We start from the raw sequence: 57,671 nt of genomic DNA, 5'->3' as shown, positions 1-57,671 counted from the left end.
ACATCAATATCAGATTCGCTCTCTTCGTCGATGTTTACTCTAAGAAGAACTCTTCTGTCAGGATCCATTGTGGTCTCCCAAAGCTGCTCAGGATCCATCTCTCCAAGACCCTTGTAACGCTGGATCTTGTTGTTCTGATCTCTTCCTACATCCATGAGGATCTTGTTGAGCTCCTCATCGCTGTACGCGTACCATACCTTCTTGTTCTTCTCAAGCTTATAAAGTGGTGGCTGAGCAAGATAAACGTGACCTTCCTTGATAAGTTCTGGCATGAACCTGTACAGGAAAGTAAGCATAAGAGTTGCAATATGTGCACCATCTACGTCCGCATCAGTCATGATGATGATCTTGTCATAGCGAAGTTTATTGATATCAAAGTCGTCATGGATACCTGTTCCGAAGGCAGTTATCATGGACTTGATCTCGTTGTTGCCATAAATTCTGTCTACTCGTGCCTTCTCAACGTTGAGGATCTTACCTCTAAGAGGAAGAATGGCCTGAGTTGCTCTGCTACGAGCTGTCTTAGCTGATCCGCCCGCAGAGTCTCCCTCTACGATAAAGATCTCGCACTTTGATCTGTCAGTCTCTGAGCAGTCTGCAAGCTTACCAGGAAGACCAAAGCCGTCAAGTGCTGACTTACGTCTTGTTAAGTCTCTTGCCTTTCTTGCTGCATCTCTTGCTCTCTGAGCAAGGATTGCCTTCTCAAGGATCTGCTTAGCTACTGATGGATTCTGCTCAAGGAAGTATGTGAGCTGCTCGCCAACTATACCAGCAACAGCACCTCTTGCTTCAGAGTTACCAAGCTTTTGCTTGGTCTGTCCCTCAAACTGAGGATCCTCGATCTTGACACTGATGATAGCTGTGAGACCTTCTCTGATATCTTCACCAGAAAGATTCTCCTCGTTGTCCTTAAGCATCTTATTTGCTCTTGCATAGTCATTGAATGTCTTGGTAAGAGCAGCCTTAAAGCCCTCAAGGTGTGTACCACCTTCAGGAGTGTTGATGTTATTAACGAATGTATAGATACTCTCTGTGTATGAGTCATTGTGCTGAAGGGATACTTCAACCTGAACGTTGTTCTTGTTTCCCTCAAAGTACATGATCTCTGGATAAAGAGCTGTCTTACTCTTATTGAGGTACTGAACGAACTCACTGATACCGCCCTCGTAGTGGAAGGTCTGAACTATAGGATCCTCGCCCTCTTCAACTCTAAGGTCTGTAAGTGTTATTCTAAGGCCCTTTGTAAGGAAGGCCATTTCACGAAGTCTCTGCTTAAGTACGTTGTAATCGTAAACTGTTGTCTCTTTGAATATCAGAGCATCTGGCTTAAAGTAAACTCTTGTACCTGTTGCGTTTGATGGAGCTTCACCAACAACCTTAAGAGGATAGCAAACCTTTCCTCTCTCGTATCTTTGCTGATAAACCTTACCATCTCTTGTAACCTGAACTTCAAGCCACTCGGAAAGAGCGTTAACAACAGATGCGCCAACTCCGTGCAGACCACCAGATACCTTGTAACCTCCACCGCCAAACTTTCCACCGGCGTGAAGGATAGTAAATACTACTTCTACACCAGTAAGACCTGACTTGTGGTTAACATCAACAGGAATACCACGTCCGTTATCTTTAACAACAATGGTATTATCCTCATTGATAGTAACTTCTATGTGGTCACAAAAACCAGCAAGTGCCTCATCAACTGAGTTGTCTACTATCTCGTAAACAAGATGATGCAAGCCCCTGCTCGCTGTAGTACCAATGTACATACCAGGTCTTTTTCTTACAGCTTCAAGACCTTCAAGAATTTGAATTTGATCGGCGCCGTACTGTACTTCTTCGTTACTCATTTTTTACTCCTTAGTTTTCACTGCTTACTGTTCCGTCTGTTACTTTGAACAGTTTATCTATTTCAAATCTGTTATTTACAAATTCATCAAGACCAGTACAGGTAATGATTGTCTGGATATTACCTATCGTATTGAGAAGATAGTTCTGCCTGTTGCTGTCAAGCTCTGACAGAACGTCATCAAGCAATAGAACAGGGTTTTCTTTCTTGGACTTTTTAACTATTTCTATTTCTGACAGTTTAAGAGAAAGTGATGCTGTTCGCTGCTGTCCCTGAGAACCAAACTTCCTGATATCGATTCCATCATCGTTTTCTGCTTTCCTGACGATAAAAGAAAAATCATCTTTGTGAGGTCCCACTGTTGTCTGTTTGGCATAGATGTCTTTTTTCCTGGATGCAGAGAGCTTTTTTTCAAAGTCAGTAAGTTCCACATTGGGTTCGTAGTAAACAGACAGTAGCTCTTTTCCCCCGGTAAGCTTCTCATGAATTGGTCTTATTATTTCATTAAGCTCTGCGATGAATTTTTCTCTGGCTTTTATGATGATGGATCCATATTCACACAGCTGTTTGTCCTGAACATCAAGAAGTACGCTGTTTTCAGGGTGTTCGAACAGATCCTTTAGAACCTTATTTCTTTCTACTACAAGCTTGTTGTACTTAGAAAGGCTGTTTAAATATATCTGATCAAGCTGGCACAGCTCCATATCCATGAATCTGCGCCTCTCAGAAGGACCATTTTTAATAATGCTGAGATCTTCAGGAGAAAAGAATACAACATTCAGCATACCAATAAGATCAGAAGCTCTTTTTATCTTCTGCCCATCAATGGCGATTCCCTTGGACTTATTGCCGCGAAGGTGCATATCTACTCGATATTCTGCATTGTCCTTCTCAAGGATTGTCCTGATATGAGCTTCATCCTTACCAAAGCCTATGATTTCCTTGTCTTTACTGCCTTTGTGAGACTTAGTAGTTGCTGAAACATAGATTGCTTCCAGGATATTGGTCTTACCCTGGGCATTATCCCCATACAGAATATTGGTACCACTGCTAAAGTCTATTTTGAGATTGTCATAGTTTCTGAAATCGGCCAGTTCCAATGACTTTATGATCATTTTTCTACTTTTACCTGCGTTCCGTTAAACTCAAAAACATCTCCGTCGTAAAGCTTACGGCCTCTTCTTTCTTCTATTTCTCCGTTGACTTTAACAAGACCTGACTGAATGTCCATCTTGGCATCAACGCCAGATCCTTCAAGACCTGCCTTTTTAAGGGCCTGTCCAAGTTTAATAAAGTCATCTGTTTCTCTAAGTTTGATTGTTTCCATGAAAATCCTTTTTTATAAAAAATATTAGTCAACTGTAGTGAAGTTAACAGGAAGAACCAGGTAAATATAAGTTGAATCCTTGTCCCTGATAAAGCAAGGAGCCTTAGGGTTAACAAGATAAATATCTACAGTCTCATCCTCTATTACACGAAGTGCATCGATAAGAAACTTAGGATTGAAGCCAATCATAAGGTCCTTACCCTGCTTCTCAATATCAATTTCTTCATCCATGCTACCAATTGTGGAATTGATCTTAAGTTCCATCTTGCCATCAGTAACAGAAATGATAACAGGCTTCTTGTCTCCCTCTTTAACAAGGAGAGTTGCTCTGTCTATACAATCAAGGAATTCCTTGCGGTTGATGCTCATCTTGGTCTCGTAATCACTTGAGAGCATCTGGTCAATGCTGAAATACTCGCCTTCAATAAGTCTTGAAACAACAGTAGTCTTATCAAACTCAAATAAGACATGCTTGTCAGTAAAGAAGATACTTACCATCTTCTCAGTGCTGTCAGTTAAGATCTTGCTGATCTCTCCAAGAGTCTTACCTGGAACGATGACTTTCTTGGATGGATAACTTCCTCCAAGCTTAACCTTTCTGATGGAAATTCTGTGTCCATCAAGAGATACAAGCTTTAAGTTATCTCCATCAACTTCAAATAACTCACCACCCATCATCTTGTTGGCGTCATTCTCAGCGATAGAGAAAATTGTCTGCTGTATTACATTTCTAAGAGTAAACTGAGAAACTTCTACTCCATCGATCTTTTCAATAGTTGGAAGATAAGTAAAATCATCACCCTTTCTTCCAATGAGGTTGAACTTTGCCTTCTCGCAGCTGATGGTTACTTTACTGGAAGAATCAGATTCAATAGTAACTTCGTTATCAGGAAGCTTTCTTACGATGTCAACAAAGAGCTTGGCATCAATAGCTACAAAGCCTCTCTCTATAATATTTCCTTCTACAACTGTCTGAATACCAAGTTCCATATCATTAGCGATGAACTTGATGATTCCTTCTGTAGCATCAACAAGGATACATTCCAGAACAGACATTGTTGTCTTAGAAGGAACTGCTTTTGAAACGATCTGCAGTCCACTCACAAGATTAGACTTAGAGCATGCGAATTTCATTTGGATAATACTCCCTTCGAGTTTATAACTATAAAATAATTATTAATAAATAATAAAAACAGTATTAATAGATGTTGATATGTGTAAAACCTATTCTATTATACAATTTAAAAGGCTTTTTTACAAATTTTTAGCTGTTGAAAACAAAAAATTAGATGTTGAAAAGTTAAGAGTTATAAACAAGGCAAATTTTTGAAAAAAAGGGTGGAAAATACTTATCCACCCTTAATCAACATTTTATCCTCTGACAATTCACTTTTTTGTTCCAACTTATCCACAATATGTGGGTTAAAAATGTTTAAAACTTAAAGAGAAGGATTGAGTTTCTTAACAATTATGTCTAAGTTCTTGTTAAGATCTTCATCACCAGGAATCATAGATTTGATTTTGCTGATTCCACTCATAACAGTTGTGTGATCTTTTTTGCCAAGAAGCTTACCAATTTCTTCTAAAGAAGCATCAGTATGTTCTCTGCAAAGATACATTATTACCTGGCGAGGAAGAACAATCTCTGCGTTTCTCTTTTTGGAAACCACATCGTCCTTCTTGATACCATACTGCTCGCAGACAGTATCAACGATGAGCTGTGGTGTAATAACCTTGGTTGTATCTGGAGAGATGATATCCTTTAATGCATCCTTGGCATTATCTAAAGTAATCTCTACATTGTTAAGTCTTGAGTGAGCAATTATCTTGGTGAGAGCACCTTCAAGTTCTCTGATGTTTGACTTGATGTTGGTAGCAACATAGTCAATTACATCATCGCCAATGCTGCGACCATAGTTCTCAGCGTTCTTACGAAGGATAGCAACCCTTGTCTCATAGTCAGGAGACTGGATATCTGCGATAAGGCCCATCTCGAATCTTGATCTGAATCTCTCTTCAAGGGTTTCCATTTCCTTAGGTGGTCTGTCAGATGAAAGTATGATCTGCTTACCAGCCTGATGAAGAGCATTAAATGTGTGGAAGAACTCTTCCTGAGTTGATTCCTTACCAATGATGAACTGAACGTCATCAACCATGAGAACATCTACAGTTCTGTATTTCTCACGAAGTCTTGTCATGTTCTCAGCTCTTGAGCTTCTGATGGATTCGATAACTTCGTTGGTGAACTGCTCTGATGTTACATATAAAACCTTGGCACGTGGATTGTGCTCAATGATGAAATGTCCGATTGAATGCATAAGGTGGGTCTTACCAAGTCCAGGTCCTCCATAGAGGAAGAGAGGATTGTAAGAAATTCCAGGAGACTCAGCAACTGCCAGTGAAGCAGAGTGAGCAAACTTGTTGTTGCTGCCTACAACGAAGGTATCAAATCTATATCTTGGATTAAGATTTGCCTGTTCATAGACAACATTAGAAGAAGATTGGGTTTCTTCGTTGACTGATGATATATTTTCATGTGTTTCTTCATTATTAATAGTGTCCTTGTTTAATATGAAAGAAACATCAACCATTGATTCCAAAAATTCAGAGATAGTAACCTTAAAGAAATCAACGTAGTGATTAACGATATATGTAAGTGCAAAAGAATTGTCTGATGGAATTAAAATCTTGACTGTGTTTTCTTCAAAACCATAGACGGTAAGTGGATCAATCCATGTCTTATAAGAAATATCAGTGATACCAGCTTCATTTTTGATGGTATTCTTGATGGATTCCCAATTTACCTTTAATTTCTCAACGATTTCAGTAGATGATTGCATATAAAAATTCCCCAACAAAGCATAAATTTAGACTTTTTCTATTTTATATTAAATGCCCCTAAATATCAAACAGACTCAAATTGTGGATAACTTTTTTTAAAATCTGTTGAAAAATGATTTAAAAATCAGGCTGTGGAAAAACTACCTATTTTCCACTTTTAAATATCTACCGCCAGAAGTGGCTTAAATACTTGATTTTTGATTATATGTGTCCAATTTATGTACAGCTTTTTCCACAAAATCCAGAAAAAATGTGGATATCTTTCGATAAAAATTAATTATTCACAAGTTATCCACAAAATCAACATTTTGATGTGGATAATTTTTTATGCCACTATATGTTGTTCAATATTTTTTCAAAAAAATCCAAATTATTTTTTCATCTATAATCCTTGGATTAATGGCTTGACCAAGCCGATTTTATCTATTATAATGATAAAGATTTTTTCCACACAGGATGTAATCAATTGACAATTTTGAGATCATTATCTCATTTAATGGACCTTTAAATCATATAAGGTTAGTCTGTTTAAGAAGGAGGTGTTTTAATATGAAGATGACATTCCAGCCTCATAAGCTTCAGAGAGCCAGAGTTCATGGTTTCAGAGCTAGAATGGCTACTAAGGGCGGCAGAAAGGTTCTTGCTGCTAGAAGAGCTAAGGGAAGAAAGAGATTATCAGCATGATTTTAAAGGTCACATATATGTGACCTTTTTTCATCTCATGGATAATCTGTTTTCCTTATTAGAAGGATGAGACTATGCTTTTTTCAGATTCAATGAAAAAGACAGGTGATTTCCGAAACTGTTATGAGAATGGCAAAAGCTATGCCAACAAATTTATAGTAATGTATGTGTGGGAAAATGGAACTTCTTGTAACAAGCTAGGAATATCATGCAGTAAAAAAGTAGGGAACAGTGTTGTAAGGCACAGATTTGCAAGACTTGTTCGAGAATCTTACCGACTACATGAAGATATGTTCAATAGTGGTTTGGACATAGTAGTCGTTGCCAGAGCCTGTGCGCAGGACGCCACATATTTTGATATTGAGGAGTCGCTGATGAATCTGGCTGGGAAGGCCCGCATAAGAAAAAATGGCGGTATTTAGATGAAAGAGATATTAATCTTTTTGATCAAACTTTATAGGAAGTACATTTCTCCATTAAAGAGAACAAAATGTCCATACATTCCAACATGTTCTGAGTATGGACTGGAAGCAATAGAAAAATATGGAGCTATTAAAGGGGGACTGCTTGCAGCATGGAGGATACTCAGATGTAATCCATTCTCAAGTGGCGGGTACGATCCGGTTCCATAATTTTTGGGTAATTATTTGTGTATTAGAGGAGGCGAATTTTGACGGGAGTTTTACTTACCCAGTATCAGGGTAGAATCGTAGGACCAGTAGCCTGGCTTCTTGGTCATCTTATGAATGGCATTTTCAATGTGCTGAATGCGATCGGTATTCCTAACATTGGTCTTGCTATTATCATTTTTACTATCGTAATTTATTTATGTCTTTTACCATTGACATACAAACAGCAGAAGTTTTCTAAGCTTCAGAGCAAGATGAGCCCTGAACTTCAGGCTATTCAGGCCAAGTACAAGGGCAAAAAAGATAACGACTCAATGATGGCTATGCAGCAGGAGACCAAAGAGGTCTATGCTAAGTATGGTGTATCTCAGACAGGTAGCTGCCTGCAGCTCCTTATCCAGATGCCTATTCTGTTTGCCCTTTATCGTGTTATCTTTTCAATGCCAGCTTACGTTACAATCGTAAGAGATGCTTTTTCACCACTTGTTGAGGATCTTATCGGAACAAGCGGAGCAGCTGAGTTTATTCAGACACTCTCAAGTGCTAATCAGTACAAAAAGCAGTTCACTGATGCTGCATTTACATCAGGTGATACAACTTATATCAAGAATACTTTCATTGATGTTCTCAATAAAGCTTCATCAACTGACTGGACTAACTTAACAAATCAGTTCCCAGCACTTACATCTTCTATTGAGAATACTCATACAGCACTTCTTAGATTCAACAATTTCCTTGGTCTTAACATTGGTGATACACCTATGTTTACCATCAGGGATGCTTTTGCAAATAAGAACTTCCTTCTTTTAATAGGAGGAATCATTATTCCTTTACTTGCTGCACTTACACAGTGGATCAATGTTAAACTTATGCCTCAGCCAGCTGATAATGGCAAGGCTAATCCTGACGATCCTACAGCTCAGATGCAGCAGTCAATGAAGACTATGAATCTCATGATGCCTATCATGTCAGCAGTATTTTGCTTAAATCTTCCTGCTGGTATGGGTATCTACTGGATTGCTGGTGCGGTTGTAAGATCATTCCAGCAGATTATTATCAACAGACACATTGATAAGATCGATATCGATGCTGAGATTGCCAAGAATACAGCTAAGTACAAAGAGAAGCTTGAGAAGCAGAAGACAACTAAGCAGATGAATATGTACGCTAACCTTTCTACAAGAAACAGCGACCTTAACACTGTTAAGAATTCTTCTATAAGCGAAGCTGAGAAAGAGCAGCAGCTCAAGAAAGCTCAGGATGTTTACTCAAACAAGAACATCCGCAAGGATTCTCTTTTAGCTAAGGCAAATATGGTAAAAGAGTTTAACGAACAGAATTCAAAATAATACCTTTTATGAGGAGGAAATATGGAATATCAGGAGTTTTCCGCAAAAAATGTGGATGATGCTATAACAGAAGCTTGCGAAACACTTATGGTTACAAGCGACAGACTTGATTATGAAGTAGTTTCAAATGGTTCTTCAGGATTCCTTGGAATCGCTAGTAAGCCAGCAGTTATCAAGGCCAGAATCAAAGAGGAAAATGCAGAGGCTCCAGTTAAGGAACCAGTAAGTGCTCCTAAGGAAACCAAGAAAGAAGCTAAGAAAGAAACAAAAGAAGTAGTAAAAGAAGAGAAAAAGGCAGAAGCTCCTAAGTCAGAAGTTAATGGCGATGAGCTTATCGCAAAAGCAAACGCTTTCTTAAAAGAAGTCTTCGAAGCCATGAAGATGGAAGTTAAGGTAGATACCAAGTTCAATGCACAGGAGAACATTCTTGATGTTGAACTTAGTGGAGCAGAGATGGGAGTTCTCATCGGTAAGAGAGGACAGACTCTTGACTCACTTCAGTATCTGATCTCACTGGTAGTTAACAGAGATGTTCAGGATTACATTCATGTAAAAGTTGATACAGAGAATTATCGTGAAAGAAGAAAGGCTACTCTTGAGAACCTTGCTAAGAATATTTCAATTAAGGTTAAGAAGACAAGACAGTCAGTTGCTCTTGAGCCAATGAATCCTTATGAGAGAAGGATCATTCACTCAGCTCTTCAGAACGACAGATATGTTACAACTCACAGTGAAGGTGATGAGCCTTTCAGAAGAGTAGTTGTTACTTTAAAGAAATAATCTTAACTAGATACCCCTCGAGCCTTTGTCTTGAGGGGTTTTGTTTAGGTAAAAAATATGGGAAACATACTTAACAGTTTTAATGATGACACAATCTGTGCAATCGCAACAGCCATGTCTGATGCAGGAATTGGAATCATCAGAGTTAGTGGTAAGGATGCGCTTTCTATCTGCTCTAAGATCTATATATCCGGGAAAAGAGAAAAAGACCTCCTTTCACATACACCCAATTCCATAAAGTATGGTTTTATTTGTGATGGAGACAGAATAGTTGATGAGGTCATGATCTCTTATATGAAAGCTCCTCATTCCTATACCTGTGAAGATGTGATCGAGATCAATTCCCACGGCGGAATGCTTGTGATGAATGAGATCCTTTCTCTTCTTTTGCAGAGTGGATGCAGACTTGCTGAACCTGGTGAGTTTACCAAGAGAGCTTTTTTAAATGGCAGGATTGATCTCACAAAAGCTGAAGCTGTCATGGATATCATTGAAGCTCAGAACAGATTTGCCCTTGAAAGTTCAAGAGCACAGCTTTCTGGAAATATATATAATGAAGTTACAAGTCTTCGTAAAGACATCATCTACCAGATGGCTTACATTGAATCTGCTCTTGATGATCCGGAGAACTATGATCTTACTGGATATTCTGATCAGTTAAAAGATAAGTTACTTCCCATGATCAATAAAATTTCATCTCTCCTTAAATCTGCTGATGAAGGTATGATAAGGAAGGATGGAATTAAAACTGTTATTATTGGAAAACCAAATGCTGGTAAGTCCTCACTTTTAAATGCTCTTTCAGGTAGTGAGAGAGCAATCGTTACAGATATTGCTGGAACAACAAGAGATGTCATTGAAGAGACAGTACGTCTTGATGATATTGTTCTTAACCTCATTGATACAGCAGGAATTAGAGAAACAGAAGATCTCATTGAAAAGATTGGTGTGGACAGGGCAAAAGAGAAAATCGAAGAGGCAGATCTTTGCCTTTACGTTCTGGATTCCACATCAGATGTAGAAGATATTGATAAGGATATCTTTAAACTCTGCGAAGGTAAGAAGACCATTGTTATACTTAACAAGAACGACTTAACTCCTGAGATTAAAATATCAAAAGATATCCTTCCTATGCTGTTTTCAGGTAGTGACACCATAGATTTTCCTGTCATCACTACTTCTTTACTTAATAGAGAAGGTTTAGATGACCTAAAGGCCGCAATTACTGATCTTTTCTTTAATGGCGACCTTGCTCCAAAGCAGGAGATCTATATTACAAACCTTCGTCACAAGAAACTGCTTGAAGAAGCAGCGGGTAGTTTACAGCTTGTAGTTGAAAGCATAGATAAAGATCTTTCTGAAGATTTTTATACTATCGATCTTAGTAATGCATATTCATCTCTTGGAGAGATCATCGGAGAAGAAGTTGGTGATGATCTTGTTGAAGAGATTTTTTCAAAGTTCTGTATGGGTAAATAATTTATGTTGGAAGTTAGAGAAAAAATTGATGTGGCAATAGTTGGTGCAGGTCACGCTGGTTGTGAGGCAGCTCTTGCTTGTGCAAGACTTGGTCTTGAAACAGTGATCTTTACTATGAGCGCCGACAATATTGCATTCATGCCATGTAACCCTCATATTGGTGGTTCATCAAAGGGTCATCTTGTAAGAGAGATCGATGCTCTTGGCGGAGAGATGGGAAAGGTTATCGATAAAGCATTCCTTCAGTCCAAGATGCTGAACACTTCTAAGGGTCCTGCTGTTCATTCCCTCCGTTGCCAGGCTGACAAGATGGAATACTCCAAAGAGATGAGAAGGATTCTTGAAGCTCAGGATCATCTCACCATCAAGCAGGCTGAAGTGTCCGAACTTTTATATGAGGATATTGCTGATGAATCATTAAAGCATCAGGGATATGAGAGAAGGATAACTGGTGTTAAGATTTTTTCCGGAATAATTTATGAAGCCAAGGCTGTTATTCTTTGTACCGGAACATATCTTAAGAGCAGATGTCTTACTGGTGAAGCCATTACCTATAGTGGACCAAATGGACTTCAGCCATCTAATCTTTTATCAGCCTCATTAATAACGGCTGGTATTGAACTTAGAAGATTCAAGACCGGAACGCCTGCAAGAATGGATGGCAACAGTATCGATTACTCCAAAATGGAAGAGCAGTTTGGAGATGATCCTGTTATTCCATTTTCTTTTGATACAGATCCAGCAGATGTACAGAAACCTCAGGTTTCATGCTGGCTCACATATACCAACGAAAAAACACATGATATTATACGTAATAACATTGACAGATCACCTATCTATGCTGGTGTCATTGAAGGCGTTGGACCAAGGTACTGTCCTTCAATAGAGGATAAGGTAGTTAAGTTCCCGGACCATGAGAGACATCAGGTGTTTGTTGAGCCTGAAGGAACTTATACTAATGAGATGTACATTGATGGTATGTCATCTTCACTTCCAGAGGATGTTCAGCTTGCTATGTACAGAACTGTTCCTGGTCTTGAGAACTGTAAGATAGTTAAGTGTGCATATGCTATTGAGTACGACTGTCTCTGCCCGGGTCAGCTTCATCCAACTCTTGAGCTCAAGAAGATAAGAGGGCTTTTCTCCGCTGGCCAGTTCAATGGTTCAAGTGGATACGAAGAAGCTGCAGCTCAGGGTCTTTATGCTGGTATTAATGCAGCCATGGAGATCTTGGGAAAAGAGTTCCTTTCTATCGACAGATCTGAAGGTTATATTGGTGTACTTGTCGATGACCTTGTTACAAAAGAAAACCTTGAGCCTTATAGAATGATGACTTCACGTGCTGAGTACAGACTTCTCCTTAGACAGGACAATGCTGACTTAAGACTCAGATCAAAGGGTTATGAGGTTGGACTTATAAGTCAGGAAAAGTACGATGCTCTTTTAAAGAAACAGGAACTTATTAACTCTGAAGTAGAACGACTTAAGAAAACAAAGGTTGGAGCCAATGCTTCCATGCAGTCCTTCATGGAGAAGAACAACTCAACTCCTTTAAAGACTGCCACATCTCTTGCTGAACTTATCTGCAGACCCGAGTTTAATTATGACAACATAAGTGAGATCGATCCTGACAGACAGGATCTTCCAGCTGATGTTAAGGAGCAGGTTGAGATCACCATAAGGTATGAAGGATATATCAGCAGACAGCTTCGACAGGTTGAACAGTTCAAGAAGCTGGAAAAGAAATTAATACCAGCTGATATTGATTATAATGATGTAAGTAGTCTCCGCCTTGAAGCAAGACAGAAGCTTGAGAAGTTCAGACCAACCAATATCGGACAGGCATCCAGAATAGGTGGAGTCAATCCTGCTGATATTACAGTACTTGTCATTTACCTTGATTCCATAAAAAGAGGACAAGCTAATGAGGAATAAATACGAACAGATGCTAAGGGACTTTTCTTCTCTTGGCATTGAACTTTCAGATAAACAGCTTCAGCAATTTGATAAGTACTATGAACTTCTTATCAAGTGGAATGAGGTTATGAACCTTACAGCTATTACTGAGTTTAGTGATGTTTGTAAACTACACTTTGTGGATAGTATTTCCAGCTATAACTATTTTGATTTTTCTGCTTCTGATTATTCACTTATAGATATTGGTACGGGAGCAGGCTTTCCGGGAATTCCACTAAAGATTGTTTTCCCAAATCTTAATGTGACTCTTCTTGATTCATTGAACAAGAGACTTAACTTCCTCAATGAAGTTATAGATGATTTATCCTTAAATGAACAGGGTAGTATCAAAACTGTTCATGGAAGAGCAGAAGATCATTGTGCTCCTAAGGAAGGTTCACTAAGAGAGACTTTCGATATTGCTGTTTCCAGAGCAGTTGCTAATATGTCCACTCTTTCAGAATATTGCCTTCCATATGTTAAGGTCGGTGGAAGGTTTATTGCTTATAAGAGTGAGAAAGCTCAGGATGAACTCAAGGCTGCTAAGGGTGCTTTACATTTACTTGGCGGTAAGCTTGTGTCTGCTGAAGAATTTCTTTTACCAGATTCTGACGTAAGTAGAACTATCTGTATAGTTGATAAGGTTGAAACTACTTCTAAGAAGTATCCTCGCAAAGCAGGTACACCTTCTAAACAACCATTATCCTAAATATAGATTTATACTTTCTTTAGTTTCACGTGAAACATTCAAATCCGGAACAATTTGTAATACTAAAAATTGTTTCACGTGAAACATTAATACCCAAGATATTGTGGAAGTTTCACGTGAAACATTTTTGAAACACAAAATTGTATATTTTAGTGAAACATTTTTTGACACCTATATCTAGTACCAGGGTAAAAATATAAGTAATTTTATTCTATAGATTATAAATTGTGTTACAATCTATATAGCGTTTTGAGTAAAGTGGAGGAAATATGGGAAGAGTAATTGCGATAGCAAACCAGAAGGGTGGAGTAGGTAAGACTACAACTTCTATCAATCTTTCAGCAGCTCTTGGAGAAAAAGGAAAGAAGGTTCTTGTTATTGATACTGATCCACAGGGTAATACAACCAGTGGTCTTGGACTTGATAAGAATGAACTTGAGAATACCATCTATGAACTGCTCATCGGAGAGATAACCATTGACGAAGCAATCACAAAAGATGTTTGTGAGAATGTGGATATCATACCATCAAATGTAAACCTTGCAGCTGTGGAGATAGAACTTATCGATGCAGAGGACAAGGAGTTTATTCTTAAGAATGCAATCAGCGGTGTAAAAGATAATTATGACTTTATCATAATTGACTGCCCACCATCTCTTAGTATGTTGACTGTCAATGCTATGACAACGGCCAACACAGTTCTTGTTCCAATTCAGTGTGAGTATTATGCTCTTGAAGGACTCAGCCAGTTGGTTCACACAGTTAATCTTGTTAAGGACAGACTGAATCCTGATCTTGAAATGGAAGGTGTTGTCTTCACAATGTTTGATTCCAGAACAAATCTCTCTCTTCAGGTAGTAGAGAATGTTAAGGAACACATTGAGGAGAATGTATATAAGACTATCATCCCAAGAAACATTCGTCTTGCAGAAGCACCCAGTTATGGAATGCCAATCAACCAGTACGAACCCAAGTCAGCTGGTGCTGAGGCATATAGACTTCTTGCAGCAGAAGTAATAGAAAGAAAATTCAACTAATAACCCTGGAGGAAATGATGGCAGCAAAAGGTGCAAAGAGGGGATTGGGTAAGGGACTTGATTCTATAATCCCAACCAAGATTCCTACAACAAAAAGAGAAGATGAGGAAGTATCCAGCAGTAAGGCTAAGCCAGCTGAAGGACAGGTCCAGAATCTTAAGATAACAGAAGTTGAACCAAACAAGAATCAGCCAAGAAAGACTTTCAATGAAGATGGTCTCGAGGAGCTTGCTGATTCCATCAAGCAGCACGGTATCATCACACCTCTTCTTGTAACCAAGAGGGGCGGCGGATACATGATCGTTGCAGGTGAGAGAAGATGGCGAGCTGCAAGGAAGGCAGGACTTAAGGAAGTTCCTGCTGTTGTAAAGGATCTTACCGATGCTGAAATAGCTGAGATAGCAATCATTGAAAACCTTCAGAGAGAAGGTATCAATCCTATCGAGGAAGCCTTCGCTTTCAAACAGCTTATCGATGAGCACAGTTATACTCAGGATCAGGTTGCTGAGAAGATTTCCAAGAGTCGTGTATATGTAACAAACTCTATGAGACTTTTGAAGCTCACCAACAGAGTTCAGGAAATGGTAATCCAGGAGCTGATCACTGCCGGACATGCGAGAGCTCTTTTGTCCATAACAAGTGAGGCGGATCAGGAAGAGATAGCACAGCAGATTGTTGATCAGAGACTTAGCGTTCGTGAGACAGAGAAGCTTGCAAAGAATCATGGCAAGACATCTAAGAAAAAGTCTTCACCAAAAACAAATCCAAGTATCGACGCAGTATATGCAGAAGTATCTGAGAAATGTAAGCAGGCACTTGGTACCAAGGTTGAGGTTACATCAAAGGGTGATGGAGTAGGTCTTATCCAGATTGAGTTCTACAACAATGATGACCTTGAAAAAATAATAAACAGATTATGTAGAGAGTAATCGACTGGGGGAGAAATGGAAAGCAATATTTTAAATGCTATTGGATTGGGGACATTAGATCCGGGAATACTTTTCATCGTATTGTTTGCTCTTGTGATCATTCTTGTGGTACTTCTTATTATCACTAACGGTAAGTTCAGAAAACTTGAAAGAAAATACAACAAGTTCATGAAGGGAAAAGAGGCAGATTCCCTTGAGGATGAGATAGTCGGTCTTTTCCATGACAACCGAATGATCAGGGCTGAGAATGAAAAGAACAGAAAAGACATCATCGATATCAACAGACGTATGAACAACACCTTCCAGAAGATTGGTCTTCAGAAGTACGATGCGTTTAACCAGAGTGGCGGAAAGCTGAGCTTTGCTCTTTGCATGCTGGATGAGAATGATAATGGATTTCTGCTGAACTCTGTTCACAGTACAGATGGCCTTAACTATTCCTATGCAAAAGACATCCATGCAGGAATTGCAGATGTTGAGCTGTCCGGAGAAGAAAAGAAAGCACTGGACCTTGCGCTTGAAAGCACATCCAGAAGATAAAAAGTATAAAATTTAATTGTTTAAAATATTATAGTTGGAGGAGATCACCATGATCGACATTAAATTCTTAAGAGAGAATCCTGACGTAGTAAGGGAGAACATCAGGAAGAAGTTCCAGGACGACAAGCTTCCACTTGTTGACGAAGTAATCAAGCTTGATGAGGAGAGAAGAACAAATCAGCAGAAGGCTGATGAGATCCGTTCCCACAGAAATAAGATTTCCAAGGAAATTGGTGGTCTTATGGCTCAGGGTAAAAAAGAAGAGGCTATGGCCCTTAAGGATGAGGTGTCTAAAGAGGCTGCAGAGCTTGAGGCTCTTGAGGCTAAGCAGAAGGAACTTGATGAGCAGGTAACAAACAAGATGATGATCATTCCACAGATCATCGACGAGTCAGTTCCTATCGGAAAAGATGATTCAGAAAATGTTGAGATCCAGAAGTATGGCGATCCAGTAGTGCCAGATTTCGAGATTCCTTATCACACAGATATCATGGAGAGCTTTGCTGGTATCGATCTCGATGCAGCAAGAAGAGTAGCAGGTAACGGTTTCTACTACCTCATGGGCGATATCGCAAGACTTCACTCAGCAGTTATCAGCTATGCAAGAGACTTCATGATCGACAGAGGATTTACATACTGCGTACCACCTTTCATGATCCATGGAAATGTAGTTGCAGGTGTTATGAGCTTCCCAGAAATGGAAGCAATGATGTACAAGATCGAGGGTGAGGACCTTTACCTCATCGGAACCAGTGAGCACTCAATGATCGGTAAGTTCATCGACCAGATCATTCCTGAGGAGCAGATGCCACTTTCTCTTACAAGCTATTCACCATGCTTTAGAAAAGAGAAGGGTGCACATGGTATCGAGGAGAGAGGTGTTTACAGAATCCACCAGTTCGAGAAGCAGGAGATGGTAGTTATCTGTAAGCCAGAAGATTCAAAGGTTTGGTACGACAAGCTCTGGCAGAACACAGTTGACCTGTTCAGATCACTGGATATTCCAGTAAGAACTCTTGAGTGCTGCTCAGGAGACCTTGCAGACCTTAAGTGCAAGTCCTGCGACGTAGAGGCTTGGTCACCAAGACAGAAGAAGTACTTCGAAGTAGGTAGCTGCTCTAACCTTGGAGACGCTCAGGCTAGAAGACTTAAAATCAGAATCAAGGGCAAGGATGGCAACTACCTTGCACACACACTTAACAACACAGTAGTAGCACCACCAAGAATGCTCATCGCATTCCTTGAGAACAACCTCCAGGCTGACGGATCAGTTAAGATTCCTGAAGTTCTCCGTCCTTACATGGGTGGCAAGGAAGTTCTCATTCCTAACAACAAATAATAAGAGAGGTCTATGATCCTTGCATAAATTCTTGCGAGCCGTGGGGTTTTCACAAATTAAAAATAGAAAAGAGCTCACAAATCTCATCACAAGCTCAATTCAGAATTCTGATAAAAGAGCTTATGTTTCAAACAGTGAGGGAATCATACTTGCAGAATTTTGCAGGGATTATGCCGATGGCATAGGACTAGCAGTTTGCGGCGAATTTGACGAAGAAGACAAATTCATCTACGAGTATTACTATCCATACCTGATTCCATCAGCAGTCAGCACGGAAGAGGACTTGAATGTTGAAAGACACGCTGCCACATTTTCATATGCGGGAGTGTGCAATGAACCAAGGCTTGGTGTAACGCTTATTTTCTATCTCCAGAACATAATCCCTTACGTAAAATATGAAAATGAAGATAAGTTCCCCATCAAGGGAACCACACTTAGCCTGTCAGCTCTTTCTGTAAAGGGCCAGATTCTTATGCCCATTGCCAAGACAGAGGAAGAGAAGGAAGCGGCAAAAAAGAAGTCAAACTACCGAAACAAACTTATAAACAACGCCAGAAGAGGAGATGAGACAGCTATCGAATCCCTCACACTGGACGACATGGACCTTTATACAACCCTGTCCAAAAAGATAAGAAAGCAGGATATCTACAGTCTTGTAGATACTTACTTTATGCCTTACGGTGTTGAGTGCGACCAGTACTCGGTTCTCGGAGAAGTAATAGAGACCAGGAAAGTCACTAACAGCTTAACCGGCGAGAATGTACACATCATGAGGATCCTTTGCAACGAGATGGAGTTTGATGTATGCATCAATGAGGCTGATCTTTTGGGCGAGCCTGCAGTAGGCAGAAGATTTAAAGGTAACATATGGATGCAGGGATTTATCAATTTCCCTAACGCCAACTAAAATAAGAGAGGAGAATACGATATGGCAACACCACATAACAGTGCAGAAAAAGGTGAAATAGCAAAGACCGTCTTAATGCCAGGCGATCCACTCAGAGCTAAATTTATCGCAGAGAATTTCCTTGAGGATATCAAGTGTTTTAATGAAGTAAGAGGTATGCTGGGATTCACTGGTAAATACCAGGGAAAAGAGGTCTCAGTAATGGGCCATGGAATGGGCATCCCATCAATTGGTATCTATACCTACGAGCTTTTCAATTTCTACGATGTTGATAATATCATCAGAGTAGGAAGTGCAGGCGGACTGCAGGACAAGGTCAACGTAATGGATATCATTTTCGCTATGGGCGCACACACTGATTCCAACTACGGATTCCAGTTCGGTCTTCCAGGAACTTTCGCTCCTACAGCAAGCTACAACATTCTTGAGAAGGCAGTAGCTCTCGCCAAGGAGAAGGGCGTAACATACCACGTTGGTGATGTTCTTTCTTCAGATGCTTTCTACAAGAAGTGCAACGAGAGTGAGCTCTACAGAAACTTCGGCGCTCTTGCAGTTGAGATGGAGACACCAGCTCTTTACATGAATGCTGCAGAGGCAGGCAAGAACGCGCTTACAATCCTCACATGTTCTGATCACCTGTTCAAGGCTCAGGAGCTTTCTGCAAAAGAGAGAGAGACAAGCTTTACTGACATGATGGAGATCGCACTTAAGACAGCAATCCAGCTCTGATAACAGAATTCTAAAATCGATATACAAAAAGGATGTCACAAGTGACATCCTTTTTTCATGGTCTTTATTTGGTTCTTACGTTATGCCTTAACAGGAACCCAGATCTCAGAGTAGTACTCAGGATCCTTAGAACCTAAAGCATACTTGGTCTCGTCGGTATAGAATTCTATATTGAATCCTCCGTCGATCTCATAGTTGCTTGAAGGAAGCCACTGGTTAAAAACTTCTGTGTTAACGCTCTGAAGAGCCTGTGGCATTGCGCCGCGGCAGGGAAATATAGCCCATGTGCGCTCCGGGATCTCTTTTACCTCAAGCCCAGCTGTCTTAGCCAGGTCTTCACTGTAGTCGTCGGCGATCATATAGCGGAATTCATCACCTGGAACTTCATCATCAAGACACACTCCATACATGCCCATAAGCTTATTATCTGGCTTGGCAAATACCTCATCCCAGAACTTAGGGATCTCACTGTAGCCATTTCCGTAGCCAACGATCTTTGAAACTCCCATTACCTTAAATGCTGGTTTCTTTTCAATTCTGTACTCCATAGTTTTTCCTCCATCTAACGAAAGTTTGATATGCAGCGGCGCAAAAGCTTTTACGTTTGCACCATTTTGTCTCACATCAGTTGGAGTACTGCCGTGGAACCTTGTAAACGCCTTGGTGAAGCTGTCTGCTGAATCGTAGCCATACTTTATGGCAAGATCTATCACCTTGATGTCCGTGGAAACAAGTTCTTCTCCAGCAAGAGAGAGTCTTCTCATCCGGACATATTCTCCGACTGTGTATCCGCACAGCATGGAAAAGCCCTTTTGGAAATAGAACGCGGATGTATTTACTTCCTGAGCAATCCTGCCAACGGTCAGATCTTCAGTGATGTTCTCTTCGATAAACCTGATAGCGTCTTCAATGATCTTCGTCCAGTTCATGAGTAACCTCCAACTTGATTGTAACTTTAGTATAGAGGTCTTGTACATAGCCTTCCCGATATAAAATGCTCTCTTTTGTCGGGGTAGTATTTTGGGGTTGCGGGCATGGGAGAAAAAGGAAGCCATGCGAATGCAGGAAGCGCAGCTTCCTGCCCCGCGGGCTGGCGCCCTATAAAAAAAGATACATAAAAGCTCTCTTGTGAGTAAACTCCCATCGAGCTCTTATGTATCCTTTTTTGCATGGCTTGTAGCCTTCGCGAGTGTTCCCGACGGGATTCGAACCCACGACCTTTCGCTTAGGAGGCGAACGCTCTATCCTGCTGAGCTACGGAAACATGACCTTATGTATATTATCATAATATAAGTGGTAAATCAAGGTAACCAAGGTGCACAGCGAGGGAAGCTGTAGTACAATAAAAACTATCATGAGCAAACTTGGAGAGGGAAAGAGACTAATTAAATTAGTGGCAGTACTTGTGGCAGAGGCAATGGCGCTTCTGCTTTCTTCCTGTGGAAACAGTGAAAGGCAGCAGGAGATAGAATACATTTCTGGGAAGTACAACGTACCAGAGGAAAAGCAGCTCATCGTCTACACTTCCCACAAGGAGGAAGTGTACCTTCCAATAATCAGAGAGTTTGAGAACCGCACAGGGATATGGGTTGAGATACATGCTGGCGGAACAGCGGAGATGTTCTCCGAGGTTCGAAGTGCCGCCGAAGAAGGTAGATGTGACATCATGTTTGGCGGAGGTATCGAGAGCTATGAGGCGGGCAAGGACCTCTTTTTACCATATTCTGTAAGTGAGAAAAACATACTGGACCCGGGGTTTGTGGACAACGACAACTACTGGACCGCATTTACTGAGCTTCCAATCGTGTTTGTCTATAACAAAAAGCTAGTGTCATATTCTGAGGCGCCAAAGACCTGGAAGGAGCTCTTAAGCAGCAAGTGGAAGGGCCAGATCGCCTTTGCGGATATGAACAATTCAGGAACCAGCTACACCATAATCTCTACCATGGAGCAGGTTCTTGATAAGGATGCAAAAGAGATCCTGCCAAGATTTTATGATCAGCTGGGCGGAAGAGTTCTTGCATCTTCAGGCCAGGTAATACCGAAAGTAGCTGATGGCGATTTTCTTATTGGAATAACTCTTGAAGAGACAGCACGAAAGGCTATGGGTCAGGGAGAGGATATTGCCATGATCTATCCTGAAGATGGAACCAGCGCTGTTCCGGATGGCTGCGCCATGGTCAAGAACGCTCCCCACAGCTACAATGCAGGAAGATTCATCGACTTTATTGTGGGCTACGATACCCAGCAGTACGCGGTTGAGAATTTCTACAGAAGGTCAGTTAGAACAGATCTTGATTATCCATACACTGGCACCTTAGATCAGATCGACTTTGACGTTAAGAGATCTGCCAAGGAAGAGAAGGATGTCTTTGCCCTCTGGGATCAGTTAGAAAACAAGGGAGGGCAGTGACTATGGGATTTGTCAGACAGTCATTTAAAAGACAGATGTTCATAACCTTCCTTACAGTTACTCTTATCCTTGTCATCGGAGGAGGTATCCTCACCGTTCAGGGATTGCAGGCCAGGATCAGGGCGGACTATGAGCTTAGAGATTCCAGGCAGGTGGCCATGGTTGAGGAGAGGATAAGCGGTATTCTCCAAGACACGGAAGATACTATCGACCGGATTGCACACAACGAGGCTATCGCAGACTCTTTTTCCAAAGGAAGAAAGAACTCACTTAACATATACAATGCCCTCTATGAGGAGACCAGGCAGATCAGGGAATTTGCGGTGGTTGACCTGTATCTGGGCGGACTTTGCATGTACAGCACAAGAAGCGGATATAAATCTGCGGAGCTCCCACTGTACTACTCGGTTTTAAAAGAGGCACAGGACAACGAAGGAAAGGTTGTCTATACACTAGACCCAGGTGAAGCATCTGGAGATGGCGCATCACTTCTTGCTGCCAAGCAGGTGGTTAAGGGTCAGACTCCAGGATTTGTTGTTATAAGGATCCAGCAGGATGAGCTTGAATCTCAGTTAAAAGAGCTGCTTAACGCCAATGACGGATTCATGCTCACCAATCAGTACCTTAGGCCCTTCTGCCTTATAGGTTCTGCAAAAGACAAATCGGCCCTTAATATAATACGGTCAAACCTCTTTGGAGGTCAGCTCTACAACAATGGATTTGACAGCAATGTTTACATAAATGAGATCGGGGATACGGGACTTCTTGGAATCTATATCACGCCTCCGGCTCTTGATGAAACCGCAGTAAGAGCGGGGTATCAGATCATTATCTTCCTTGCTGTGGCAAGTGTTCTTATCTGTCTTCTCTTGGCCAACAGATTTAGTAACTATGTCGCTAAGCCAATAAATGTCCTGAACCAGGGAATGAACCGCTTCAGGAAAGGCGACTTTGACGCCAAGATAGAGCTTGCGAGAGAGGATGAGTTCAAACAGCTGGCTGTTGGCTTTAACAAGATGACCACGCAGCTTAAGGACACCATGGAAGAGAGAGTTCAGGCGGAGCGCAAGGTCAATGAGACCAGGATAAAGATGATGCAGGCCCAGCTAAATCCTCACTTTTTGTACAACACCCTTGATACCATCAAGTGGGTGGCTAAGGCAAACCAGGTTCCTGAGGTTGCTACCATGTCCTCATCTCTTGCAGGGATCCTGCGTACCAGCATCTCTGAGAAGCAGTTCTGCAAGCTAAATGAGGAGCTTAAGCTTATCGAGAATTACTGCGATATTCAGAGGATCAGATTTGATGATAAATTCGACATCACTATTGATGTCCCGGCAGAAGTCAGAGAGGCTGTGATCCCAAAGCTTATCCTGCAGCCAATTGTTGAGAACGCTATTATCCACGGAATGGATGAAATGGATAACGGACACATCTACATTGCTGCCCTTAGGCAAAACCAGGACGGAAAAGATCTACTTAAGATCTCTGTTCAGGACGATGGAAAGGGAATAAGCGATGAGATGCTAAATGCCTTAAACACTGATGATGCCAAGACTTTGGAAGGGCATCTTGGACTTAACAACGTCAACACCATAATAAGACTCTACTATGGAAAAGAGTATGGCGTCCTTGCCATAAGGCCTACAGAAGGCGGAACCGTCATGATCGTCACACTTCCATATTCTGAGAGCGCACCTACAGGGGAATAATATGACCAAAGTAATGATAGTTGATGATGAAAAATATGTAAGGATGGGAATAAAGAGCGACACAGACTGGGCCCTTATAGGATGTGAAGTCGTTGGGGAAGCAAGTAACGGCCTTGAAGCCCTGGAAGTGGCTGAAGAGACAAGGCCTGACCTTGTGATCTCAGATATCCGCATGCCAAAGATGGACGGAATTGAGCTTGCAGAAAAGCTTATAGAGAAATTCCCAAACATCAAGGTTATCTTTCTTACAGCCTACAACGAGTTTGAATATGCCAGACAAGCAGTGAGGATCGGAGTATCTGACTACCTGCTAAAGCCCTTTTCAGATGGTGAACTTGAGGGCTCCATTCAGAGGCTCCTTCACCTTCACCCCAATGCCCCTGCCAGCACCAGTGAGCTTGAGGAGCAGCTTATTCCACTAAGGAAAAAAGAGGAGGTCTCAAACCGATACGTAGTGGCAGCAATTGAGTATATTGAAGACCACTATCCTGACACGGACTTCTCCCTTGGGGCTTTGGCAGAATCCATGAGCGTAAGTGAGGGACATATATCAAGACTCTTTAAGTCTGAGACTGATATCAGTATCAACAACTATCTGACCAAGTACCGCATCAAGATGGCCATGAACTACTTAAAAGACATGCAGGTCAAGGTCTACGAAGTAGCAGAAAAAGTGGGATATCAGGACATCGCCTACTTCTCAAACACCTTTAAGAAGCTGGTGGGCAAGACTCCATCTGACTATCAGAGTAAGGGTCTGGATTTATAAAAAATGTGTTAAGATTTTACAAATAATATCAGAATTGTCATCTGCAAACAAAATACGCAAAAAAATAAAATGTACTTATCAAGCAAAGAGTATTGCCTGGTAAGTACTTTTTTATTCAGAAAAAAGACCGGGCAGAATTTAAAGGAGGAAACAAAGTGAAAAAGAAAGTATTATCTACAATCTTAACCTTCACCATGGTAGTTTCAGCTCTTGCAGGTTGCGGAAGCGCAGCAAGCACACCAGCAGCTACCACTGACACACAGACAGCTACTACAGATGCAGCACAGAGTGCAGAAGCTCCTGCAGCAACTGAGGCAGCTGCTCCAGCAGCAGAGCTTACCGGAATCGATGCTATCATCGCTGAAGCGGAAGGCATGTCAATGGAAGAGCTCGCTAAGAAGGCTATCGAAGAGTCAAACGGAAAGACATTCTACGGCGTTGGTAACAGTAGCCGTGGTAAGTCAGCACTTCCAGTATTCATCGAGTACTTACAGTCAATTGATCCATCTTACTCAATGGAGTTCGAGTGGCAGCAGCCAAAGAACAACAAGATCTTTGAGCAGCTCACATCTGATTCCTTAAAGAGCGAAGGCACATTTGCCATGACTCTTATCCAGGATGGTAATCAGATCCAGTCTAAGATGGTTGATACAGATATCCTTAAGACTTTCGTTCCTAAGGAGTGGGCAGAGGCAAACGGAACAACAGCTGATGCTTACACAGGATTCCTTCCTCTTCAGACACTTAACAAGGTATTCATGTACAACAACACAGGCAGCGCTACATATACTAACTGCTGGGATTTCGTATATGAAGATTCACACCCTCTTTTCATGGGCGTTGATTCTGAGATCGTAGGAAAGAACTTCCTTATGATGCTCACAGAAGACAAGTACGCTACATGGCTTAAGGAAGCTTATGACAAGCTTGACGATACAAAGAAGGCTTACTTCGAGCCAGTTGTTCAGTCAATGCAGGCAGACGCAAATGACCTTGGTCTTGGTGCAAACGGCGCATACGCTCTTGCATGGATCAAACTCTGGGTTAACAACTACAACGAGCAGACTGATGACGGTCCTATCTGCAACACTCTTGTTGATGCATCAGCTACAGATCAGGCAGGTCTTCTTGTTTACTCAAAGCTCCGTTCAGTAGAGGAGTCAGCTACAGTATCAGTTAACAACATCAACGTAGCAGCATACCAGGATGGCTACACAGGAATCGGTGGATATGGATACTGCCATTACCTCTTCCTTACAAAGAACAGCCCACTTCCTTGGACAGCATGCGCATTCATCGCTTTCATGACATGCACAGAGCCTGGCTTCGAAGCTTGGGGTAAGGACATGGGTGGTTACTCATCAAATCCTAACGTTGCAAAAGAGATCGAGGATACATTCCATCACTCACAGGGTGGCGGAGATGAGTTCCCAGCTAAGAACGACAGAGGATATGACTGGTGGACAACAGATGGTGAGCTCGTTCTCGAGGATCCTGTATACTGCTCAGAAGTTTCCTTCTCAGTAGGAAGCTGGATCGACGTTCTTGATCACTATGCACCAGGCGAATAATCAGAAGTTTTGAATCATGATTTTATGGGGATGGCGCCCGTTGGAGCCATCCCCTTATAAAAGGAGACAACATGCAGACAATCGCAAAACCAGACAAAAGTGCGATTTTCAAGAATAAGGTAAAGACATGGTTTTCCCAGCCTCAGAACATTATACTTTTGTTGTTTGGGATTGTTCTGACCTTCTCAACTGTCGCACCAATTGTGGCAATCGTAAAAGACACCTTCAAGATCCATCCAGGAACCATTGACCAGCACTTAACTGGCAGGGTGGACGGATACACGATCGTCAACTACACAGATCTTTTTACCAGCAGACTTGCCAAGGCAAATCTCTGGACACCACTTCTTAATACAGTTATCCTTTCAGTTTTAACATGCGTTATTTCAATTCTGTTCGGCGGACTTTTCGCATTTCTCGTAACAAGAACAGATATGAAGTTTAAGAAGTACCTAAGCTCCATCTTCATTTTCCCGTATATCATGCCTCAGTGGACACTGGCTGTTGTATGGCAGCACATGTTCTACTCAAACAAGGTAACGGGAACATCAGACGGACTTCTTGCTGCAATCTTCCATGTTTACTTCCCACACTGGTGGTGCCAGGGAGCATTCCCAAGTGCCATGGTTCTTGGCCTTCACTACGCACCATTTGCTTACATCCTCATCGGAGGAATCTTCAAGAACATGGATGCAAACCTTGAAGAGGCAGCAACAATCCTAGATACACCTAAGTGGAAGATAATGTTTAAGGTAACACTTCCAATGATCAAGCCAGCGATCCTTTCAACGATCCTTCTGGTATTTGGAAGTGCCATGGGTAGTTACCCGGTACCTCATTACTTAAATCTCACAACGCTGTCCACCAAGTACATATCAATGAACAGCACATACACCGGAGAGGCTTCGATCCTTGCCATCATCATGATGATATTTGGAGTGCTCATCCTTGGAATGAACCAGATGAGCTTAAAGAGCCGCAAGAATTACACCACTGTAACTGGTAAGTCAGGTCAGCTCACAAAGCTTTCAATTGGTAAGGCTGGAAAATACGTGGTAGGAATCATCTTTATCCTGATCACATTCTTTACAAGTATCTGGCCAATCCTTCTGTTTGCTCTTGAGACCTTCCTTCCAAACCCAGGTGATTACAGCTTCCTCTACACAGGAAATCTTGCACACCTGACAACAAAGTGGTGGGTAACAAACGAGAACATCACAGAAAACGGCATGTACGGACAGGCTGGTATCCTGTACAACAAGACAATCTGGCACGCATTCTTTGGAACCTTGTTCCTGGCAGTTGTCTGTGCACTCATCGCAGGAACCATCGGTACACTCATTGGATACGCCGTAGCTAAGAAGAGAAGAAATAAGTGGGCGAACTACGTTAACAACGTGGCATTCCTCCCCTATCTCATGCCATCAATTGCAGTAGGAGCAGCCTTCTTTATTCTCTTCTCCAACGAGCACATCAATCTGTTTAACACATACACACTTTTGATCATCGCAGGTGTAGTAAAATACATACCATTTGCTTCAAGGAGTTCACTAAACTCCATGCTCCAGATCAGTAACGAGCTTGAAGAAGCAGCGATAATCATGAACACATCATGGGTAAAGAGAATGACAAGGATCATCATTCCGATCCAGAAGTCATCCATCATAAGCGGATATCTTCTTCCGTTCATGACCTGTCTTAGAGAGTTGTCACTGTTCCTTCTTCTCTGTACACAGGGATTTATCCTTTCAACAACACTTGACTACTTCGATGAGATGGGACTGTACGCATTCTCAAGTGCCATCAACCTCATCCTCATTGTAACGATTCTTGTATTTAACACACTTGTAAACAAGCTGACAGGCGCAAGCCTTGACAGTGGCATAGGAGGAAAGTAATCATGCCAGAGATCATTTTAGAAAATATAACAAAGCGCTGGGGCAAGTTCTTCGGCGTAGATAATGTCAGCCTCAACATCCCTGACAATTCATTTATTACTCTTCTTGGACCTTCAGGCTGTGGTAAGACTACAATCCTTCGTATGATTGCTGGTCTCGAGACACCTACAGAGGGCCGCATCACAATCGGCGACAAGGTAGTATTTGACTCAAACGCAGGCATCAATGTTCCAGCAAACAAGCGTAAGGTGGGATTTCTTTTCCAGAACTACGCGCTGTGGCCTAACATGACAGTTTATGAGAACATCTCTTTTGGCCTTAAGAACATCCACGAGGAAATGCCAGTAGTTGATGATACTGCCAAGCAGACCGGGGACATGATCAGAGCCCTTCAGAATGGCAACAAGGTAAAAGAGGTTGTGGAAGAGTGCCGCGACAAGAATGGCAAGCTCGATGAGAACAAGGCATACGTTAAGCTCATCGACAACTACAATCTTTCAATCTATACAGCAAAAGAGCTGTTTGCAATGGGCATACATACAGCCTCTGACCCTGCAACTCTTGCTAAAGCTAAGCTTTCAGAGTATGAAAAGAAACTTTCAGATATCAAGGCTAAGTACCAAGGCGAGGGAAAGAGCCTTAATGAAAAGTATGAAGTATTAAAGAACGGAACACCAGTCATTGAAAACAGAAAGCTCTCAAAGGAAGAGATCGACTCAAGAGTAAGAGCATGCTCAAGGATCGTTAAGATCGGAATGTTCATGGACAGATATCCAGCTGAGCTTTCAGGCGGACAGCAGCAGAGAGTAGCTATTGCCCGTACACTGGCTCCGGAGCCACAGGTTCTTTTCATGGATGAGCCACTTTCAAACCTGGATGCAAAGCTTCGTCTTGAGATGAGATACGAGCTTCAGAGACTCCACGTTGAGACTGGAAGCACCTTTGTATATGTAACTCATGACCAGATGGAAGCTATGACACTGGCAACAAGGATCTGCCTTGTAAACAACGGTGTTCTTCAGCAGTATGCTGCACCACTTGAGGTTTACAACAGACCTTCAAATCTCTTTGTTGCTGACTTCGTAGGAAATCCTTCCATGAACTTCATCGATGGAAAGGGATCTCAGCAGAGCGATGGAAGCGTTGCCCTGGATATCCTTGGGGGAATCAAGGCAAGATTTGTTCCAACACAGGCTCTTGACCTCAGTAAGTGGAGAGATGAAAGAGACAGAGACGCTGCAGTTAAGGCTGAGTTTGAAAGAGCCCGCCTTCAGAAGAAGGGCGCTGTTGAAAAGAGCAACAAGGATGAGGTATTTAAGTATCACATCCAGAAGGTTGAAGAACAGGATGACTCTATCACAGACGAGCCAGTAATTACTGATGAGGATTTCGTTTTAGGAATTCGTCCTGAAGCCATCGACATCGACGCAAATGGTAAGATCGACACAACCATCTATGGTGCGATGCCTACAGGAATGGAATCAACTCTTAAGCTAAGAGTGGGAGAGTTCCTTCTTACAAGCGTTATCTTTGGCGGCGTGATCTACCAGATCGGCCAGGAGGAGAAGATAAATATACACGGAGAAGACATTCTTCTCTTTGACAGAAGATCAGGAAAGCTCATCTGCGCAGGAAAGCTTGAGCTGTAAATTATCAGAAAAATGAAAGCCATGCCACGAATTGTGGTGTGGCTTTTTCAAATTGTGGTATCATGGATTATGAAAAAGTATCTATTTGGTAGGGAGGGACTACTTTTATGGATAACAGACCAGTTGGAAGAAAGAAAAATGTAACTGAGGGCGGAAGCGGAGTTCACAGAAGAGGTGACGCCATTGGAGGCGGTCCAGTCCTAAACTCTGGAGGAATGAGCGGCGGCTCATCACAGGGAGGAGGCGGACCCCAAAGATCAGGCGGCAGAAGCCCCATGCTACTAATCATAATTGCTGCTATTGTGCTTCTTGGAGGCGGCGGAGGACTGTCATCATTCCTTGGTGGAGGTATGTCGGATACCACGACAACCCAGTATCAGCAGACAACAACCCAGCCCCAGACCAGTACAAGCACTGGTGTAACAACAACTTCTCCAAGCTCATCAGCTGGATCAACACTTTCCATGCTGGGTTCACTTCTTGGCAGCGGCTACAGCTCATATCAGGGAGCAAGCAGCGGATCAAACGCAGCCTGGAGCGGAGAAGTTAATACCGGAAGACTTAACACATCAGTTTCTGATAAGGCCAGAGCCAAGAGAACAGTCATAAAGGGCAATGGTCAGGACACTGTTACCATCATGGTCTATATGTGCGGCGCAGATCTTGAGTCCAGAAGCGGAATGGCTTCAAGGGATCTTCAGGAGATGCTTGCTGCAAATGTTGGAGACAACGTTAACCTTATCATCTACACAGGTGGAGCCAAGCAGTGGCAGAACAACGTTGTTTCAAGCTCAACTAACCAGATCTATCAGATCAAAAACGGTAAGCTTGGACTTATAAAGGACAACCTTGGAAGTGTTCCAATGACAAAGCCTGAGACTTTGTCAGGATTTATAAATTATGCAGCAAGCTCTTTTCCCGCTAACAGAAATATCCTGATATTCTGGGATCACGGCGGCGGATCAACAGGTGGATACGGATATGATGAGAAATTCGCATCAGCTGGAGCAATGAGCCTTGCTGGTATCAATACCGCTCTTAAAAATGGCGGAGTAACCTTTGATTTTGTGGGCTTTGATACATGTCTTATGGCTACAGTTGAGAATGCCCTTGTGGTTTCAAACTACGCTGATTACCTTGTGGCATCAGAAGAGACAGAGCCTGGTGTTGGCTGGTACTACACAGACTGGCTAAATGCCATTTCCAAGGACACTTCTATTCCAACCACAGATGTAAGTAAGATAATCATTGATACATTCACAGAGCAATGTGCCAAGACATGTCCTGGTCAGAAGACCACTCTTTCACTCATAGACCTTGCTGAGCTGTCACAGACAGTGCCAACAGAACTTGCTGAGTTTTCCAAGGACACTTCTGAGATGATCAACGGAAGTGAGTTTAAGGAAGTATCCAATGCAAGAAGCAGCACTAGAGAGTTCGCTTCTGCGAGGATCGATCAGGTTGACCTTATCGATTTTGCCAACAGGATCGGAACACAGGAAGCTAAAGACCTTGCGGATGTACTTAGAGAGTCTATCAAGTACAACAGAACAAGCTCAAATATGACAAATGCCTACGGACTGTCCATCTACTTCCCATACAGGACAGGAACCTCAGGCAAGATCTCTTCAATGGTTGATACCTATGAAGATATTGGAATGGACGAGGAATACGCAAAGTGTATCGCAAGCTTTGCTGGTATGGGAGCTGCAGGACAGGCGGCTTCAGGAAGTACTGGAAGCCCGATGCCATCACTGTTTGGCGAACTGTCAGGTTCATCTGCATCAGGAACCCAGTCAGCTGAGATGATAGGACAGCTCATCAACGCATTCCTTTCAAGCAGCTACAGCAGCGCAGGAACACCATCTGCTACAGCAGCTCTTCTTGGTAGAAGCATTGATGTAGAAAAAGCTGCTGACTACATTTCAAAGAACCAGTTTGATGCATCAGCTCTTTTCTGGACCACCAATGAGGCAGGAGAAGACGTCATCAGCCTTTCTGAGGACCAGTGGAGCCTGGTTCAGGATCTTGAGCTCAACCTCTACTATGACGACGGAGCTGGACTTGTAGACCTTGGACTTGATAATGTATTTGATTTTGACGAGAAGGGAAATCTTAAGTCCCAGACAGACAAGACCTGGATCTCAATTGACGGCCAGGTAGTAGGCTACAAGGTTGTAGATATCCAGGGCAATCAGGATTCATACGCAATAACAGGAAGAGTTCCATGCTTCATAAATGGCGACAGAGCAGAGCTTATCCTGGTATTCGATTCAGAGAATGAAGACGGATATGTGGCTGGAGCAACCTTTGACTATGTTGAAGGCGAGACAGAGACAGTTCCTAAGAACTTAACAGAGCTTCAAAAGGGCGACAAGATCGATTTCCTTTGTGATGCTTACTCATATGACAAGTCCTTCGAAGGAGCATACAAGCTTGGAGAGCAGATGGTTCTTCAGGGCGATATGGATGACATGGTCATCAGTAACACCTATCTTGGAGATGGGGATGTCTATGTTATGTACAGATTCACAGATATTTACGGACAGAACTATTGGACTAATGCATTGATCTACTAAAACAAAAATCCCGGTTCGAAGCTCCAAGGCCTAGAACCGGGATTCTTTTATTTAGTTAACGTACCATGCTCCTCACATGAGCTGCATCTGAGCCTTGCTGCCAAAGCCCATTGCGGAAGCTGCTCTCTCAGACATGTCCATCTGCTGTTTGGTCTCTTCCTGAGCCCGAATCTGAGCTTCTGCTTTCATTTTCTCAAGGCGTTCCTTCTGGCCTTCTGTATCGAGAAGTGTTGACTTAGCATCATCTTCAATCTTAGGAGCTACTGCAACCTGCTGTTTTTGTGTTTCCTGCGATGGATATGCCTGCATACCGCCGCTAATTCCATTTATACCCATAATCAGCCCTCCTTTGCATAGCAATCATGAGGTTTAGCTTTTTTGTATTATAAGCACAAATGTATGATTTATACAATTAAAGAAAAATAAACTTATACTTAATTATTTATATACAGGAGAATTGTCAATGGAAGAAAAGACCAGAGATTTTCTGGCTGGAAGACTGAAAGACCTGGCAAACAGGGCATATCAGAACGGATTTACAACCAATACTGTCTTCTTATCTATGTCGGAGCAGGCTATGTTTTATCAGATCCTGTCTTCAGAAGGCGTATCCTCAAATGTACACGAGTACTGCGGAGCAAAGTACGTTGTTTACGGTGGCTTTGACGAGGCGGAAAGAGCTGTCATCTGTTTTTTACCAGACTATCTTGATGAGGAGACATTCCTTATGTCTGAAAAAGCGGAGCAGAGCATAATTTCCTGCATCCATATAACCCCGGTAAACAGCAGGTTTGCCGACGATCTAAACCATAGGGATTACCTTGGAGCCCTGATGAACATGGGCATTGAAAGAGATCAGATAGGAGATATCCTGGCAGGAGACAAGGAAGCTTACGTCTTCGCTACTCCAGAAATCGCCGCCATGATAGAAAAAGAGCTGATCCGCATAAGACACACATCTGTAAAATGCCAGATCGTGAACGCCAGGGAGTGCGACATACGCCCACAATTCAAGGAAGTAAGCGGCTCAGTTGCGTCAGAGCGCTGCGATGCAATCCTTGCTTTTGTCTATCACTTATCCCGCTCCGAAGCACAAAAGCTCATCGAATCAGAATCTGTCTTTATCGATGGCCGAACTGCCTACAGCGGAGGCTACGACCTTAAGCCCGGCTCCCGGGTCTCCGTCCGCGGCCACGGAAAGTTTATTTACGACGGCCAAACCGGCACCTCCAGGAAGGGCAGACTGTTTGTGCAAGTGAGAATTTTCGTATAAAAAACGGCCCTTTTGGGCAATGTCATTAAGTTAAGACGGCAAAAATCAAATCAAAGGGAAGTAATGATTATAATTCTACAATTATCATTACTTCCTTTTTGTTTTGATATTTTTGAGTATGCTAAAAAGACAGATTGTTTATCTGCCTTAATAAACGTATACTTTTATGTGATTAAGCTACTCTATATAGGAAGCTTACCGAGGCCTGAGGTTTGACTTTGCGAGGGTCTTTTCTGTTGGGCCGCACAGGTAGGATATTTTTTTCTATTAGTTTAATCACAGCAGGTGGACTTAGTTGCCTTTTTTGCCGAAGAAATTCTCGACATATATAGATGGCAAAGGTCTTCTAGTATGCATCCTTCAACGCAGCTAAGCACTACAATTTTTTACAATACCCACTCTTTAGCTTTCTCATAATCATCAAAGAATTCTACAATTGCTCCGCTATAATTATGAATTTTTTTGAATAATGAATAGTGTTTTTTATCCACACCTACAAAGGCAACCTTTCTAAGCCTCTTATTATCACCAACCAAGCCCTCCACAATCTCATTCGAAATAGATTCTGTTATCTTCGTTTCATCAAGATTAATGATAACATTGGATGAAACAGAAGGTCTCATCATTTTCGAAAGATCACCTTTAAACTTAGCAATCACCTCTTGATCATTGATTCCCATTCCATCGAGATGCTCACACCATATTGTCCCACCATTATAATTCAGTTCGAATGATTTCTTATTTATTGCCAGCTGAATATCATCATATTCGCTTTCAAACTTATCTTTTATTCTTTTCATATCTGGCCTCCTGTAGTTAATGATCTTATTGTCCTAAAATATCACAACGCAAAAAACAGGCTTTCATCTACACGGATAAAAGCCCGTTTTTCACTTATTATGTTGATGTATTCTATTTCAAAAAGTATTGATGATTATATGATGATTATCATTAGATGATGAAGCCACAAGCCTTGTTTTTATGTATAGTTCAGAGATGCGACACTGGTTCAATTCCCCCTCTCTCCACTAAAAAAGGAAAGCGAATATTGCTTTCCTTTTTTGTCTACCTTCTACCGAAATGACCCCCAGGGATGGGGGCAATGTCATTTAGATAAGGTCCCCTAAGTTTTTTTAATTAAATAGTTACTTTAAATCAGAGGTGAAATACCCTCTGATTTTTTTGCAAAAAACGCTTGACAAGTCAGCAAAAAAATGTTGCCGCGCCTTGATTATAAGACATTTTACGGAGGTGCTGACATGTCATTTACTGTTTCTGAAATACGGCAAAATCTGTTTTCTGTATTCGAATCCTTGCTGGCGAGAAGAGACGAATTCTTGAAAAATCCCTCGTCTGATTTCACAAGAAAAAAGAAGATTTCCTTTGCTCAAACCATGCTGTTTCCTATGATTGCAGGTGCAGATAATGTCGCAACTGTACTATTAGATCTGTTTGGTGAAAAAGACCTTCCGCTTCCATCAGCCATGATCCAGCGACGCAATCAGATTAAAAAGGAAGCTTTCCAAGAACTGTTTTATCAGTTTAATAAAACCATTTCTTGCAACAAAACCTTTCACGGATACCGGCTTATTGCCTGTGATGGTACCAGGCTCAATCTTCCCTACAACTATGCTGATCATAACACTTTGGTCGATAACATAGATAGTCGCAAAGGCTTTAATCAGGCTCATTTGAACGCGCTTTACGATATCTTGAACGACACTTTTTTGGATGCAGAAGTTCAATCCATTAAGGAGCTGGATGAGAGAAGCGCATTCTGCAACTTCCTTGATAAGCATTCATCTTCAGACGAAAAAGTCATTTACATTGCCGACCGAGGATATGCCTCTCTGAACATCTTTTCTCATGCTATCTACAATGATCAGTTATTCTTGATCCGCATGAAGGAACACGATGCATTAAGTCTTTGTCCGGACCAACCACATTTATTGGATGAATCTTATGCTGATGAGACCGTGACTATTCATGTTGGACGTCGCCGAAAAAGGTGTAATAAGAAGCTTTAATCACACTCAGATGCAAAAGTTTGTAAGGCTTTATCTTATGGAAAAAGTAAAAGATCTTGAGATGCTAATCAACAGCTTTTTAGTGCCAGTCCGACCGGGACGTAAATTCAGAAGAATCATATGTCGCCAGTCAGCTGAACCATTAACATATAGATAAATCAACAAAACAGAATACCCTGATAGTAGGCAGCCTACCCCAGACTGCCTGTTTGCCTTTTTCAAAAATACATTTTTTGACCGTAAACCCGAGAACTGGATATATTTTGTTTGGATTTATCATGCTTATAATAATATACTGTTATCAAGATTTTTACTATCTAAATGACATTGCCCTTTTGGGGGCCGTTTTTTTTATCAGATTAACTTCTCAACGCAAGCAGCTACGTTCTTCATGTCCTCTGTGGGCTCGAAGCGAGCTACTACATTACCATCTCTGTCTACTACAAACTTGGTGAAGTTCCACTTGATGTCTGGATTGTTCTTGTAATCCTTGTCGATCTTCTTGAGCATCACGCTCATAGCAAGCGCCTTAGGTCCCTTGCCAAAGCCCTCAAAGCCCTTCTGGCTCTTTAAGTACTCGTAAAGAGGAAGCTGATCAGATCCGTTAACATCTGACTTCTTCATCTGAGGGAACTTGGTGTTGTAATGAAGAGTGCAGAACTCATGGATCTCTTCATCTGTTCCAGGTGTCTGGCCAGCGAACTGGTTACATGGTATATCAAGAACTTCAAAGCCCTGCTCATGGAATCTCTCGTACATCTCCTCGATGTCCTTGTAGTGAGGTGTAAATCCACAGCCTGTTGCTGTGTTAACAACAAGAACAACCTTTCCCTTGTATGTATCTAAAGAAAAATCGTTGCCCTGAGCGTCTTTTACTGAGTAATCATAAAATCCCATCGAATTAACCTCCATCAGTTTGAATATGAGAATTGGTTGTGTGCAATTTAATTTATAAATGAATTATATTGTGCACAATCTAAAATGTCAATACCTATTGCAAAAAAAATTTTTTCCTTTTATCATTTAACGTAGAAACAGGCGTAGTTACCGCAAAGTAGCAGCCTATTGAAAGGTGTAAAATGATCTGTAAAGAGTTTGATATACATGAAGAAGGATCCCTTGAAGGCGTAAAGCTCACTATTTATCTTCAGGAGGCTTCTGAATCTCTTTTAATAAAGGAAAGACCGTTGGTTTTGCTGTGTCCGGGAGGTGGTTACAGCTACACCTCAGACAGAGAAGCAGACCCAATTGCGCTTTCATTTCTTGCAAAGGGTTATCATGCAGCAATCCTACGCTATTCCTGTAGCCCAGCCACATTCCCAACAGCCATCTTAGAGCTCGGAAGATCTATCCTTATCATCAGGGAACATGCCAGGGAGTGGAATGTTAAAAACGATTCCATCGTGTTACAGGGAGCTTCAGCGGGTGGACACCTTGCAGCCAGCTACTGCTGCATGTGGAATGAGAATTTTGTAGAAGAAAAACTTGGTATCACAAACAGAGCAATGCTTCGTCCAAATGGACTTATCCTTTGCTATCCTGTGATCACATCAGGAGAGCACGCTCACAGAGACTCCTTCGTTAAGCTACTTGGAGACAGATATGACGAGCTTCTTGATAAGGTGTCACTGGAAAATGCAGTAAACGAGAATGTTCCAAGGACTTTCATATGGCACACATTTACTGATCAGTCAGTGCCTGTGGAGAATTCTCTTTTATTTGCCACAGCTCTCAGAGCACATGATATCAATACTGAACTGCACATTTTCCCGGAAGGATGTCACGGCCTTGCGCTGGCTAATGACCTCACTCTTGGAATGGAGAAAAAAGAGTTGTCTAAAGCCTGCGAGCCATGGATCGACATGGCAAACAGATGGATGGAATACTACTTTTAAACTGGAATCTACAATATGAGTAATTATGTGGTTTTTGACCTTGAGTGGAATCAGGGTGATGCGCCATTTGTCAGAGAGGACGGGAAGACTCTCGCCTTCGAGATCGTTGAGATCGGCGCAGTAAAACTTAATGAAAAGCGGGAAAAGATTGGGGAATTCTCAAGGCTTATTAAGCCCCAGGTTCACACCCATATGCACAGGATCACTGGTAAGCTTATCCACCTTACCATGGAAGATCTTGCTGAGGGAGACTGTTTCCAGGATGTGGCCAGTGACTTTTTTGAGTTTTGCGGAGAGGATGTAAGATTCTGTACCTGGGGACCGCTGGATCTTACAGAGCTTCAAAGAAACCTTGATTTCTTCGGAATGCCTCTTTTATCAGACAGGCCCCTTGCTTTTTACGATGTTCAAAAGCTCTACAGTCTTGCCTATGACGATGGCAAGTCAAGAAAGGGCCTTGAAGCAGCAGTAGATGAGATCGGAATACCAAAGGACATTCCTTTCCACAGGGCACTTTCCGATGCAGAGTATACCGCCAAGATATTTAAGACCTTTGGAGAGAAGACTCTGGGGAAGATCTCTTTTGACACCTATGTCACCCCCAAGACCAGGAAACAGGAGATCCGGATCGTATTTGATAACTACGCCAAGTACATCTCCAGAGAGTTCCTCAATAAAGAAGATATCCTTAAGAACGTGGATATCATGAGCACCAAGTGCTACATCTGTAAAAAGAACCTCCGCAGGAAGGTAAAGTGGTTTACCCCAAATGGCAAGCACTACTACAGCGTGGGCTTTTGCGAAAAGCACGGCTTTATGAAGGCCAAGGTAAGGATCAAGAAAGCGGAAGATGGTAATCTCTTCGTGGTAAAGACCTGCAGATTCGTTTCCAATGAAGATGTGGAAGAGATGAAAAAGAAACAGCATAAAATAAAGAAAAGACAAAAGCCATGATACTGGCCTTTGTCTTTTTTATTTGAATTTATGGGAATTTCGTCTGCTCTGCTTAAATTCCTTTTTCCTTCTGTTGAACCTTACCCGGTCGTACCTTGATGGACGCTTCTTGTTGGCAATGATCCTTGAAATGATGGTTCCAAGGATAGATGTTACTATGAGCAAAAGAACTGCACCCATGAGCAAAATCTTCACATTGATGAAAAGTGTCTTGTCCTTTACTGCGGTTGCAAGCTCGTCAAGGCTTCCAACTGAATTATAGAAGACGTAGGCTGAACCGATCGGAGTACCGCTGAAGGTGTAGTTGACCTTGGCGATGGCTGTTGGCATCTGACTGCGTTCTTCCTCGGAAAGGTCATAGCTGATCTCGTAAGCAGTGTTGTCGATACTTGAGGTCTTTGGAAGGATTATGCTGTCGTTTTCTCCAAGCTTAAGGATAGTTCCCGACCTTCCAAATACGTCTCTGTCTGACTCAAAGAACAGCGAGTCATCAGGCATATATCTGGTATCGTTGTCCGCCACATTAACTGTGTGGAAGTTGTTAAAGGCGTAATCTAAAAGGGTTACTGTATTGGTAAACTGCGCAGGAGATTCCTCCATGAATACTACGCAGATGAGCTTAAGACCATCTTTTTCTGCGCAGGTTACAAGGGTCTCTCTTGCCAGGTCTGTGTATCCTGTCTTACCTCCAAGGATTCCCTCGTAGGAGATCTCTCCGGAGATGAGTTTGTGCTTGTTGTTTAAATAGAAGTCATCAGGCTGAGTGTCAGTAGCTGTAAAGTGGTATCTTGCAGTGTTGCCTACCTTGCTAAGGAGCTCGTTGTCAAAAAAGGCCTTGGATATAAGTGCCAGGTCGTAGACACTTGTGTAGTGATCATCGGCCTGAAGACCGTTGGTGTTGGAGAAGTGTGTATTGGTGCATCCCAGCTCTTTTGCCCTGTCGTTCATAAGGTCCACGAAGGCATCGATGCTGCCGCTTACGTGCTCGCCCACGGCGTTTGCTACCTCGTTGGCACTACCAACCATTATTCCGTAGAGGGCCTGCTCTAAAGTGATGGACTGGCCAACATCCATTCCGATATTGGATCCGCCCTTTGGAACGCTGAACACCGCGTCATTTGAAAAGGTGATGGTGTCTGATAAAGAGGCGTTCTCAACTGCTAAGAGACACGTCATTATCTTGGTGGTGCTGGCTGGATACAGCTCCTCGTGGATATTCTTGGCATATAGGATGGTTCCGGTGCGGGCCTCCATGACTATGGCAGCTTCTGCCGTGATCTCCGGACCATGGGGCCACTGGGCGATAGAGTTTGACTGTATCGGAAGCTCTTTTCGCTGCTGGGCCTGCTCCTGGTAGTCTGTATCAGCAAGAACTGTCAATGGCATGGTGAAAAGAGCTATCGACAGGATGAGAATCTGCAAAACTGCCGTATGTATTAAGTTGGAAAATCGATTTTTTCCCTTAAACATCATAGTATGCTTATAATACAATACTTCCAAACTTGGGGCAAATGGTGTAAAATTCATTTATAAGATTTTAGGCAGGTTATTTAGATGCGTTTACGTAACATCGCAGGTTCAAGAGAGGTTATTGCAGACAGCGATTTCACTGTCAAGGAGCCTGACAAGAAAAAAGGTTTATGGAAAGAAGTTTTTGGAAACGACAATCCCATCCGTGTTGAGATAGGAATGGGTAAGGGACGTTTCCTTATGGATATGGCGCAGCTCCATCCGGATATCAACTATGTGGGCATTGAGAAGTATTCAAGCGTGCTCCTTAGGGCACTTCAGAAGCAGGAACAGCTTCTTTTGCCAAACATCATCTTTATCAGGATGGACGCAGAAGAGATCACCGAGGTATTTGCACCATCTGAGGTGGACAGGATCTATCTTAATTTCTCAGATCCATGGCCCAAGGACAGACACGCAAAAAGGCGTCTTCCTTCAAGGCAGTTTCTGGAGCGTTACGACAAGATCCTTAAATCCGACGGGGTAGTGGAGTTCAAGACTGACAATAGGGACCTGTTCATGTTTGCTCTGGATGAGATAGAGCCAGCAGGATGGAACCTTGATGCAGTTACTTACGACCTTCACAATGATGAAAAGATGATGATTGGGAACGTGATGACTGAGTATGAAGAGCGCTTCTCTCAGGCAGGCAACCCTATTTACAAATACATCATAAGCAGAAAGGGGAGTAAATAATGGATTACACACTGAACACAGCAAACTTTGAAGAAGAAGTGCTTAAGAGCAAACTGCCAGTGCTGGTAGATTTTTCAGCAGACTGGTGTGGACCATGCAAGATGATGGCCCCAATGGTTGATGAATTTGCTGAAATGTATGAGGGAGAACTCAAGGTTGGCAAGATCAATGTTGACCAGTCACCAGAAATAGCGCAGAAGTACAACGTTATGTCAATTCCAATGTTTGCATTCTTCAAGAACGGCGAAGTTATTGAGACTGCAGTTGGAGCTCTTAACAAGGCTAAATTACAGGGGATAATCGACAAGGTGCTGGCATAACCTGCCAGCACTTTACCATTATTATGGGGAGGCGTTATGAGCGACAAGATAGCTAACTTTGAAGACTATGTAAAAAGAGACGCAAGTAACGAGCATAAAGAAGCAGAGGTCAAAGAAGAGATCACTGCGCCCACAAGTGATGCAGCAGAAAAAGAGACTGCTGCGCCAAAGGCAGATCCCGTTCCTCAGGAGACCATGGAGATCGAGATAGAAGATCCGTACCAGTTCTTAAATGCTGAGGAGAGGGAGGAGTACATTAAGCAGCGTCAGAAGGATATGCAGGAAGAGAGAAGGCAGGAGTCCATAAGGAAGGCTGCTGAAAGGTCCGAGAGAAGACCTGCAAGGCAGCGTCAGTACGAGGAGTACGACGAAGAATACGATGAGGAGTATGAGGACGAGGAGTACCAGGATGAGGAAGAGTCTGGCATCAACATGAACCTTGTTGTCAGAGTGGGCTCTATTCTTACTGGAATCCTGATACTGGCTATTCTTGGAATGTTCCTTAAGGTAAAGGTCTATGACAGATACTTTGCACCAGATCCTGACGAGGCGACGCAGACTGTGATCACGTCTATTCCTGCCGGATTTACAGAAAAAAATGACACCGTAGAGGTGTCAGGTGCAGAGATCCTTAATGTTCGCTCAGTTCCAAGCTCAGCTGATAGTAGTACCGTCATTGGTATGGTGCCAGTTGGAACAGAGCTGAAGAGAATCGCAGTAAGCGATGATGGAAGCTGGGCTCTTGTAGAGTTCGAAGGTGAACAGGCCTACGCTTCAATGAAATATCTCAAAGTAAAATGATCATTTCTTTTGAGAATGGATAAATTTGTAGAACTTATCAAGAGCCTCGGAAAGGCTCTCGCTGGAACGGGTGTAGGTTTCCACATGGGACAGGATATCTGATACAGATACTCCTTCCATGTAACCTGCTATCGTTGCAGCGCTTTTTTCTTCCAGAGAGCGGTAGTCCATGTTGATAAGGATAGTCTCGCAAAGGGAGCCTATCTTTTCATAGATGGCAGGATACTTCTTCCTGATGATGGCAAACTCATCAAGGATCTGTTCCCTGCTCTGAAGGCAAAAAAGAATATAAGCGGATTCCACAATTTCAGGAGGCTCAATTTCATCTTCATAGGAATTGTCCTCGTAGCTGTCTTTAGTGGCAAAGTACTCGCACATTTCCTGTACCAGCTCGCCAATCCGCTTGTTATCATATAGTTTTTGAAGTTCGTCAAAAATTTTTTCGTCCATGCATTTATTCTATCATAATCTGAGGCGTGGTAGTAACTGCCACCACAGGAGAAAAGGATATGAAAATAGGAATTTTTGATTCCGGAATCGGAGGGCTCTCTGTACTTCACGAGGCCTACCATCAGCTTCCGGACCAGGAATATATCTTTTACGCAGACACAGAGCATGTTCCCTATGGTCTTAAGACCCCGGAGCAGATACTTGGCTATACCACTGAGATCACCCAGTTCCTTGTTGATAAGGGTGTTGATGCGATTGTGGTAGCCTGCAACACCGCAACCAGCGTAGCCATCAAGGAGCTTAGAAAGCGCTTTGATCTTCCGATCCTTGGAATGGAGCCTGCAGTTAAGCCCGCAGTTGAGGGCACTGAAGGGAAAAGAGTCATGGTTATCGCAACTCCTGTCACCATAATGGAGGACAAGCTAAAGGACCTTCTTCACAGAGTTGATGAGGAGCACAGGGTGGATCTTCTGGCTATGCCAGGGCTTGTGGAGTTTGCTGAGAGAGAAGAATTTGAGAGTCAGGCGGTGACAGACTACGTAAACAGCCAGTTTTCTTCTTATGATAAGGACAAATACTGCGCACTGGTACTGGGTTGTACCCACTTTAACTACTTTAAGCCCGCCTACAGACAGTTCTTTGGAGATGAAACCCTTCTGATCGATGGCAACCAGGGCACTGTAAGGCATCTGGCTGAGGTACTTGGACTTCCAATTTCACAAGATAAAGATAAGAAATTGGATGACAACCACAATATATTGTGTTTGCGAAATACAGAATATTTTTTCTCTGGAAAAGAAATTTCGGATGACGAAACCCTGAATCGCTTGCAGCGACTGCATTCGCGCCTTGAGGAAGTAAGAAATATTTGAGCTTGAATTAATCAATATAATGTATTATCATATTAATGTAACCACAAGATATAGTTGTTCTTGTGGCTACAATTTTGTATAAGTATTGTTATTGGGTTAGTACCAAAGGGGGTTTTTATGAAGATTATCAAGAGAAGCGGAAAAGAAGTTGCTTTTGACGGAAGCAAAATCATTGCTGCTATCGAGAAGGCTAATAATGAGGTAACAGATGAAAAGAAGCTGACAGAAGGTCAGATCAGCGATATCGAGAAGTCTGTTGAGAAGCAGTGCGCGTCTCTTACCCGTGCAGCCAGCGTGGAAGAAATCCAGGATATGGTCGAGGACGGCCTTATGAAGTCTGGAAAATTCGAGGTTGCAAGGAAATATATCACATATCGTTATAAACACGCCCTTGTTAGAAAGTCCAACACAACTGATGAGCAGATCATGTCTCTTATCGAGTGCAGTAACGAGGAGGTTAAGCAGGAGAATTCCAACAAGAATCCTACTGTTAACAGCGTTCAGAGAGACTATATGGCAGGTGAGGTCAGCAAGGATATCACAAAGAGATTCCTTCTTCCTGACGATGTAGTTAAGGCTCACGAAGAGGGTCTTATCCACTTCCATGATGCTGATTACTTTGCACAGCACATGCACAACTGCTGTCTTGTTAACTTAGAGGACATGCTCCAGAACGGAACAGTTATCTCTGAGACCATGATCGAGAAGCCACACAGCTTTGCTACAGCATGTAACATTGCAACACAGGCTATCGCTCAGATCGCAAGCTCACAGTACGGCGGACAGAGTATCACTCTTTCACACCTTGTTCCATTCGTTGATATCTCAAGACAGAAGTTCCGCAAGGAAGTTGCTCTTGAGTTTGAGACCGCTGGAATGAAGATCAACAAGAAGCAGGTCAACGAGATCGCAGAGATGCGAGTTAAAAAAGAGATTGAGAGAGGCTGCCAGGTTATCCAGTATCAGGTAATCACTCTGATGACAACAAACGGACAGGCACCTTTCATCACAGTATATATGTATCTCGACGAAGTACCAGAAGGTCAGCAGAGAGAAGACCTTGCAATGGTTATCGAGGAGATGCTCAAGCAGAGGATCTACGGCGTTAAGAACGAGAAGGGACAGCTCATTACTCCAGCATTCCCTAAGCTCATCTATGTTCTTGACGAGGACAATATCACAGAGGATTCCAAGTACTGGTACTTAACAGAGCTTGCAGCTAAGTGCACAGCTAAGAGAATGGTTCCTGATTACATCTCAGCCAAGAAGATGAAGGAACTTAAGAAGGGTGATGTATATCCTTGCATGGGATGCAGATCTTTCCTTACTCCAGACAATGAGGCTCTTGCTGAAGGCCTTTGCAATGCAGGAAACAAGTCAAAGGCTAAGAACTATGTAGAAGGCACTCATAAATACTACGGACGTTTCAATCAGGGTGTTGTAACCCTTAACCTTGTAGATGTTGCCTGCTCATCAGCTAAGGATGAGGACAAGTTCTGGGAGATCCTTGAGGAGAGATGTGAACTCTGCTACAGAGCACTTATGGCAAGACACAACAGACTTCTTGGAACCCCTTCAGATGTAGCTCCAATCCTTTGGCAGAACGGAGCTCTTGCAAGACTTGAGAAGGGCGAAGTTATCGATCCACTTCTCTTTGGCAACTACTCAACAATTTCTCTTGGATACGCGGGTCTTTGCGAGTGTACCAAGTATATGAAGGGTGTATCCCACACAGATCCAAGAGGTAAGGATTTCGCTCTTAAGGTAATGCAGTTCCTTAACGACAAGTGCGCAGCATGGAGAGCAAAAGAGAATATCTCCTTCAGTCTCTATGGAACACCACTTGAGTCCACAACATATAAGTTTGCAAAAGCGCTCCAGAAGAGATTTGGTTCTATTCCGGACGTAACAGATAAGAACTACATTACAAACAGCTACCACGTACATGTAACAGAGCAGATCGATGCTTTCACAAAGCTTAAGTTTGAATCAGAGTTCCAGGCTCTTTCACCAGGAGGAGCGATCAGCTACGTTGAAGTTCCTGATATGAACAACAACTTAGAGGCTGTTCTTTCAGTAATGAAGTACATCTATGAGAATATCATGTACGCAGAGCTCAACACCAAGTCAGACTACTGCCAGTGCTGCGGATATGACGGAGAGATCAAGGTTGTAACTGATACTGATGGCAAGCTGATCTGGGAATGCCCTAACTGCGGCAACCGCGATCAGAACAAGATGAACGTTGCAAGACGTACCTGTGGTTACATCGGAACTCAGTTCTGGAATCAGGGACGTACACAGGAGATCAAGGAAAGAGTTCTCCATATGTCCAATCCAAAGATTACTTGCTAAACCAAGGGACAGCAGCCCTTTTCTCCTTCAGGTTTTCGGCTTTTCCGGACCTGAACAAACTGCTGGGGGATGAAAAAGATGAAAATAGATACAAGCCGGGAGCTATCCCGGCTTGTGTTGTATCTGAGGCGTTTACGCGGTGGAGCAGATAGGGCTGGCGGTCAGAAAATTCTGGCTTTGTTTGTGGGCACAGCACATTGAGGGGAGTCTGCTGGATTTTGGGTGAAAAAGGCCGATTTTCAAAAAGGGGTACCCCTGATTTTTCAAAAGTTGGCGTTTTATCGTATAGTTTTGGGTAAAAAACGCAGGTTTTAAAAAAGAGGGACCATTTTTATGCTGATTTTCATGTGATTCATTGGAAAAACCATGAATCTAATGGTACCCCTTTTTCAAAAAGGCGGGTTTTGACCCAAAAGACTTTGATAAAATAGGTAGTATAAACAAAATATTGAATACTCACATGTATTGATTGTATAGAGGAGAGTCATGAATTACGGACAGGTTTACTATAACGACGTTGCAAACGGAATAGGATGCAGGACAGCCTTTTTTGTATCAGGCTGTACCCATCACTGTAAAGGCTGCTTCAACGAGATGACTTGGGACTTCAACTACGGCGAACCTTACACCAAAGAGGTTGAGGATGACATACTTAAGTCACTGAAACCCGATTACATCGCAGGCCTTACAATCCTCGGCGGCGAACCAATGGAAGTAATCAACCAGAAAGAAATCCGCCCACTTATAGAACGCATCAAAAAAGAAGTCCCTAAAGCCACCATCTGGATCTACTCCGGCTATTTGTGGGAAGAACTCACAGACCCTAACAACAAACGCTGCCACAGTGAAGATACCGATGCAATCCTCTCCATGATAGACGTCCTTGTCGACGGCGAATTTGTAGAAGCAAAGCGAGATCTGATGCTCAGGTTTCGCGGTTCCTCAAACCAGCGAGTTATCGATGTTCCCGAAACCCTGAAGACCGGCTCCGTTGTCCTCTCCAAATACAACGATAGAGACACTTCCCGTCAGGGATAACGCTACACAGCAACCTGAGTAATCCGTAATAGTGGATAGGGTGGCAATGTGTACAACCGACGAAGGGCCTTCAGCTCGCGGCCGGTACTTAGTAAGCATATGCAATGAAAAAAGCCAAAAGACATGAAAACAGGGCCTATCGTCAGATAGAGCCCTGTTAAAATGCCTTTTGGCTTTTGATTTGTATATGCTTACTTTAGTACCGCTGCCAGCGAGGTAGAGCGAAAGCGTGCCCAAGTCGGCTGTACACATTGCCACCCCACCACCATCACAGATTACTCTGTTACAACTGGTGCTTCTGCAGGAGCTGCGGTTGTTCCTCTGAGCTCGTGGTAGAGAGCTGCTCTTGTGGAATACATGTAAGGGTTGGTCCAGAATACACCAACGATTCCGCAAGTGATGATTGTAAGAAGAATCCATCCGACGAAGGAGAGATCAAGTAAGAATGTTCTCCACTTGTGTCCGTTCATCATCTCTCTTGAACGAGTGATGATCTCGTTAGCTGAGAGATCTGGCTCATCAATGATGAGGAATGGAACCATCGCATAGGAATAGCTCTTTACAATACCTGGAATGATCAACAGAAGTGTCCAGAGTGCTGTGTAAAGGTTGCGAAGGAACATTGTAAGAGCTGATCTCTTGTAGTTTGCACCAAATGCTGCCTTGATCTCTGAAAGATCTACACCCTCTCTTACAAGATTGTTCTTAAAGAAGTTGTAACATCCTACCTCTACAATGTTAAGCAGGAATATCTTGAGAAGAATCCATACTAAAACAAATACCAAAATACCTACAGAAACTGCAAGAAGTGCAGCTGCCTGCTCTGGAGTCATCTCTGAAGAGCTCTCCTGAAGCTGTCTTGTTGTATTTGAAGATGATCCGCCTGATGAACCTGCTGCAATTATTGTAAGAATAAGAGCAACAAGAACACATTTCCAATAGTTACCTTTGAAGGCTGCTTTGCCTTTCTCTTTCAGTTCTTTAATTGACCACATAACTGAAACCTCCTTTTTTTTCATACGTTATAACGAAGATTATTATACACAGCTATAACACGTTAATCAAATAAAGTTTTTATAACTTTTCAAATATTAGCCCTCTCAAAAAATAATTTTAAAAATTTTTTGCCACGATTTTTTCTCTCTCGTATAAATAAGTGTAATCAAAAAACACAAAAACAAATTCAAACTCTGAAAGGAGAGAAAAGATATGGCAAAGACATTAGCAAAGTTATTCATCATCATGACATTGGTATTTGAGGGACTTACAATTTTTGGAATGAGCGCATTCTATCCTGTATTTGGAATAGTTTTTGGAGTAGCAGTTCTCGCAGTTATCATCTATCACTTCATTAAGAAGATGGATAAGAAGAAATACATTCAGATCAATGTAAGAAAGGCAGTAGTTGCCTGAACAAAGCAGTCCCCACCCTCCCGGGTTCTCATATTGGTCTTGTTCAAGATATTCAACAATAAAGACAGTGTAAGTGCTTACACTAGAAAAAACTTACTGATATCATCAAGGTGTCAGTAAGTTTTTTCCTTTGTAACTAGTTTTTTGATGGAACTATTTTAGGAGGCCTGCTATGGGAGATGGAAGATTTGATCTTTTAACATTTGGAGAGATTATGCTGCGACTTTCTCCTCCCAATTACGAGCTTATGACTCGGGGAGATGTGTTTGATAAGCGTGCAGGTGGCTCTGAGCTTAATGTAGCGTCGGGTGTAGCTCTTTTGGGGCTTCGCACCGGCGTTATATCAAGGCTTCCAGCCAATTCTCTTGGCACATTCATCAAGAACAGGATCAGATTTGAAGGTGTGTCAGATGACTACCTTATCTATGACGACTCGCCAGAGGCAAGACTTGGCATATACTATTATGAGAATGGCGCAGCACCACGTAAGCCTTCAATAGTTTATGACAGGATGAATTCCTCTATCACCAGAATTTCTTTAGACGAGATCCCAGACAGTGTCTATACCAATACCAGGATGTTCCACACAAGTGGCATAACTCTGGCACTTAACGACAACACCAGAGAAGTGACCACAGAGCTTATCAGGCGCTTTAAGGCTGCAGGAGCCACAGTCTCTTTTGACTGTAACTACAGAGCAAACCTCTGGAGCGAAGAAGATGCCAGGGCATCAATTAAGGCAATTCTCCCATATGTGGACATTTTGTTTGTTTCAGAGGAGACCTCAAGACGAATGATGCAAAAAGAGGGAGACCTCTCTGATATTATGAAGAGCTACACCAAAGAGTATCCGGTAAAAATAGTCTGTACAACCCAGAGAGAGGTCATAAGCCCTAAAAAGCACAACTTTACTTCTACTATCTACAGTGCCAGGGAGGATCGGTTCTACACAGAAGAGCCCTATAAGGGAATAGATGTAATAGACAGGATTGGATCAGGAGATGCCTATGTATCAGGAGTTCTGTACGGACTTCTTAAGTACGAGGATCCCCAGAAGGCCCTTTACTATGGCAATGCCACATCAAGTGCCAAGAATACTGTTCCTGGAGACCTCCCAGCATGCGATCTTCAGGTAATTGACGGCATTATCAGAAATCACCACAGTGATGGTCCTACCAGCGAGCTTAATCGTTAAATTGTAATAGTTATTGACAAGAAAAGTAAATATAACTAAAATCAACTTTAATATAATCAAAGACGTTGAAGAGGAATAGTAACTGTAATCACGTTTCAGAGAGAGAGCCATTGGTGCGAGGCTCTTACGGAAAATCAGCGAACCTGCCTTGGAGTCCTGTATGAAAGCTAACGCATAAGTACAGCGTTTCCCGCGTTAAGGGTGAAATGAAGTGAAATCTGCTTTTGCAGGTTTAAATAGGGTGGTACCGCCGAGCTTTCGGTCCCTGTTATTAGGGATGCGAAGGCTCTTTTTAATTTCTAAAACCTCGTATCCACTACTTCATAAAAAGAAAAGAGGAGAAAGAAATGGCAGACAACAAGAAATTAGTTGCAGAGATCACATCCATGGATGAGGATTTCACACAATGGTACACTGACGTATGTATCAAGGCTGACCTTGTAAGCTACTCAAACATCAAGGGCTGCATGGTTATCAAGCCTGCAGGATACGCAATCTGGGAGCTTATACAGAAGCATCTTGACGCAAGATTCAAGGCTACTGGCGTACAGAACGCATACCTTCCAATGTTCATCCCTGAGTCACTTCTTCAGAAGGAGAAGGATCACGTAGAGGGATTTGCACCTGAGGTAGCATGGGTAACTCACGGCGGACTTGAGCCACTTACAGAGAGATACTGTGTACGTCCTACATCAGAGACACTTTTCTGTGATTACTATAAGGGAGAGATTCACTCCTACAAAGACCTTCCACAGGTTCTTAACCAGTGGTGCAGCGTAGTCAGATGGGAAAAAGAGACAAGACCTTTCTTAAGGAGCAGAGAGTTCCTCTGGCAGGAAGGCCATACAGCTCATGCAACAATGGAAGAGGCTGAGGAGCGCACACAGCAGATGCTTAACGTCTATGCTGACTTCCTTGAGAACGACATGGCTATCCCTGTTATCAAGGGACAGAAGACTAACAAGGAGAAGTTCGCAGGCGCTGAGGCTACTTACACAGTTGAGGCTCTTATGCATGACGGAAGAGCTCTTCAGAGTGCAACAAGCCACAACTTCGGTGATGGCTTTGCCAAGGCTTTCGGAATCCAGTACGCAGGCAAGGACAACCAGCTCCACTATGTATGCCAGACTTCATGGGGACTTACAACACGTACCATCGGCGCTATGATCATGGTACACGGCGACAACTCAGGACTTGTTGTTCCTCCTAAGATCGCACCTGTACAGGTTGTTGTTATTCCTATTCAGCAGAAGAAAGAGGGCGTCCTCGATGCAGCTTATGGCATTGAAAAGAGCCTTTCAGATTACAGAGTTAAGACAGATGATACAGACAGAACTCCAGGATTTAAGTTCGCTGAGCAGGAGATGAGAGGTATTCCTGTCCGCGTTGAGATCGGACCTAAGGATCTTGAGGCTGGAATGTGCGTACTTGTAAGAAGAGACACAAGAGAAAAGATCACTTGCCCAATCGCAGAAGTATCAGCCAAGGTTGGCGAGCTTCTTGATACAATCCAGAAGGAGATGTTCGAAAGAGCCAAGAAACACCTTGATGAGCACACATTTGCAGCTCACAACAAGGATGAGTTTGCTAAGGCTTTTGAGCAGACCAAGGGCTTTGTAAAGGCAATGTGGTGCGGATGTCAGGAATGTGAAGACAAGATCAAGGAAGATTACAACGTAACCAGCAGATGTATCCCATTCGAGCAGGAAAATCTTTCAGATACCTGCGTTGTATGTGGAAAGCCAGCAACCAAGATGGTTTACTGGGGAAGAGCATACTAATATCTAATGCATAATAAAAGACCTGAGCTTTTTACGGCTCAGGTCTTATTTTTTATCTTCTTGTCATCATATGCGCGTAGTGCTGTTTCTTATAACTGTACATTCTCTTATCCGCCAGCATCAGCACTGTATGGGTGTCTTTTTCTTCCGTCTCATGTCTGAAGGCGTATCCATACGAAACGCTGTGATTGATCTCTGTGTCCAGTTTATCCAGGGCAACAAGCTCAGTGTCCAGTTTGTTTAAAAGACCATCAAGGGTAAAGGAATCGATATCCTTTATCAGTACAACAAACTCATCGCCGCCGATCCTTGCGCAGGTTCCGATATTATCGAAAATCTCTGCAAGAGCATGGGCAAAGGAACGAAGAAGTCTGTCTCCAGCAGGGTGTCCTGAGTTGTCATTTACCGACTTCAATCCGTTAAGGTCAAGGCTAAGGAGGCAGAAGTCATCTTCTGATTTGTCAAACTCGACCATCTTCTCATCGAAGCTTACTCTGTTTGGAAGACCAGTAAGGTTATCGATGTAAGCAATCTTGGTAAGTGCAGCGTATTCTTTCTTTCTGGCAAAAGAGTGAGTCATGAAAATAAAGTAGTTAAGAAGCTGCATTATCACAAAGAGCAGGGCTCCTGTGGGTATAAGTACGGTGAGTATAGGGCTCTGCCTGTAATCAGCGACTTTTCCAAGGATTGAAATAACGGAATAAACCAGCAGTGACAAAGAAAGAAGTGTCAGGCCAACCATTGTTACAATCAGCGAGGAGTTTTTGGACTTGCTCTTCAGATCTATATATCCATAGGTTAAAAGAAGGATAAAACCAACTGAAGAGATCAGGTAATATGGTCCCTCAAAGTGATTGAAGTGGACTATGTTTGAGAAATGCAGGGCCATAAACAGTATTGAGAAGCCCAGGGTCGCAAATCCCATGATGATAAGTATCTTATTATTCTGCCTCTTGTGAAGGTCATAGATAATAAGGTATATGCAAGGTGCAATAAGATATGTGGAAGCATACTCTATAGTCGTTGACAGCGTTGAAGATATCACAAGATCCACTATATCAAAGGCTGTAAGGATCCAGGCGCCCAAAATAACTGTAAGAACGGAGCAAAACAGCTGATTTGCAACACCAGGAGATCCCATGTAGAAGATCAGGGATAGTACAAAGAACACCATTCCAAAGATCAGCAAAAAGCATCCTGTAAAGAATGGGAATATTGCTGTGTGGAGAAGGTCTCTGTATATATCATCGTAGTCTCCGATCACAGGATTGATCAGATTACCGTTGGTCTCGTTCTCAATAACAGTAAGTACGATAGACAGCTTTTTTCCAGCGTAATCAGTAGGAAGAGCAACGCCATAATAGCTGATACCAACGAAATGGTTCTTGGCAATATCAGTATATTGCTCTGCTATCAGTTCTCCATCAAGGTAAACTTCGTATGAACAGAAAGAAGTTTTGAAGAACAGATAAGGAGTATCAACATTGAGATCCATAAGGGGCTTTGAGTAATGAAGGACAATGGTGTCGCCCTTGGCAAATTTGGTCTCAAGCTCATCTCCCAGCTTTTCCAGATTGGTGTTTAAGTATTGCTGGTTGTGGTAAGAAACAGTCCAGCCACGTTCAAGTTTGTAGAGCATGTGCTCTGGTGTGAAGGAAAAGAAAACATGGCTTCCATACAAAAATACCAGAATCATCATTGCCGAGAAGAAAATAAGGGAAAGGGTTTTACGCATGAACTACACCCCCTTTCGAACCGGAATTCTGGTGCTCTCGCTTCATCTCGTACATGCGGTTATCAGCCAGCATATATACTTCCTGAGCTGAGCCTGATGGAACTTCATAGCTGTATGCATAACCGTAGGAAGCGCTATATTGGAATCGCTGTTCCTTACGGTTCCAGTCATTGATCATAGAATAGAGGTTGTGGATCCTTCTGGTGCAGTTAAGAGCTCTGTCCTCAGTAAGAACAACAATGAACTCATCGCCGCCCATTCTGCCAACCAGGTTTGCATCCCAGAACGAATCCGAAAGAATAGTAGCAAAGCCTGCTATCAGTCTGTCTCCCTCGTGGTGTCCAAGATTGTCGTTGACTTCTTTGAGCTTATTGAGGTCAAGGCTGATTATAGTATAGGATGCGTGCTCCGAAGTAAGCATATCCATAACCTGCTCACATCTTGCTCTGTTTGCAAGGCCTGTAAGAGGATCTGTATAAGCCAGGGATGAGATCTTGTTCTGCATTGAATCGAGGTCAGAATTGTAGATCACATACAGCATGTAACTTACCAGAAGACCTGACACAAAGATAAGTGATCCAAAGAGGAATCCGTTGATGGAAGTTACGGATTCACTGGCATCAGAGGACATATTTTTGAAGTTGTAATTAAATATATCAACTATGGACAACATCATTAGAATGAGAAGTCCAAGGGAGAATACATTGTCGGAAGAGACAAGTCTCTTTTTCTTGTTCTTATAGGTACTTACAAAGGATCTGATTATCATTGCAACTGCAAAAGCACCCTCAGAAACAGTCATGGAGTGAAGCAGGGGTGTACACTCGTAAATCCTTCCCGGGCCAAATACGCAGAAGCAGAACACACCGGCAAAGACAAGGATATTAAAGACGTAGAGGAACTGGAACGCCTTTTTTAGCCTTCCCTTATAGACAGACATGAAGTATCCGATTATTGCAGTCGGGATGTTGTAAAGAGATGAGTACTCCGTGATCATATTCAGATTGGAGTTGTTGGTGATAAGGTCGATTATCCCATAGAAGGCATAGGTGTACAGACCCAGCATCAGGGAGATGAATCCGCTAAAGAACAAACGGAAATCATTATTGTGATAGATAACCATGTATGGTGACAGGATCATCAGGATAACGCCAAGCACAATAAGGAATGCACCAATAGCGATGTCACGTCTCATAGAGATAAGACGCTCCACAAAGAGCGCGTTTTTATCACCTATTGTCACCGGGGTAAGACCCGCAAATGAGTGAACCCTGGAACCGGTAAGGATGATCAGCAGCTTTTTCCCTGCATAGTCACTTCCAAGAGAGAAGGTGTTGACGTGCTTTGGGACAGACTTATTCTTCTCGGCAAACTCTCTGCCGTATGTGTAGATCATCTTTCCGTCAAGATAAACGTCGATAATAGCGTGGATAGTGTACATAGAACCACAGGGATTATCAATACCAATGTCTGGAAGTGTACCGGAAATAGTTACGATCTCGCCGTTATTGATAACACCGACACCAGAATTGGACAGACTTGTAGAATCAAGCTTGTCGCCCTTGTAGGTGATGGTCCAGCCATCGTCAAGAGCGTAACGGGAATTGGTGTTTATAAAGAATTTATTAGAAGTTATGATGGCAATGGCAATGATCACAACAAGGATAACTGCTGGGATCAGTTTGTCAAAGCGTCGATAGTTCCATAATTTCATACATTATTCCTCATGATTACATATATTAAGTATAATATCATAACGATAAAATTCCTAGTGAATTATTCACAAATGTAGGTCTTTAGGCTATTATGAAGGTATGAAGATAGAAATGCCAAAGAACGCGAAGATGATACTGAATACCCTGCACGAGGCGGGGTATGAAGCCTATATCGTTGGTGGTTGTGTTAGAGATGCGATCCTGGGAAAAGAGCCTTCGGATTGGGATATTACTACCAACGCCCTTCCAATGCAAGTAAAACAACTGTTTAGAAGAACCATAGATACTGGAATAGAGCACGGAACCGTCACGATAATGGCGGGAAAAGAGGGATACGAAGTTACAACCTACAGGATAGATGGCAAGTACGAGGACAGCCGCCATCCCAGCGAAGTTACTTTTACCAGAGACCTTGTGGAGGACATGAGGCGACGGGATTTTACCATAAATGCCATGGCCTACAATGATAAAGAGGGCCTGGTTGACAAGTTTGGAGGAATAGAAGACCTGGGTAGCCACACAATACGCTGTGTTGGAGACCCAAAGGAAAGATTTTCAGAGGACGCTCTTCGTATCATGAGAGCTGTTCGTTTTGCGGCTCAGCTGGACTACGACATAGAAGAAAAGACAGTTGAAGCCATAAAAGAGCTTGCGCCTACCCTTACAAAGATAAGCGCAGAGAGGATCCAGACAGAGCTTATAAAGCTCCTTGTATCGGACCATCCGGAGAAACTTAAGCTGGCCTATGAGCTTGGTATCACTGCAGTTGTCCTGCCAGAGTTCGACAGGTGCATGGAGACGCAGCAGCAAAACATCCACCACATGTACAACGTGGGGGATCACACCATAGTGGCTATGCAGAACGTCAGAAACGACAAGCTTTTGCGGCTTACTATGCTGATGCATGACTTTGGAAAACCTGCTACAATGAAGATAGATGAGGAGGGCGTTGCCCACTTCAAGGGCCACGAAGAGCTTGGACGAGACATGGCAAAAGAGATCATGAAGCGCCTTAAGTTCGACAGAGACACCATGGACAGGGTGTGCAACCTCATAAGATACCACGATTACAGGTATCCTGCAGAAGCCCCGGTAATAAGGCGGACAATAAACAGAGTGGGGGAGCAGGATTTCCCTCTTTTGTTTGAGATAAGATATGCAGATACCATGGCCCAGAGCGACTATATGAGGAAAGAGAAGCTCGCCCTCATCGAAGAAACAAAAGCAGTGTATCAGCAGATCTTAGACAGTAAGGACTGCGTGAGTCTAAAGAGCCTTGCAGTTAACGGAAAAGATCTTATATCAATGGGGGTTAAGCCCTCCAAACAGATGGGCGATATATTAAATGCCATGCTTATGGATGTTTTAGAGGACCCATCAAGAAATACCAAAGACTATTTGCTAGAGCCGGAGCGCCTAAGAACTAAGTACATGAAGGACCTGACTTGACTGGAGGAAACGGTGTTTAGAACTAGAAAGGTTTTGAGAATAACGCTCTCTGCCATGCTTGTGGCAGCAATGCTGATATCTTCGCCCCAGAGCATATCAAGGGCCGCTGAGAAAGCAGACAAGGTCAGCGTATCCCTTATAGGCAAGTATGACTCTTTTGACACAGCAGCCATAAGGGACATAGATACAGTAAAAAAGCAGATCAGATTCAGAAACCATAAAACAGGCAAAAACTACACATTGTCCTACGACAATACCAGTATGATCTACGACATCAGAGGTACGGCGCTGTCTGCAGCTCTTTTAGAGGTGGGACAGATAGTTGATGTGAAGTTCTTAAAGAGTAGCAAACACATCACTTCTCTCAATGTTTCTTCTGAGGCATGGATCGTGGAGGACACAAGAGAACACGAGCTGGTTCGTGGCAATGGCACAGCCAAGGTCAAGGGCGAGCTCTACAAGATAGATCCCAAGACTCTTGTTATGGCAGATGGCACTGTAGCACTTGCTGAGGACGTTCTTTCAACTGACAGAGTCACAGTAAGCGGCATTGGAAAAGACATTTACAGCGTTGTAGTTACCAGCGGCCACGGATATGTGAGCCTTTCCTCAGATACTGTCGAGGACCACAGCCTTGTGGGCTCATGGATTGAGCTGGACAACGAGGTTATCTATAAGATTTCTCCCAATATGCTCCTTAGCGCACCAGAGGGAGATTACACCCTTCAGATCCTTGGAAATGGAGCCAACTATACATCTGAGGTAAACATTTCAAGGAATCAGGAGACTGTAGTAGATACCAGCAATGTAAATATCACTAAGCCCAAAGAGGGATTGGTTACTTTTGAGATCATCCCTGATACTGCAGAAGTGTTTGTTGATGGCGAGAAGGTCCTTACAGGAACTCCACAGTCCATTAGATATGGCTATCATAACCTCAAGATCATCGCAGAGGGCTACAAGACTCAGGATAAATATCTCAAGATCGGAACCCCTAAGTCAGTGATCTCAATTGAGATGGAAAAAGATAAGGACGCTTCTTCAGAGGCTTCCTCATCCGAGTACGAATCTGACTCAGACAACTCAAACAGCAGCTCTTCAAAGAGCAGCAAAGACAAGACCACAAGTAACAGCTCATCAGTGACATCTGCATCAGCAGCCACAACAGCAGCTACTATCAGCGACAACTCCGCTTCAGAGAAGCCTGGAAACAAGGTCATTGAGGGCTACAAGATATACTTTGACAAGCCATACGACGCAGAGCTATACTTTGACGGCGCGTATATTGGCATGATTCCTACAAGTGTTACCAAGATTTCTGGAACACACGAAGTTATCCTTAAAAAGGAAGGCTATGAAACAAAGAGCTACAGGATCAGCATAGATAAGGACGAAGTTGACCTTAACTATACATTCCCTGATCTTGTTAAGCATAAAACTGACGATGATGACGGCTCTTCATCATCCTCCGCTTCATCTGCAAGTTCAGACGATTCATCTGCGGCAGATTCCGCATCAACAGGAGATACTGCGTCGGAAGACGACTCAGCAGTTGATGCTTCATCAGCAGAGATCTCAGCACCAAGTGGTGATTCTGAGCCATCAGAGGACGCTTCTACTGAAGATTCAAAAGATCCCACTGAGGATGCAAGCGTAGATCACAGCTCAGAAGGCTCCACCAATCACACTGAAGGGTCTGAGAGCACAGAGGGCAATTCTAAGAAAGAAGAGGCTGGTGACGCTGCAAGTACAGCAAGCGCATCAGGAGACTAAACAAATGAGACTGGATAAGTATTTAAAAGTAACAAGACTGATAAAGAGAAGGACCGTGGCCAATGAGGCCTGCGACGCAGGAAGGGTCCAGATAAATGGCAAACCAGCCAAGGCTTCAGCAGAGGTCAAGGTTGGAGACAAGATAACCATTGGCTTTGGAAACAAGGACGTATCCGTAGAAGTTCTCGATGTTCAGGAGACCATACACAAGGAAGATGTAACAAATCTCTACAAGTACATCTGATTGACGCGTCAAAATCACTGTATTACAATGAAATTAGAAGATATAGGATTGTGAGTGGGGTATAATATGGCGACCAGAGCACGTTATAAAAGGCGTCGCTTCCAAAACCGGGCAGGTATTGTCTGGGCCAGCATTGTGGTGCTTATACTTGTAACTGTAGTATCCATCAAGAGTATAGGCCTTATGCAAAAGGCAAGAGAGTATCGGGCCAGGGAACAGGCTCTTGAGGAGCAGATCGAGTATGAGACTCAAAGGAGCGACGAGATAGCTGAGTACGAAAGGTACACAGAGACGCGTAAATACATAGAGGACACAGCGAAAGAAAAGCTGGGACTGGTTTATCCGGGAGAGATCATCTTCAAGAATACGGATAACTAAGTTGTTTTTGACACTTGGCGCAGACATCGATACGGGGACGTATTAGTCTGCGCTTTTTACATGCTGATATGGATGAATTTTCAAGAAAAGTACTAAACTTCATACAGAAAAATAGGATGTTTCAAG

At 42.7% G+C, this 57,671-nt stretch carries 53 protein-coding genes, 1 tRNA gene and 1 other annotated feature (2 of these 55 cut by a window edge); of the genes, 39 read left to right on the top strand and 15 right to left on the bottom strand.

Annotated features, from left to right (window positions below; translation table 11 throughout):
• The 5 genes from gyrB to dnaA form a co-directional block, all read right to left on the bottom strand.
• On the bottom strand, positions 1–1,847 hold the 5' portion of the coding sequence (gene gyrB / locus D6855_RS11925) for a DNA topoisomerase (ATP-hydrolyzing) subunit B (RefSeq protein WP_120741366.1). The gene continues 91 nt to the left of window position 1, outside the view; only the first 1,847 of its 1,938 coding nucleotides appear in the window; the start codon lies at positions 1,845–1,847; its stop codon lies beyond the left edge, outside the window.
• A gap of 10 nt (positions 1,848–1,857) precedes the next feature.
• Positions 1,858–2,961, bottom strand: a complete 1,104-nt coding sequence (gene recF / locus D6855_RS11920; protein WP_120741364.1) for a DNA replication/repair protein RecF — start codon at positions 2,959–2,961, stop codon at positions 1,858–1,860.
• Positions 2,958–3,173: an RNA-binding S4 domain-containing protein gene (locus D6855_RS11915; protein ID WP_120741362.1), complete on the bottom strand. Its 216-nt coding sequence runs from the start codon at positions 3,171–3,173 to the stop codon at positions 2,958–2,960. The genes recF and D6855_RS11915 overlap by 4 nt, the downstream gene beginning before the upstream one ends.
• 24 nt (positions 3,174–3,197) lie before the next feature.
• Positions 3,198–4,307, bottom strand: a complete 1,110-nt coding sequence (dnaN, locus tag D6855_RS11910; protein ID WP_120741360.1) for a DNA polymerase III subunit beta — start codon at positions 4,305–4,307, stop codon at positions 3,198–3,200.
• 305 nt (positions 4,308–4,612) lie between these two features.
• The gene (dnaA, locus tag D6855_RS11905) at positions 4,613–6,013 is read right to left on the bottom strand and encodes a chromosomal replication initiator protein DnaA (RefSeq protein WP_243111912.1); all 1,401 of its coding nucleotides are present in this window, start codon (positions 6,011–6,013) and stop codon (positions 4,613–4,615) included.
• A gap of 550 nt (positions 6,014–6,563) precedes the next feature.
• On the opposite strand from dnaA, the gene rpmH reads away from it, so the two are divergent.
• The 14 genes from rpmH to deoD all read left to right on the top strand — a co-directional run bounded on the left by rpmH (position 6,564) and on the right by deoD (position 19,081).
• Positions 6,564–6,698 carry a 50S ribosomal protein L34 gene (gene rpmH / locus D6855_RS11900; protein WP_013282343.1) on the top strand — a complete coding sequence of 45 codons (135 nt, stop codon included), beginning with the start codon at positions 6,564–6,566 and terminating at the stop codon, positions 6,696–6,698.
• Between the two features lie 74 nt (positions 6,699–6,772).
• Positions 6,773–7,120 carry a ribonuclease P protein component gene (gene rnpA / locus D6855_RS16815; RefSeq protein ID WP_199712446.1) on the top strand — a complete coding sequence of 116 codons (348 nt, stop codon included), beginning with the start codon at positions 6,773–6,775 and terminating at the stop codon, positions 7,118–7,120.
• Positions 7,121–7,330 carry a membrane protein insertion efficiency factor YidD gene (yidD, locus tag D6855_RS16810; protein ID WP_022769286.1) on the top strand — a complete coding sequence of 70 codons (210 nt, stop codon included), beginning with the start codon at positions 7,121–7,123 and terminating at the stop codon, positions 7,328–7,330. It abuts the gene before it with no gap.
• 38 nt (positions 7,331–7,368) lie between these two features.
• Complete coding sequence (locus D6855_RS11890) at positions 7,369–8,676, top strand: YidC/Oxa1 family membrane protein insertase (protein ID WP_120741358.1); 1,308 nt, start codon at positions 7,369–7,371, stop codon at positions 8,674–8,676.
• Positions 8,677–8,697: 21 nt separating this feature from the next.
• Positions 8,698–9,456 (top strand): RNA-binding cell elongation regulator Jag/EloR, encoded by a 759-nt coding sequence (gene jag / locus D6855_RS11885; RefSeq protein WP_120741356.1) that lies wholly within the window; start codon positions 8,698–8,700, stop codon positions 9,454–9,456.
• A gap of 57 nt (positions 9,457–9,513) precedes the next feature.
• Entirely contained in the window at positions 9,514–10,935 is a 1,422-nt protein-coding gene (gene mnmE, locus D6855_RS11880) for a tRNA uridine-5-carboxymethylaminomethyl(34) synthesis GTPase MnmE (RefSeq protein ID WP_120741354.1), read from the top strand.
• 3 nt (positions 10,936–10,938) lie between these two features.
• Positions 10,939–12,870 carry a tRNA uridine-5-carboxymethylaminomethyl(34) synthesis enzyme MnmG gene (mnmG, locus tag D6855_RS11875; RefSeq protein WP_120741353.1) on the top strand — a complete coding sequence of 644 codons (1,932 nt, stop codon included), beginning with the start codon at positions 10,939–10,941 and terminating at the stop codon, positions 12,868–12,870.
• Positions 12,860–13,600, top strand: coding sequence for a 16S rRNA (guanine(527)-N(7))-methyltransferase RsmG (gene rsmG / locus D6855_RS11870; protein ID WP_120741351.1), 741 nt, complete (start codon positions 12,860–12,862; stop codon positions 13,598–13,600). Before mnmG ends, rsmG begins: the two co-directional genes overlap by 11 nt.
• Positions 13,601–13,869: 269 nt before the next feature.
• Positions 13,870–14,637 carry a ParA family protein gene (locus D6855_RS11865; protein ID WP_120741349.1) on the top strand — a complete coding sequence of 256 codons (768 nt, stop codon included), beginning with the start codon at positions 13,870–13,872 and terminating at the stop codon, positions 14,635–14,637.
• Positions 14,638–14,654: 17 nt separating this feature from the next.
• Positions 14,655–15,566, top strand: a complete 912-nt coding sequence (locus D6855_RS11860) for a ParB/RepB/Spo0J family partition protein (protein WP_120741347.1) — start codon at positions 14,655–14,657, stop codon at positions 15,564–15,566.
• Between the two features lie 15 nt (positions 15,567–15,581).
• Positions 15,582–16,106 (top strand): DUF4446 family protein, encoded by a 525-nt coding sequence (locus D6855_RS11855; RefSeq protein ID WP_120741345.1) that lies wholly within the window; start codon positions 15,582–15,584, stop codon positions 16,104–16,106.
• A gap of 49 nt (positions 16,107–16,155) precedes the next feature.
• On the top strand, positions 16,156–17,445 hold the full coding sequence (gene serS, locus D6855_RS11850) for a serine--tRNA ligase (RefSeq protein ID WP_120741343.1): 1,290 nt from the start codon (positions 16,156–16,158) through the stop codon (positions 17,443–17,445).
• Between the two features lie 40 nt (positions 17,446–17,485).
• Positions 17,486–18,352: a DUF3881 family protein gene (locus tag D6855_RS11845; protein ID WP_243111909.1), complete on the top strand. Its 867-nt coding sequence runs from the start codon at positions 17,486–17,488 to the stop codon at positions 18,350–18,352.
• Between the two features lie 21 nt (positions 18,353–18,373).
• Positions 18,374–19,081, top strand: coding sequence for a purine-nucleoside phosphorylase (gene deoD / locus D6855_RS11840; protein ID WP_120741339.1), 708 nt, complete (start codon positions 18,374–18,376; stop codon positions 19,079–19,081).
• 80 nt (positions 19,082–19,161) lie between these two features.
• On the opposite strand, the gene D6855_RS11835 is transcribed toward deoD, so the two are convergent.
• Both D6855_RS11835 and D6855_RS11830 read right to left on the bottom strand, forming a co-directional pair.
• Entirely contained in the window at positions 19,162–20,010 is an 849-nt protein-coding gene (locus tag D6855_RS11835; protein ID WP_120741337.1) for an AraC family transcriptional regulator, read from the bottom strand.
• 261 nt (positions 20,011–20,271) lie between these two features.
• Positions 20,272–20,345: transfer RNA gene (locus D6855_RS11830), tRNA-Arg, on the bottom strand.
• Positions 20,346–20,435: 90 nt separating this feature from the next.
• Here D6855_RS11830 and D6855_RS11825 point away from each other — a divergent pair.
• The 7 genes from D6855_RS11825 to D6855_RS11795 all read left to right on the top strand — a co-directional run bounded on the left by D6855_RS11825 (position 20,436) and on the right by D6855_RS11795 (position 31,672).
• The gene (locus D6855_RS11825) at positions 20,436–21,494 is read left to right on the top strand and encodes an extracellular solute-binding protein (RefSeq protein ID WP_120741335.1); all 1,059 of its coding nucleotides are present in this window, start codon (positions 20,436–20,438) and stop codon (positions 21,492–21,494) included.
• A gap of 2 nt (positions 21,495–21,496) precedes the next feature.
• Positions 21,497–23,206: a sensor histidine kinase gene (locus D6855_RS11820; RefSeq protein WP_120741333.1), complete on the top strand. Its 1,710-nt coding sequence runs from the start codon at positions 21,497–21,499 to the stop codon at positions 23,204–23,206.
• Position 23,207: 1 nt separating this feature from the next.
• Positions 23,208–23,975, top strand: coding sequence for a response regulator transcription factor (locus tag D6855_RS11815; protein ID WP_120741331.1), 768 nt, complete (start codon positions 23,208–23,210; stop codon positions 23,973–23,975).
• 155 nt (positions 23,976–24,130) lie between these two features.
• Positions 24,131–25,546, top strand: coding sequence for a hypothetical protein (locus D6855_RS11810; protein WP_120741329.1), 1,416 nt, complete (start codon positions 24,131–24,133; stop codon positions 25,544–25,546).
• Between the two features lie 71 nt (positions 25,547–25,617).
• Positions 25,618–27,444: an ABC transporter permease gene (locus D6855_RS11805; protein ID WP_120741327.1), complete on the top strand. Its 1,827-nt coding sequence runs from the start codon at positions 25,618–25,620 to the stop codon at positions 27,442–27,444.
• Positions 27,445–27,446: 2 nt separating this feature from the next.
• Positions 27,447–29,093, top strand: coding sequence for an ABC transporter ATP-binding protein (locus D6855_RS11800; protein ID WP_120741325.1), 1,647 nt, complete (start codon positions 27,447–27,449; stop codon positions 29,091–29,093).
• A gap of 107 nt (positions 29,094–29,200) precedes the next feature.
• The gene (locus D6855_RS11795; protein ID WP_120741292.1) at positions 29,201–31,672 is read left to right on the top strand and encodes a clostripain-related cysteine peptidase; all 2,472 of its coding nucleotides are present in this window, start codon (positions 29,201–29,203) and stop codon (positions 31,670–31,672) included.
• Between the two features lie 72 nt (positions 31,673–31,744).
• Here the strand turns inward: D6855_RS11795 and D6855_RS11790 are convergent, their stop codons facing one another.
• Positions 31,745–32,008 carry a hypothetical protein gene (locus D6855_RS11790; RefSeq protein ID WP_120741290.1) on the bottom strand — a complete coding sequence of 88 codons (264 nt, stop codon included), beginning with the start codon at positions 32,006–32,008 and terminating at the stop codon, positions 31,745–31,747.
• Positions 32,009–32,135: 127 nt separating this feature from the next.
• Here D6855_RS11790 and D6855_RS11785 point away from each other — a divergent pair, with 127 nt between their 5' ends.
• On the top strand, positions 32,136–32,945 hold the full coding sequence (locus tag D6855_RS11785; protein WP_120741288.1) for a YlmH/Sll1252 family protein: 810 nt from the start codon (positions 32,136–32,138) through the stop codon (positions 32,943–32,945).
• A 386-nt stretch (positions 32,946–33,331) separates the two neighbouring features.
• Here D6855_RS11785 and D6855_RS11775 read toward each other — a convergent pair whose 3' ends face one another.
• Positions 33,332–33,745 carry a hypothetical protein gene (locus D6855_RS11775; protein WP_120741286.1) on the bottom strand — a complete coding sequence of 138 codons (414 nt, stop codon included), beginning with the start codon at positions 33,743–33,745 and terminating at the stop codon, positions 33,332–33,334.
• Between the two features lie 459 nt (positions 33,746–34,204).
• Between D6855_RS11775 and D6855_RS11770 the strand changes: the two genes are divergently transcribed.
• On the top strand, positions 34,205–34,972 hold the full coding sequence (locus D6855_RS11770; protein WP_120741284.1) for a transposase: 768 nt from the start codon (positions 34,205–34,207) through the stop codon (positions 34,970–34,972).
• Between the two features lie 354 nt (positions 34,973–35,326).
• Here the strand turns inward: D6855_RS11770 and D6855_RS11765 are convergent, their stop codons facing one another.
• A complete protein-coding gene (locus tag D6855_RS11765) occupies positions 35,327–35,869 on the bottom strand; it encodes a glutathione peroxidase (protein WP_120741282.1) in 543 nt (180 codons plus the stop codon).
• A 182-nt stretch (positions 35,870–36,051) separates the two neighbouring features.
• Between D6855_RS11765 and D6855_RS11760 the strand changes: the two genes are divergently transcribed.
• Positions 36,052–36,867, top strand: coding sequence for an alpha/beta hydrolase (locus tag D6855_RS11760; protein ID WP_120741280.1), 816 nt, complete (start codon positions 36,052–36,054; stop codon positions 36,865–36,867).
• Between the two features lie 15 nt (positions 36,868–36,882).
• Positions 36,883–37,821, top strand: coding sequence for a 3'-5' exonuclease (locus D6855_RS11755; RefSeq protein ID WP_120741278.1), 939 nt, complete (start codon positions 36,883–36,885; stop codon positions 37,819–37,821).
• A gap of 18 nt (positions 37,822–37,839) precedes the next feature.
• On the opposite strand, the gene D6855_RS11750 is transcribed toward D6855_RS11755, so the two are convergent.
• On the bottom strand, positions 37,840–39,243 hold the full coding sequence (locus tag D6855_RS11750; protein WP_243111907.1) for a D-alanyl-D-alanine carboxypeptidase family protein: 1,404 nt from the start codon (positions 39,241–39,243) through the stop codon (positions 37,840–37,842).
• A 132-nt stretch (positions 39,244–39,375) separates the two neighbouring features.
• Between D6855_RS11750 and trmB the strand changes: the two genes are divergently transcribed.
• From trmB to D6855_RS11735, 3 genes are read left to right on the top strand one after another with little or no spacing between them, the layout of a single operon-like run.
• Entirely contained in the window at positions 39,376–40,026 is a 651-nt protein-coding gene (gene trmB / locus D6855_RS11745; protein WP_120741274.1) for a tRNA (guanosine(46)-N7)-methyltransferase TrmB, read from the top strand.
• Positions 40,026–40,346 (top strand): thioredoxin, encoded by a 321-nt coding sequence (gene trxA / locus D6855_RS11740; RefSeq protein ID WP_120741272.1) that lies wholly within the window; start codon positions 40,026–40,028, stop codon positions 40,344–40,346. The genes trmB and trxA overlap by 1 nt, the downstream gene beginning before the upstream one ends.
• Positions 40,347–40,382: 36 nt before the next feature.
• Positions 40,383–41,147, top strand: coding sequence for an SH3 domain-containing protein (locus D6855_RS11735; RefSeq protein ID WP_120741271.1), 765 nt, complete (start codon positions 40,383–40,385; stop codon positions 41,145–41,147).
• Here D6855_RS11735 and D6855_RS11730 read toward each other — a convergent pair whose 3' ends face one another.
• A complete protein-coding gene (locus D6855_RS11730; RefSeq protein ID WP_120741269.1) occupies positions 41,148–41,597 on the bottom strand; it encodes a hypothetical protein in 450 nt (149 codons plus the stop codon). It lies immediately after the preceding gene.
• A 59-nt stretch (positions 41,598–41,656) separates the two neighbouring features.
• Between D6855_RS11730 and murI the strand changes: the two genes are divergently transcribed.
• The 3 genes from murI (at position 41,657) to nrdG (ending at position 45,862) form a co-directional block, all read left to right on the top strand.
• Positions 41,657–42,469 (top strand): glutamate racemase, encoded by an 813-nt coding sequence (murI, locus tag D6855_RS11725; protein WP_120741267.1) that lies wholly within the window; start codon positions 41,657–41,659, stop codon positions 42,467–42,469.
• Between the two features lie 117 nt (positions 42,470–42,586).
• A complete protein-coding gene (nrdD, locus tag D6855_RS11720; RefSeq protein ID WP_120741265.1) occupies positions 42,587–44,824 on the top strand; it encodes an anaerobic ribonucleoside-triphosphate reductase in 2,238 nt (745 codons plus the stop codon).
• 486 nt (positions 44,825–45,310) lie between these two features.
• Positions 45,311–45,862 (top strand): anaerobic ribonucleoside-triphosphate reductase activating protein, encoded by a 552-nt coding sequence (gene nrdG / locus D6855_RS11715; RefSeq protein ID WP_120741263.1) that lies wholly within the window; start codon positions 45,311–45,313, stop codon positions 45,860–45,862.
• A gap of 275 nt (positions 45,863–46,137) precedes the next feature.
• Here nrdG and D6855_RS11710 read toward each other — a convergent pair whose 3' ends face one another.
• Positions 46,138–46,857: a DUF975 family protein gene (locus D6855_RS11710; protein ID WP_158589518.1), complete on the bottom strand. Its 720-nt coding sequence runs from the start codon at positions 46,855–46,857 to the stop codon at positions 46,138–46,140.
• Positions 46,858–47,071: 214 nt separating this feature from the next.
• On the opposite strand from D6855_RS11710, the gene D6855_RS11705 reads away from it, so the two are divergent.
• The 3 genes from D6855_RS11705 (at position 47,072) to proS (ending at position 50,251) form a co-directional block, all read left to right on the top strand.
• Positions 47,072–47,275: a hypothetical protein gene (locus D6855_RS11705; protein ID WP_120741260.1), complete on the top strand. Its 204-nt coding sequence runs from the start codon at positions 47,072–47,074 to the stop codon at positions 47,273–47,275.
• Between the two features lie 172 nt (positions 47,276–47,447).
• The gene (locus tag D6855_RS11700) at positions 47,448–48,470 is read left to right on the top strand and encodes a sugar kinase (protein ID WP_120741258.1); all 1,023 of its coding nucleotides are present in this window, start codon (positions 47,448–47,450) and stop codon (positions 48,468–48,470) included.
• A gap of 56 nt (positions 48,471–48,526) precedes the next feature.
• Positions 48,527–48,740: a binding site (T-box leader), on the top strand.
• A gap of 77 nt (positions 48,741–48,817) precedes the next feature.
• A complete protein-coding gene (proS, locus tag D6855_RS11695) occupies positions 48,818–50,251 on the top strand; it encodes a proline--tRNA ligase (protein WP_120741256.1) in 1,434 nt (477 codons plus the stop codon).
• A 52-nt stretch (positions 50,252–50,303) separates the two neighbouring features.
• Here proS and D6855_RS11690 read toward each other — a convergent pair whose 3' ends face one another.
• Positions 50,304–51,986, bottom strand: a complete 1,683-nt coding sequence (locus tag D6855_RS11690) for a GGDEF domain-containing protein (RefSeq protein ID WP_120741254.1) — start codon at positions 51,984–51,986, stop codon at positions 50,304–50,306.
• Positions 51,979–53,700, bottom strand: coding sequence for a GGDEF domain-containing protein (locus tag D6855_RS11685; RefSeq protein WP_120741252.1), 1,722 nt, complete (start codon positions 53,698–53,700; stop codon positions 51,979–51,981). The genes D6855_RS11690 and D6855_RS11685 overlap by 8 nt, the downstream gene beginning before the upstream one ends.
• 100 nt (positions 53,701–53,800) lie before the next feature.
• On the opposite strand from D6855_RS11685, the gene D6855_RS11680 reads away from it, so the two are divergent.
• From D6855_RS11680 to tilS, 5 genes are all read left to right on the top strand, one after another.
• Positions 53,801–55,150, top strand: a complete 1,350-nt coding sequence (locus tag D6855_RS11680; protein WP_120741250.1) for a CCA tRNA nucleotidyltransferase — start codon at positions 53,801–53,803, stop codon at positions 55,148–55,150.
• Positions 55,151–55,162: 12 nt separating this feature from the next.
• Positions 55,163–56,923, top strand: a complete 1,761-nt coding sequence (locus D6855_RS11675) for a PEGA domain-containing protein (protein ID WP_120741248.1) — start codon at positions 55,163–55,165, stop codon at positions 56,921–56,923.
• A gap of 4 nt (positions 56,924–56,927) precedes the next feature.
• Positions 56,928–57,167 carry an RNA-binding S4 domain-containing protein gene (locus tag D6855_RS11670; protein ID WP_120741246.1) on the top strand — a complete coding sequence of 80 codons (240 nt, stop codon included), beginning with the start codon at positions 56,928–56,930 and terminating at the stop codon, positions 57,165–57,167.
• Positions 57,168–57,233: 66 nt separating this feature from the next.
• The gene (locus D6855_RS11665) at positions 57,234–57,545 is read left to right on the top strand and encodes an FtsB family cell division protein (protein WP_120741244.1); all 312 of its coding nucleotides are present in this window, start codon (positions 57,234–57,236) and stop codon (positions 57,543–57,545) included.
• Between the two features lie 116 nt (positions 57,546–57,661).
• Positions 57,662–57,671, top strand: the 5' portion of a protein-coding gene (gene tilS / locus D6855_RS11660) for a tRNA lysidine(34) synthetase TilS (RefSeq protein WP_158589517.1). The gene runs 1,358 nt beyond the window's last position; 10 of the gene's 1,368 nt are visible here — the first part of the coding sequence; its start codon is at positions 57,662–57,664; its stop codon lies beyond the right edge, outside the window.

It is taken from the genome of Butyrivibrio sp. CB08 (genome assembly GCF_003625485.1).
Classification (GTDB): domain Bacteria; phylum Bacillota; class Clostridia; order Lachnospirales; family Lachnospiraceae; genus Butyrivibrio.
This window is presented reverse-complemented; position numbering and strand designations above follow the sequence as displayed.

Coding starts and splice junctions, on each gene's coding strand:
- recF (WP_120741364.1), bottom strand. CDS start 2,961: ATGATCATAAAGTCATTGGAACTGGCCGATTTCAGAAACTATGACAAT.
- D6855_RS11915 (WP_120741362.1), bottom strand. CDS start 3,173: ATGGAAACAATCAAACTTAGAGAAACAGATGACTTTATTAAACTTGGA.
- dnaN (WP_120741360.1), bottom strand. CDS start 4,307: ATGAAATTCGCATGCTCTAAGTCTAATCTTGTGAGTGGACTGCAGATC.
- dnaA (WP_243111912.1), bottom strand. CDS start 6,013: ATGCAATCATCTACTGAAATCGTTGAGAAATTAAAGGTAAATTGGGAA.
- rpmH (WP_013282343.1), top strand. CDS start 6,564: ATGAAGATGACATTCCAGCCTCATAAGCTTCAGAGAGCCAGAGTTCAT.
- rnpA (WP_199712446.1), top strand. CDS start 6,773: ATGCTTTTTTCAGATTCAATGAAAAAGACAGGTGATTTCCGAAACTGT.
- yidD (WP_022769286.1), top strand. CDS start 7,121: ATGAAAGAGATATTAATCTTTTTGATCAAACTTTATAGGAAGTACATT.
- jag (WP_120741356.1), top strand. CDS start 8,698: ATGGAATATCAGGAGTTTTCCGCAAAAAATGTGGATGATGCTATAACA.
- mnmE (WP_120741354.1), top strand. CDS start 9,514: ATGGGAAACATACTTAACAGTTTTAATGATGACACAATCTGTGCAATC.
- mnmG (WP_120741353.1), top strand. CDS start 10,939: ATGTTGGAAGTTAGAGAAAAAATTGATGTGGCAATAGTTGGTGCAGGT.
- rsmG (WP_120741351.1), top strand. CDS start 12,860: ATGAGGAATAAATACGAACAGATGCTAAGGGACTTTTCTTCTCTTGGC.
- D6855_RS11865 (WP_120741349.1), top strand. CDS start 13,870: ATGGGAAGAGTAATTGCGATAGCAAACCAGAAGGGTGGAGTAGGTAAG.
- D6855_RS11860 (WP_120741347.1), top strand. CDS start 14,655: ATGGCAGCAAAAGGTGCAAAGAGGGGATTGGGTAAGGGACTTGATTCT.
- D6855_RS11855 (WP_120741345.1), top strand. CDS start 15,582: ATGGAAAGCAATATTTTAAATGCTATTGGATTGGGGACATTAGATCCG.
- serS (WP_120741343.1), top strand. CDS start 16,156: ATGATCGACATTAAATTCTTAAGAGAGAATCCTGACGTAGTAAGGGAG.
- deoD (WP_120741339.1), top strand. CDS start 18,374: ATGGCAACACCACATAACAGTGCAGAAAAAGGTGAAATAGCAAAGACC.
- D6855_RS11835 (WP_120741337.1), bottom strand. CDS start 20,010: ATGAACTGGACGAAGATCATTGAAGACGCTATCAGGTTTATCGAAGAG.
- D6855_RS11825 (WP_120741335.1), top strand. CDS start 20,436: ATGAGCAAACTTGGAGAGGGAAAGAGACTAATTAAATTAGTGGCAGTA.
- D6855_RS11820 (WP_120741333.1), top strand. CDS start 21,497: ATGGGATTTGTCAGACAGTCATTTAAAAGACAGATGTTCATAACCTTC.
- D6855_RS11815 (WP_120741331.1), top strand. CDS start 23,208: ATGACCAAAGTAATGATAGTTGATGATGAAAAATATGTAAGGATGGGA.
- D6855_RS11805 (WP_120741327.1), top strand. CDS start 25,618: ATGCAGACAATCGCAAAACCAGACAAAAGTGCGATTTTCAAGAATAAG.
- D6855_RS11800 (WP_120741325.1), top strand. CDS start 27,447: ATGCCAGAGATCATTTTAGAAAATATAACAAAGCGCTGGGGCAAGTTC.
- D6855_RS11795 (WP_120741292.1), top strand. CDS start 29,201: ATGGATAACAGACCAGTTGGAAGAAAGAAAAATGTAACTGAGGGCGGA.
- D6855_RS11790 (WP_120741290.1), bottom strand. CDS start 32,008: ATGGGTATAAATGGAATTAGCGGCGGTATGCAGGCATATCCATCGCAG.
- D6855_RS11785 (WP_120741288.1), top strand. CDS start 32,136: ATGGAAGAAAAGACCAGAGATTTTCTGGCTGGAAGACTGAAAGACCTG.
- D6855_RS11775 (WP_120741286.1), bottom strand. CDS start 33,745: ATGAAAAGAATAAAAGATAAGTTTGAAAGCGAATATGATGATATTCAG.
- D6855_RS11770 (WP_120741284.1), top strand. CDS start 34,205: ATGTCATTTACTGTTTCTGAAATACGGCAAAATCTGTTTTCTGTATTC.
- D6855_RS11765 (WP_120741282.1), bottom strand. CDS start 35,869: ATGGGATTTTATGATTACTCAGTAAAAGACGCTCAGGGCAACGATTTT.
- D6855_RS11760 (WP_120741280.1), top strand. CDS start 36,052: ATGATCTGTAAAGAGTTTGATATACATGAAGAAGGATCCCTTGAAGGC.
- D6855_RS11755 (WP_120741278.1), top strand. CDS start 36,883: ATGAGTAATTATGTGGTTTTTGACCTTGAGTGGAATCAGGGTGATGCG.
- trmB (WP_120741274.1), top strand. CDS start 39,376: ATGCGTTTACGTAACATCGCAGGTTCAAGAGAGGTTATTGCAGACAGC.
- trxA (WP_120741272.1), top strand. CDS start 40,026: ATGGATTACACACTGAACACAGCAAACTTTGAAGAAGAAGTGCTTAAG.
- D6855_RS11735 (WP_120741271.1), top strand. CDS start 40,383: ATGAGCGACAAGATAGCTAACTTTGAAGACTATGTAAAAAGAGACGCA.
- D6855_RS11730 (WP_120741269.1), bottom strand. CDS start 41,597: ATGGACGAAAAAATTTTTGACGAACTTCAAAAACTATATGATAACAAG.
- murI (WP_120741267.1), top strand. CDS start 41,657: ATGAAAATAGGAATTTTTGATTCCGGAATCGGAGGGCTCTCTGTACTT.
- nrdD (WP_120741265.1), top strand. CDS start 42,587: ATGAAGATTATCAAGAGAAGCGGAAAAGAAGTTGCTTTTGACGGAAGC.
- nrdG (WP_120741263.1), top strand. CDS start 45,311: ATGAATTACGGACAGGTTTACTATAACGACGTTGCAAACGGAATAGGA.
- D6855_RS11710 (WP_158589518.1), bottom strand. CDS start 46,857: ATGTGGTCAATTAAAGAACTGAAAGAGAAAGGCAAAGCAGCCTTCAAA.
- D6855_RS11705 (WP_120741260.1), top strand. CDS start 47,072: ATGGCAAAGACATTAGCAAAGTTATTCATCATCATGACATTGGTATTT.
- D6855_RS11700 (WP_120741258.1), top strand. CDS start 47,448: ATGGGAGATGGAAGATTTGATCTTTTAACATTTGGAGAGATTATGCTG.
- proS (WP_120741256.1), top strand. CDS start 48,818: ATGGCAGACAACAAGAAATTAGTTGCAGAGATCACATCCATGGATGAG.
- D6855_RS11690 (WP_120741254.1), bottom strand. CDS start 51,986: ATGCGTAAAACCCTTTCCCTTATTTTCTTCTCGGCAATGATGATTCTG.
- D6855_RS11685 (WP_120741252.1), bottom strand. CDS start 53,700: ATGAAATTATGGAACTATCGACGCTTTGACAAACTGATCCCAGCAGTT.
- D6855_RS11680 (WP_120741250.1), top strand. CDS start 53,801: ATGAAGATAGAAATGCCAAAGAACGCGAAGATGATACTGAATACCCTG.
- D6855_RS11670 (WP_120741246.1), top strand. CDS start 56,928: ATGAGACTGGATAAGTATTTAAAAGTAACAAGACTGATAAAGAGAAGG.
- D6855_RS11665 (WP_120741244.1), top strand. CDS start 57,234: ATGGCGACCAGAGCACGTTATAAAAGGCGTCGCTTCCAAAACCGGGCA.